Below are 56605 nucleotides of genomic sequence, written 5' to 3' on the forward strand. Positions count from 1 at the left end.
TTTGTGGCAAATGGATCGCGCTCGAATTTACTGAGGCCAAACGATCGTCCCGGGTCCGATCGTCAACCTGACTGGCAAATGCCACGCTCCTGACAGGCGCGCGCGACATGTATCTGCTCGCGGCAGACGTCCAGAATCTCGTCCGCCAGCGGCGATCCGTCGGGGCAGGCGCGTGACAGCACAACCGCACCTAGCAAATGCGCGAACAGATCAATCGCTTGCGCGCGGACCTTGTGCCGATCCCCGTCGCCCGGCGATCTTCCACGTTCGACCGCGTCCAGCATGTTTTCGATTCCTGCGGCGAACGTCTCCTTGATGTCCGTTGATTGACGCGCCGCGTCACCGGACAGCGCCGCCATCGTGCAGCCGTCGCCTCGCCCGTCCCGATGTGCCCGCGACAGATAGAAATCGATGAATGCGTGGACATCAACCTGCTCGGCCTCGCCAAGGAACTGGGCGATCCCGCGCTCGGCCGTCTCGGCCATCAGATCCGCTTTGGATTCGAAGTGCTTGTAGAACCCGCCATGGGTCAGCCCGGCAGCGGCCATCAGGTCCGCCACGCTGAGGCCGTCATAGCCACGTTCGCGAAACAGCGCCGAGGCTGTCTCGACGATGCGCGCCCGATTTTCCTGCGATTGCGCCTTGGTGATCTTCATCCCGCACCTCTTTATCCGATCGCCTCCATACATTGATGCCATTCATAATCAAAGCACTTGACGTTATTGATTATGAATGACATCAATGTGCCTCGTTGGTCGGGATGGCAGGGCGGTCATTCCCCACAACTTTCGGTACCGGCGCCCTGATGGACAATGACATGACGACAGAAAAACCCGTGGCGCTCGTAACCGGCGCATCTTCAGGAATAGGCGAAGCGGCCGCCAACAACCTCCTGGCGGCAGGCTATACGGTCTACGGCACGAGCAGGCGCAGCGCGGCGGCGGGTGAGCGGCCGTTCCCGCTGCTGGCGCTCGACGTGACGCAGGATGCGTCCGTGACGGCCGCGATCGCCGACGTGCAGCGCCGCGAAGGGCGCATCGACCTGCTGGTAAACAACGCAGGCATCAGCATCATGGGCGCGGCCGAGGAGAGTTCCATCGAGCAGGTCCGCACGGTGTTCGAGACCAACTTCCACGGCGTCGTCCGCGTGACCAATGCGGTCCTGCCGATCATGCGACGGCAGGGTCGCGGGCGCATCCTCAATATCGGCTCCGGCCTGGGCCTCATTCCCGCGCCGTTCAACGCCTATTACGCGGCGACCAAACACGCGCTGGAGGGATATTCGGAATCCCTCGACCATGAAGTTCGCGGGTTCGGCGTGCGCGTCGTGGTGATCGAACCCGGCACCACGCGGACACCGTTCGAGACGAACACGGCTTCGTCGGACCGGCCGCTTGCCGATTACGATGCGCTGCGTGCGAAATATTTCGCCGCCTATGACGCGGCGTTGGCCGGCGGGGCAACCGCGCAAAGCGTCGCGACGACGATCGTTCTGGCAGCGCGCGCCGCAAAACCCGCACTGCGCTACACGTCCGGCAAGGATGCGAAGCAGGGTGCCTTCGCCCGAAGGTTTCTGCCCCGCGCGATGTTCGACCGGATCCTGCACAAGCAATTCGGGCTTGCGTGAATCCCCCCGTTTTCCAGTTTGTTACAGCAAGGATATGACATGAAAGCCGTTCGGTTCCATGAGACAGGCGACGCAAATGTCCTCACCTGCGAGGACGTTCCCGACCCGGTACCCCAGGATCATGAAGTCCTGATCCGGGTCGAGGCGACGGGCGTAAATTTCGCGGACGTCATGCGTCGGCGAGGAGACGATTATCCCGAGGCGACGCCCCTGCCCTTCACGCTGGGCGCGGAGATTGCCGGAACGATTGTCGCGACAGGCAAGGCGGTGACCTCGCTTCAGGTCGGAATGTCGGTGCTGGCAGTGCCGGGGGCGGGAGGATATGCGCAGTATATCTGCGTGCCCGAGGCGATCGTCGTGCCCTTGCCGGATGGCGTGGCGCCCGTTCATGCCGCCGCCATCGTCGCCAACGGACTGACCGCCGCGCTGGTCCTGCGCAACGCCGCCCGTCTGGTGGCGGGGGAAACCATATTGATCGAAGCCGCCGCCGGGGGCCTTGGCTCGTTCGCGGTCCAGCTGGCCAAACACTACGGTGCCGGAAAGGTCATCGCCGCAGCCAGCACACCGGAAAAACGCGCCCTCGCCGAGCGTCTCGGAGCGGACGCGACCGTCGATTATGCCGCCCCCGACTGGGCCGATCAGGTGCTGGCCCTGACCGATGGAAAAGGCGTCGACATCATCCTGGAAACCGCAGGTGGGGATAATGTTGCCGAGGCATTCAAGGCGCTGGCGACATTCGGCCGCATGATCTTCATCGGCCAGTCCAGCGGCGAGACGAGCCTGATCGACCCGTGGGCGCTGACCGTTTCCAACCACACGCTCACAAGCTTCTATGTGGGAGCCTATCTGGCGTTCCCGGCGCTCATCCAGTCGACCATAGCCGAAATCGTCGGACTGATCGTCTCCGGACATATCGCATTGCAGGTGAATACCGTCCTGCCGCTCGCAAAGGCCGCCGAAGCCCATCGCCTGCTGGAAAGCCGCCGGACTTCAGGAAAAGTCGTATTGCAGCCGTGGGGCGACGCGTAACGAACTGCGTCGGATTTGTCGGGGCCGTGACCTCCTGAAAAAAGAGAACCGTGACGGGCAAGACGACGACCACGTCTGCCCCCTCCGGTCGCGAGCGCGCGGGGGAAGCAACGGGCAAGTTCAAACCCGCCCGTTGCTTTTCATTTCGGCAGCAAAAACTGCCCGCGCGGCGTCGCCGAGCTGCGGGTACGGCCGCTCAGTGCCGTAATCGTCGAGCCGCGGGTTGCGCCTGCGAGCGTTGAAGCTTTGGAACGATCCGTTCGCCGCCAGGCTTCCTTCAGGATGCCGATGATCCGCTCTTGCGAAAACCGCGCTTCATCTGTCCGGTCCTCTGCTTCTCCCGACCAGCGGCGGTAGTTTGCGATAGGTCCGGGCACCGGGTGGTCGTAAGCTGAGGTTCGTGCTCCTGGATCCGGCGGGCAAAACGAGAGGCAGATGATGGACGAACCGCAAGTCAATCGCCGGGACATACTGACCTCCGCGCTTGCCGCGACGGCTGTGACGATGGTGCCGCCGGCGATTGCCGAGGCGCATGCGCCGGGTGCCGGGTTGCTTGCTCCGCGGCCTCCGATGGGCTGGAACAGCTGGAACAGTTTCGCGACCACGATCACCGAGGCGCAGGCGCGTGAGACGGCCGCGATCATGGCAAGCAAGCTGCTGCCGTTCGGCTACGACATCTTTACCGTCGACATCCAGTGGTACGAGCCGGAAGCGTCGAGTTACGCCTATAGCGGTAATCCGGTGCCGGCGATGGACGGGTATGGCCGGCTGGTCCCGGCACCAAACCGCTTCCCGTCGAGCGCCGACGGGTCCGGCTTCACGACGCTGGCCGCCGACGTCCACCGCATGGGCATGAAGTTCGGCATCCACCTGATGCGCGGTATCCCACGGTTGGCGGTGAAGAGGAATCTGCCCGTCCTCGGCACGACGTATCGCGCCGGCGATATCGCCGATACGACCAGCATCTGTTCGTGGAATCCCGACATGTACGGCGTCGACATGACGAAGCCGGGCGCGCAGGCCTATTACGACAGCGTGTTTAGGCTGTATGCCGACTGGGGCGTCGATTTCGTCAAGATGGACGACATGAGCCGCCCCTATGACGCGCACGCGCCCGAGATCGAGGGCGCGCACAGGGCGATCGTCAACACCGGTCGCCCGATGATGCTCAGCCTGTCCCCCGGCGAAACGCCGGTGATCCGTGGCGATCACGTTCGCCGATATGCGCAGATGTGGCGGATCAGCGATGATTTCTGGGACGAATGGGCGATGCTGGAGGCGCAGTTCACCCGGCTGGAGAACTGGAACACCTGGCGTCGCCCCGGCGCATGGCCCGATGCCGATATGCTGCCGCTGGGCCGGCTGGCACTGGGCCAGCGCGATACGAAGTTCACGCCCGACGAACAGCGCACGCTGATGACCCTGTGGTCGATCGCCCGCTCGCCGCTCATTATGGGGGGTGACCTGCGCCATCTCGATGCGCCGACGCTGGCGCTGCTGACCAACCGCGAGGTGCTGGCGGTCAATCAGGCGAGCACCGACAACCGTCCGCATTTCGTGCAGGACGGCACCCGCATCTGGTCCGCCCGGCCGGAGGGGAGCCAGGACCGCTACCTTGCGATGTTCAACACCACCGACAAGCCCATGGACGTGACGATCCCCCTGCGCGATCTCGGCAAGTCCGGATCGGTGGCCGTCCGCGACCTGTGGTCCGGTCGGGCCGTCGGCACCGCCCGCGACCATATCACGCGGATGGTATCGCCGCATGGTGCCGGGCTGTATCGACTGACCTGACGCCTCCATGCGCTGATGATGCGTCGTCAGGGTGAGGGCGTGGCCATCGGCCGCATCGTCATGCTGACCGGGCCGGACGAGCGACGGGCAGCCAGACGACGCCGCCAGTGGAGCAGGCCGGTCACGAACAGCAGCGTCGGCATGATACCGATCAGAACGACAAGGCCGCGAACGGCCATGCCGATGATCAAGCCGCGACCACCACTCGAACCGCCACCAATCGAACCGCCGCCAATCGAACCATCGTGCAGCGGACGGACCCAGGCATTGATTCTGGCACCGATATTTCCCTTGCTGACGTCGTGGATCGCCAGCACCCGGCCGGAATAGCGGTCGACAAACACATAGCTGCCGGGAAAGCGCCGGTGCGGGTCGCCAGCCACCTGCATGCGGATCCGCAGCGGCGCATCGACGGTGCCGGACACATCGACAAAGGCCAGCTGCGTATCCGGCATCACCCGACGTGCCACAGCCAGCGCGCGGGCGATGGATATCGGCTTCCCCGCCCGCGCGGATGCCCAGGCGGATGATCTTGGATCGGGTACCGCATCGGGGGCCAGCAGCGCGGCCTTCACCGTTGGCAGGGCAAGGATGACGCCGGTCGCCACCAGCACGATGAGCAGTCCGGCGCTCCACACACCCGTCAGCTTGTGCAGGTCGCGCAGACGACGCAGCGGCACCGCGTCGCGCTTGAACGCGATCGCCTTGCTCCAGCGCCCGCGCGGCCACCAGGTAACGATCCCCGTCAGCAGCAGCAGCAGCAGGACGACGCCCGACCAGCCGACAACCTGCATGCCGACCGGCCCGGCCAGCAATTCCATATGCAGTTCATACAGCCAGCTCATCAGATAACCGCCCCACGGTGCGACGCGCAGGATCCGGCTGCCGTCGGCGGTAAACCAGACCATCTGCCGGGGCACCGGATGACCGCCGCCGGCGACGGCGGGGTAGTAGCGCGCCGGGATCGCGCCCCCCTCACCCGTCACCTCGAACGACCATTTGCCGGCGGGATCGAATCCGCTTGCCCGCGCGGTCGCCAGCGCGCGGTCCCAGACCGGTGACGTCCAGCCCGGCGCGGGCATCGCCGGCTCGCTCCGCGCGACCGGGTGCAGCGCCTCGTCGATGCCGACATAGAACACCAGCGCCGACCCCGTCAGCCCGATCACGACGAACAGCAGCCCGAGCGACAGCCCGAGCCACAGGTGGATGCGCCGCATGATGACGCGCCATGACGGTCCCCGCGCCGCCATCGTCAGAATCGCGCCCTGATCGCGGCGAAGGCGCTGCGCGGGTCGGCGGGCGCGTGCAGCCGCTGTGTGCCGTCGAACCAGACATATTCGTAGCGATCGTTGGTCAGGTTGCGAACCTGCGCCGACATCTCGATCGCCCGCGTCAGCCGCCAGGCCAGTTCGCCGGTGACCTGGAAATACCCGCCGTACCGCCCCTGATCGTTGGCGGTGTTCAGGTCATAAGCCGACTGGCCGTTGCCCCATAGCGATACCCGCCACGGCAGCGCGGCCGGCGTCCATTCGATCCCGGTGGTGTAGACGTTGCGGGGAACGTGGTCGATCGCATTCCCCGCGGTCAGCGGGGCGGCGGGATCGGCGACGCGGATCACCGCTTTCTGGCGCGACCAGCTTGCCCAGGCCGACAGTCCGACGACCGGCCTTACGCTGGCCTCGACATCGAAGCCGCGACGGCGCGTCTCGCCCAGATTGTCGAACTCACCCGACGGATCGTTGAGGCGACGGCGCAACTCGCCACTGGCGGTCTGCTGCCACGCCGCCGCGCGGGCGGTCAGCCAGCGCCCCTGCGACAGCTTGATCCCCGCCTCATACCCCTCGTTGATCGACGGCTCGACATCGCGCACGCGCGGCGGAACGACGAACGCGCCCGACCCGGCCCCGATCTGGAACGTGCGACCGAAATTGCCGTAGGCGGTGACACCCGCAACCGGAGTCAGCGCGACCGACAGTTTCGGCTGGCTGATCGTACCATAGTCGTTGAGCGGATAGCGGATGCCGTTCAACCGGTTGGTATAGCGGCCACCGACCCGGTCGATCCGCCACGCCGGGGTCACCGTCAGCCAGCGCACCGGCGTCACGATCGCCTGCACATAGCCGCCGCCCACGGTCAGGTCGAAATCCTGATCGCGCGTCGCCGCGACGATCGTGCGACGGTTGGTCGTCCAGCGCAGGCTGCGGTTGTGCTGCCACTGCACGTCGCCGCCGACCTCCGCCATCAGCCAGTCCGCCGCGTGCCAGTGCAGTCCGGTCACGACGCCGTATTGCCGTTCGTCGGTCAGCCGCTGCTGCTGCGCGACCCCTGCCGAAAAGCGGACGTAGCGATTGTCGTCGATGCTGTTGGCGTAGCCGACAGCGGTCAGCGACAGGCGGGACGCAAGATCGGCATCCAGATGCAGGCTGTACTGTGACAACCGCCGGGTGCCGCCGTCGGTTTCCGACACCGCATAGGACCGCCGCCGGTCGGTGTAGGCGTCGGCATCGGTCAGATACCCCGGCTCCGCCGCTGTCGCCCGGCCATGGCGGACGATCAGCCCGAGCTTTGCAGCCCCGAAATCGTAGAACCACTTGCCCGCAAGGTTCAGCCGGTCGAGATCGGCATGGTCGCGATATCCGTCGCTGCGACGATACCCGATCAGGTAATTCTGGCTGAGCCGACCCGTTTCCACGCCCGCCGACAGCTGCGCGTCCTGGGTGCCGAACGCACCCGCGATGGCGCGCGTGTCGAGATAGGTGCCGCCGGTGCGCGTCTGGATATTGGCACTGCCGGCGATGGCGTGCAGCCCCCAGCGCGGGTCCGACGTGCCCCGCACCAGTTCGACCGACGCGATATCCAGCGGCGATATCAGGTCGATGAAGTCCATCCGCCCGGCATTGTCGTTGGACGGCACCCCGTCGATCGTCAGCTTGACCGCATTGATCTCGCCCTCGCCGTTGAACCCGCGGATCGAGAAGCGGCCCGACGTCGTGCCCTGATTGAAATCGGTCAGGACGACACCGGGCAGGCGCGCGAACAGTTCCCATGCATTGTCGACATTCTGGCGCTGTGCCACGTCGCCACCCAGCACATCGACCGAGGTCAGGACGTTGGCGGCGGATCGCGCCATCGCGCCTGCGGTGACGACGATATCCGCGCCGCCGATCGCGACCTGCGTGTCGGGCTGTCGGCGTTGCGTTGCGGTTTCGTCCGCATCCTGCGCCAGGGCAGGTGTCGACAGCAGCAGGCACGATACCGTGCCCGCCAGACAATATTTCCGAATCATGATGAAATCCTTCCGGCTGAAGGCACCACCGGACCACCTATCCGCACCAGGGTGACCGCGCCGTCGCGGACATCCGGGCGCAGTCGATGGATCCGACAGCCCCTGTGGCGCATCCGATCGACGGATCGGCGCGCAGGACGACAGGATCGGCGGGCCGGCGGCCCGGCTCCGTCCGATCAGGTCAGCGGGACAGGTGGACCGCGCAGCGGCGGACGCAGATGGGGTGCCGGCTTCGGTGCGGACAACGGCACGGCAGTCCGTGCAAGCGCGGCCACGATCGCCAGCGCGATCGCGAGCATCACCGGATCGACCGCACCCAGAAGCTGCGCCGACAACCCGGCATAGGCGCACGGCATTTCGGTCTTGCCGTGATCGCGCGGCTGGCCGTGATCGGGCATCGCCTCGTGCAGTTGGCCGGACACGCCGTGCATCGACATTCCACCGGCCATGCCGGACATCGGCGCAGCGGCGGCCGTGGGGCCGGTGCCGGGGCAGATCACGATGGCGGGCACGCCATGATCGTTGCCGATCATATACCCCGTCGGCACCAGCAGCTTGAGCATCAGCGCCGCCGCGCAGATCAGCACGGCAAGATGACGTTGCGCGAGAAGATGCCGGAAGGTCTGCACCGGCCGGGCGTATCGACCGCGGGACGGGGTGTCACCCGGTCATTTTGCCATAGCCCGCAGCGATGGCGTCCAGGTCATGCCGTTGTGCCCCTTGCGGATGTTTCGCCATGCGCGGAGATTTTTCGTGGCCGGATCGTTCAGACGTCTCCCCGCCGACAGGAGCATTTGCATGAGCAACGACACCGACATTTCCGTACTGAACGGTCTCATCAAGACGACGCTCGACAGCATGAAGGGCTATGAAGACGCCGCCAAGGACGCCGAGAGCACGCAATATGCCACGATGTTCGCCGACTTCGCCCGCGACCGGGCGCAGGTCGCGACGGACCTGCAGGACCAGGTTCGCGCACTGGGCGGCGAGCCGGAAATGGATTCGAGCATGCTGGCCGCCGCGCACCGCCTGTTCTCCGACCTGAAGCAGGCGATCACCGGCAAGGACGACAAGGCGATCATCGTCGAGGTCGAGCGTGGCGAAGATCACATCAAGGCCAAGTATGACGAGGCTATGAAAAACAGCGACCTGTCGTCCGCGACCCAGGCCGCGATCACCAAGGGCTATGCCTCGGTTCGGGAAGGTCACGACCGGATGAGCGCCCTGAAGCACAGCATGGCCTGAGACGGCCAAGGGGCGGCGGAACCGGATTCCGCCGCCCCGATCTGTGTCATTTACGCTAACCGGCGACCTTGCGCAGGATGCGCGACAGCTGCTCCACCGAATAGGGTTTGTGCAGCAGCTCGAACCCATGGGTTCCATCCTGCGCCAACACATTGCTGTACCCCGACGTCAGCACGACGGGCAGATCGGGATATGTTTCCCTGACGACTTTGCCCAGATCGATGCCGTTCATGCCCGGCATCACGACATCCGAGAACACGATGTCGAACCGCGACGCATCGCGCTCCAGTTCGGCAAGCGCCTCCTGCGCGTTGGATGCCCATACCGTTACATAGCCAAGCTCCGCCAGCGACTGGGTGGTGAAGGTGCCGACGTCCTTGTTGTCCTCGACCACCAGCACGCAGGTGCCATGGCCGTCGGCGAGCGTTTCGACGATATCACCGGCGACGGGGACGTCGCGCTGCTCGACCTCGGGCAGGTACAATGTGAAGGTCGTGCCACGGCCGACCTCGCTCGTGACGGTGATGTCACCGTCGGATTGCTTGGCGAACCCGAATACCTGGCTCAGCCCCAGTCCGGTTCCCTGCCCGACACCCTTGGTCGTGAAGAACGGTTCGAAGATCCGCTCCAGCTTGTCTGCGGCGATGCCGGATCCGGTGTCCGTCATCGAAATGGCGACATAGCGCCCCGGCATCGCCGGGTGCCCGCGGACCGCCGGAATCTGCGACACCGCGCGCACGGCGACGTCGATCCGCCCGGCCCCGTCCATGGCATCCCGCGCGTTCACCGCCATGTTGACGAGCGCGGTATCGAGCTGGCTGGGATCGACATGGATGAAACACGGCGTTTCCGGCAGGTCGATGCCGATGACGATCCGCGACCCGGTCAGCGTTGCCAGCATGTCCGAAATCACGCGCAGGCCCTGCCCGACGTCGATGACTTCCGGCTTCAGCGCCTGTCGCCGCGCGAAGGCGAGCAACTGCCCGGTCAGCTTGGCCGCGCGATCGGCGGTATCGGAGATCGCGTCGATATAGCGGTGGCGACGCTCGGCGCTCAGGTCCGGGCGCTTCAAAAGGTCGGTCGCCGACCGGATGACGGTCAGCAGATTGTTGAAGTCGTGCGCGACGCCGCCGGTAAGCTGGCCCACCGCCTCCATCTTCTGCGACTGGCGCAGCGCATCCTCGGCCTGCTGAAGCTCACCCGTCCGCGCGACAACCTGTTGTTCCAGCGAGGCCGCCAGCGCCGCCAGAGCCTGTTCGCTGCGCCGCCGTTCGGTCGCGATCCGTGTCCGGTCGGCCACTTCGCGCAGGAACATCACTTCGTCCGGACGCCATTTCCGTGTCGAGACGCTGGTCGAATAGAACATCGCGACCAGCCGGCCATTTTCCATGATCGGGATGTTGATGATCGCCCGGGCATCGACCGCCTCCAGGGCGTCGGCCTTCGCCCGCGTCCGCTCGTCGTCGCGGACATCGGCGATGCACACCTCTTCGCCGCGCTTCATGTCCTCGACATAGGATCCGAACTTGTGCAGCGCGAACGTCCCCGATAGCGGCGTGATGCCGGCCGCGGTCCAGTCGCGCACGATCGTGATGGTTTCGGCGTCGGGGTCGATTTCGCCATAGCCGACGCGGCTGGTCTCGATCGAACGCCCGATGATCTGCGCCGCCGAAAAGGCGATGTCGTCGGGGTTTTCCGTGTCGCGGAACATGTCGCCCAGCTCGACCAGGGCGGCCCGCGTGATTTCGCTGCGCCGCTGGTCGGTGATGTCGGTGGACACGCCGGCGATCCGCAACGCCCGCCCGCTGGCGTTGAAGAAGGGCTGCCCGCGCGAGCCGATCCATCGCAGTTCGCCATCGAGGCGATAGACCCGGTAGACGACATGATAGTCGGTCCCGTCCGCGACGCAGCGCGCCATCTCAGCCTCGCTGCGCTCGCGGTCGTCGGGGTGGATCGCTGCCTGCCGGTCCTCATAGGTGAAGGGCTGATCGGCGGGCCGGCCGAAGATTTCCTTGCAGGTTTCGGACGCGGTCAACTGCCGGGTGTCGACCTCCAGGCTCCAGGTGCCGAACCGCGCGGCCTTCAGCGTGAAGGCCAATTCCTGCTCCTGCTCCTGCTGCGCGCGGAGACGGTCGGTCAGCTCGGCCATCAACGACGCGTTGCTGGACTCCAGCCCCTTCAACCGCTCCCGCTCCAGCGTCACGTCGACCTGACTGGCGAAAAAATAGGCCAGCACGCCCTCGGTATCGAAGACCGGGGCCATCAGCAGGCGGTTCCAGAACGTCTCCCCGTCCTTGCGATGGTTCTGGACGTCGATCTCCAGCGATTCGACCCGGCGCACGGCGGCGCGGATCGTGTCGACGGTGGCCCTGTCGGTCTTCGGTCCTTGCAGGAAACGACAGTTCCGCCCGAGGATCTCCTCGCGCGAATAACCAGTCAGGCGACAAAACGCATTGTTCGTGAAGACGACGGGATTATCGGGCAGTCGCGGATTGGTGATGATCATCGGCATGCGCGTCGCGCGAACGGCCGCGACGAACGGATCGGTGCCGAGATCCTGCCCGATCAGTTCGGCGGCAATCCGTTCCGCATCCGCCGTATTCTTCGGCGTGCGGTCGGTCATCTGACCGGTCGCGTCTTTCAAATCCGTGATCCTACCATCTCACAAGCCGCAACATTTAGGATACGGAACGACTTATCGCAATGACAACACGGGATGACCGGGATTAGCCTTGACCGCGCCGCACCGGGCCGATCGACCTGATTCGACACAGATTCCGGCGGCGCGTGGCAACCCCCGACCGCGACCGGCGTTGGAACGCTGAAGGTCTGACGACATGGTTCGTGCCTAGCCGGACTATCGAATCGGGCAAGCAGACGACGGCGACGGTGGGCCAGCGGTAACCGGCGTGCAACAGTAGCGGATCACGCCGGGGAGGGATAAGACCGCTCCCCCGACAAAAGGCATGACGACATTCAGGGTGAAGGCAATGCCGGCATTTTTCGGCTCTAATGGCGCGCTTGGGGCCATGATCGCGGCAAAGGACTGGTCGGCGACGCCGATCGGCGCGATGGATGGCTGGCCGCTTCCGCTCCGGACGGCGACGGCGGTGATCCTTCAGTCGCCCTTGCCGATGGCCCTGCTCTGGGGGCCGGAGGGAATCCTGATCTACAACGACAGCTATGCGACGATCGCCGGCCCCCTGCATCCCACCATTTTGGGGATGCCGGTGCGGGAGGCCTGGCCGGAAGCGGCGGCGTTCAACGACGGCGTCCTGCGCGCCGGATTGTCGGGCCGGTCGCTGACCTTTTCGCGTCAGGACATCACGCTGTACCGTGGCGGCGCGCCCGAGCGTGTGTTTCTCGACCTGAACTACTCGCCGGTCCCGGGCGCGGACGGTCAGCCCGCCGGCGTCATGGCCGTCGTCATCGACGTGACGGCGACGGTCCGCATGGAGGAGGATCTGCGCGCGGAAACGCTGACGCTGGAAACGTTGAACCGTACCGGCGCGGCGCTCACCTCGATCCTCGACCTCGAACCGCTGGTGCAGATGGTGACGGATGCCGGCGTCGCCCTGACCGGCGCGGAGTTCGGCGCCTATTTCCACAATCTGATGGACGAGACGGGCGAGCGGCTGCACCTGTTCACCCTGTCCGGTGCGAGGCGGTCGGACTTCGAATCGCTGGGCCGGCCGCGCGCCACCGCGGTCTTTGCCCCCACCTTCCGCAACGAGGGCGTCATCCGCTCCGACGACATTCTCGCCGACGTGCGGTACGGTCGCAACGCGCCGCATGCGGGTATGCCGACCGGTCATCTGCCGGTTCGCAGCTATCTGGCGGTGTCGGTGGTTTCGCGATCGGGCGAGGTGCTCGGCGGGCTGCTGTTCGGTCATTCCGCGACGCACCAGTTCAGCGAGCGCCACGAACGGCTGATCGTCGGCATCGCCGCGCAGGCCGCGATCGGCATCGACAACGCCCGGCTGTTCGCCGCCGCGCAGGACGCGAACGCCACGCTGGAGCGTCGCGTCGAGGAACGGACCGAGGAACTGACCCGCGTGCACGACGCGCTGCGGCAGGCGCAGAAGATGGAGACGCTGGGTCAGCTGACCGGCGGGATCGCCCATGATTTCAACAATCTGCTGACCGTCATCCGTGGGTCGACCGACCTGTTGCGCCGCCCCGGCCTGAACGACGCACGACGCGAACGCTATGTCGATGCGATCGCCCAGACGGCCGACCGCGCCGCCACGCTGACCAGCCAGTTGCTGGCCTTTGCCCGCCGGTCGTCGCTGACGCCGCGCGTGTTCGATGTCGGCGATACCATCCGCGGCCTGAACGAGATGATGGCGATGCTGTCGGGCGCGGTGATCGACGTCGACCTGTGCCTGTCGGATACGGTCTGCCTCGCCAACACCGATGTCAGCCAGTTCGAGACGGCGGTGGTGAACCTGGCGGTGAATGCGCGTGACGCCATCGTGCAGCAGAACACCCATCAGGCGAACGGACAGGAAGGGCGGATCACGATCACCGTCGAACCGCGCGATCACATCCCGCCCGTTCGCGGCCATGGCGCACGTCGGGGCGACTTCGTGGCGATCGCGATCGCGGATACGGGGTCCGGCATCGCGCCCGAGCATATGGAGCATATCTTCGAACCCTTCTTCACGTCGAAGGGTGTCGGCCACGGAACGGGCCTTGGCCTGTCGCAGGTGTTCGGCTTCGTCAAACAGGCCGGCGGCGACGTCACGGTGACCAGCGAGGTCGGTCGCGGATCGACCTTCACGCTGTTCCTGCCGCGCGAACCGGATGCGCATCCACTGGCCGCGTCGCCTGCCGCCGCGGTGCCCGCATCGGCGGCCGGCAAGGCGCTGCGCGTGCTGGTGGTCGAGGACAATCCCGAGGTCGGCGCGTTCGCCGTTTCCGCGCTGGCCGATCTGGGCCATGATCCCGTGCTGGCCCGCCACGCGCAGGAGGCGCTGGTCGCGCTGGGGGACAAAAGCCATGGTTTCGACGTGGTGTTTTCGGACGTGATGATGCCCGGCATGAACGGGATCGACCTGGCCCACGCGATCCGGCGTCGCTTTCCGACCCTCAGGATCCTGCTCACCAGCGGCTACAGCGAGGTTCTGTCGCGGGAGGGGGCGGGCGATTTCGCGCTGCTGCAGAAACCCTATTCGATCGACGGCCTCGCCGATGTCTTCGCCGGTCCGGAACCAGCCGGGGTCTGATGCAATAGCGGCCACCGCGCCGCCGACCGTCCTGCCTTATATACCCATCGGACTGGTATTTTTCGATCACGCACGCCTTCGGCGGCTGGTCTATGCCTCCGGCGTAAACCAGCACGGGACCGACAATGGCGGATGCAAAGGATTTCGGTGGTCATGGCGACGACGCCGGACTGATCGAGGATAACAGGCAGTATTTTCAGGAACGGGCAGACTGGCACCGGGAACGGGCGCGGGTCGCACCGGATTCGAGCACGCGCCTGCTGCACGAACGATTTGCCACGATTTACGACGCCCGCTCGGTCGGCGATATCGTTGAATAACAACCGATTGCCGCTCTTTTAGTATATGTGACATAGTATTTAATAGCAGAAATACCAGGAACCTTCGGTTGGTCGCACGGTTGATGCGTCCTGTCCGAACCGCATGATGCGGTCGGCCCGTCCGGAGTGTCCCGATGAACCGTGCCGTCATAGCCCTGATGCCGCTGACCCTGATCGCGGGACTGTCGGCCTGCGCCGCGCCGGCCACCCGGATCTCGACCGGACTGCAACGCTACGGCCTTGATGCCCAGCGCGCCGACTGTGTCGGCCAGCGCCTGCAGTCGAATCTCTCGCTCGGACAATTGCAGCGACTGGGCAAGGCGGCCGCCGCCTATCGGCAGGGCGATACGACGCCGGGCGTGTTGACCCCGTCGGATCTGGTGCGCGTCGCCGGCGAACTGCGCGATCCCAAGATCGTGCTTGAGGTCGGCAAGGCCGCCGCCGGTTGCGGCGTGACCCCCTGACCTCCCCATCACGACACCGAAGGATACCGATATGAACAAGGACGAGCTTCAGGGCGGCCTGCGCTATGTTGGCGGCAAGGTCGAAAAGGCGATTGGCGACACGGTGAAAAGCCGTGACTGGCAGGTCGACGGCGTCGTCGATCAGGTTGCGGGCGCGGCGCAGAATCTGTACGGCCGCGCCAGGTCGGCGATCGAGGACGCGGTCGATGGCGCGCCCGAACTGGGCGAGAAGATCGCGCGCGAAGCCCGGCATGCGGGTGAGCAGGCGACAGACGCCGCGCGTCGCGCATCGACCGCCGCAAAGGACTCCGCGACCAACGCCCCCGAATTATGGGCGCTTGGCGCGATTGCGCTTGGCTATGGCGTGGCCTGGCTGATCCACGCACGGCGCGGCTGAAGGACCAACGATGTCCCCGCCCCTGGATTCCGAATCGGTCCCGGCCCTGAAGTCGCTGCGCGACTCGGCGGATCTGCGCCACCTGCGCCAGATCATCGCCGGGCTGGACGAAGGCGTGATCCTGATCGACCCCGACCAGTCCATCCTGTGGGCCAACGACGCGGCACTGGGCATGCACGGCGTCACGTCGGTCGACGATCTGGGCACCACGGTCGATGACTATCGCGCGCGCTTCCGGCTGACCTACCGCAACAATCATCAGGTGTCGGGCGACGACTATCCGATCGAACGGGTCGTCTCCGGCGAGGCCTTTTCGCAGGTCGTGGTCGAGGTCGCGGTCGCCGACGAGGACAAGCCCCGCTGGGTTCATCAGGTCCGCAGCCTGGTGCTGACCGACGATGCGGACGAGCCGGAATGTCTGGTGATGATTATCCAGGACGTGTCGGCGCGGTTCGAGGCGGAGGATCGTTTTGAACAGTCGTTCAACGCCAATCCCGCGCCGGCCGTCATCTGCCGACTGTGCGACCTGCGATTCGTGAAGGTCAATCAGGGTTTTGTCGACATGACCGGGCACGATCGCGCGCGCGTGTTGTCGTCCACCGTCTACGACATCGACGTGCTCGAACGCGGTGACAAGCGCGACCTGGCCAAGGCGCGGCTGGCCGAGGGCCGGACCATTCCGCAGATGGAGGCCGAGCTGAGCCTGCCCGACGGCACGACCCGGCTGGTGATCGTCGCTGGCCAGCCGATCGACATGGGTGACCAGCCCTGCATGCTGTTCACCTTCGCCGATCTGGAGCCGCGCCGGGTTGCCGAAACCGCGTTGCGCCAGAGCGAGGACCGGTTCATGCGGACCTTCTCGCTGGCACCTGTCGCGCTGGCGATCGGCGCGCTGGACGGGCATCGGCTGTGCGACGTCAACGAGGCGTTCGCCGCGATGACCGGCTATGCGGAATCTGAACTTGTCGGACGCCCGCTGGACGAAATCGGCCTGTGGGAAACCCCGGCGCTGCGCGATGCGATCGAGGCCGATGTCTGCGCGGGACAGCCGATCCGCGACCATGAAGTCCGCATCCGCCTGAAAAATGGCGACGTCATCGACGCGATCGTATCGACCGAGCCGATCCGGCTTGGCGACGACGATTGCGTCCTGTGGGCGATGCGCGACATCTCCACGCGAAAGGCGTCCGAACGCGAGCTGGTTCACGCCATCGAGGCGGTGATGAAGGATACCAGCTGGCTCAGCCGGTCGATCATGGAAAAGCTGGCGCGCATCCGCACGCCACAGGTCGAACCGGCAGGGGTCGGGCTGGACGAACTCACCCACCGCGAGCGCGAGGTGCTGTCGCTCATCTGCCGCGGGCTGGACGACAAGTCCATCGCCCGGACACTGGGTGTGTCGGGCAACACCGTGCGCAACCACGTCGCCCGGATCTATTCCAAGATCGGCGTCAATCGCCGCAACGCCGCCGCCGCCTGGGCGCGGGCGCGTGGCTTCGATGGCGATTCGATGGTCCCCTCTCCCGCCACCGGCGGCGCAGCGACGACGGACGTGACCGCATGACCCGCAGCAAGAACGATTCATCGGTCGACCCGTTGGTCGAGCGCGCACGCCGGGCCAAGGGTTCGGTCGAAAACGCGATCGGCAAGATCACCGGTGATATTTCGGTCGGACACAGCGGAGCGGCTGGGTCAGCCGACCGCTCGTCCCACGCTCGCCCGGCTCCCGCTCGCCCGACGCCCGACGGCGCGGGCGATGCCGACACCCCATCCGACGCGGGCGACAAAAACTAGGTCGCCGCGCTTCGTCGATACCATCATCCAACAGGAGTTATCATGGCTGTTCATTCGACCCCCGGCGTTTCGCCGGCCCACGACACGTCCCTGCTTCGCCCGGCGAAGCGCATTTCCTGGGGTGCGATTTTCGCCGGCGTCGTGCTGGCGATCGCGGTCCAGCTCGTGCTGGGCATCCTTGGCACCGGCATCGGCCTGACCCTGGTCGATCCGGTCGAGGGCACGACGCCGGGCGCCGCCGGGTTCGGCATCGGCGCCGGCATCTACTGGCTGGTGACGACGGTCGTCGCGCTGGGCGCGGGCGGCTATGTCGCGGCGCGTGGGGCCGGCGTTCATGACCGGTTCGACGGCCTGCTGCACGGCTTGGTCGTGTGGGGCGTCACGCTGATCCTGACGCTGTACCTGCTGACCTCGGCGGTCGGTGGCATCATCGGCGGCGCATTCCGCACCGTCGGTTCGGTCGCCAGCGCAGCCGGCACCGGCATCAGCGCCGCGGCCCCGAAGGTGGCGGATGCCGCCAATCTGGACGTCGGCGACGTGCGCGAGGAGGCATCGGCCTATCTGTCGACCGCCCCGTCCGACCCCGCGCAGATGACGCCGGAGCAGGCGCAGAAGGAAATCGCCGAGGAACTGCCGGCGCTCGCACGCGGCGGTCAGGATGGCGCGCAGGCTGAAAACCGCATCGTCGACATCGTCGCCGCCCAGCGCAAGATCAGCCGTCCCGAAGCCCAGGCCCAGGTAAACCGCGCCAAGGCGCAGTTCGAGCAGACCAAGAACAAGGCCGTTGCAACCGCCAAGTCGGCAACCGACGCCGCCGCCGGTGCGGCTGCGGGCACGTCGTTCATCGTCGTCGTCGCGCTGCTGATCGGTGCCGCCGCCGCTGGCTTCGGGGCCATCACGGCCACCCGCCGCCGCGTCTGAACCGACAGAAGGGGAGTGTGACCCGCACTCCCCTTCACCACGCGTCACGGCACAGGATGGCAAAGGTCGTTGATGCTGCCGGACTATCCGGCACCTTGCCGACACCCCTCTCTTCATCTGGTACTTTTGTCGCATTTTTTAGCGCAACGATACCAGGAACACGCAGTCCTTGCGTCCGTTGAGGGGTTCGATCGTGTCTGGTCGCGATCGCGACAACGAAGGATCACCATCATGAAGACCATGCTGACGCTGGCCATTCTCGGCTCCAGTCTGGCACTTGCCGGATGCAACACCGTCAATGGCGCGGGCAAGGACGTGAAGTCCGCCGGATCCACGCTGGAAAAGGTTTCCGGTCAGGGCGACACGTCCAAGTGACCTGCTCCTGATCCGGCCCGTAGCCGGATCTTGCGACCCTGAAACATGGTCGCACGCCATCTTCAACCCATTTTCAAACCACAGGAGATTCATCATGAACACCGACACCCTGAGCGGCACGGCCACCAACATCGGCGGCAAGATCAAGGAAACCCTGGGCGCGGCAACCGGCGACCAGTCGCTGCGCAGCGAGGGTGCCGCCGATCAGCTGGGCGGCACCGTCCAGAAGACCGTCGGCCAGGCCAAGGACGCGGTCGAGGAGGGCATCCGCCCGGTCATCGACTATGTCCGTCAGTTCTCGCGCGAGCGGCCGTTCACGGCCGCGGCCGTTGCCGGCGTGCTGGGCATTGCCGTCATCAACACGCTGCGCGGCAAATAATTCCGTAATGGATACCGTCACGGACCGGGCCGGTTCGTTGCCCCCGTCCGTGACGGGCCTTGTTATCACTGCTGTATCGAGGTCCCCGCCCATGCCCACGCTGTCCACGCCCAACGTCACGGATGGAACCGCCGGTCGCGTCATGCCCCGGCCCCGTCCGATCGCCACCGCCCGCCGCCTGGCCGCAGAGGCGATCGGCACGTTCTGGCTCGTACTGGGCGGCTGCGGCGCGGCCGTGCTGGCCGCCGGCGCGGGTGTGCCGGGATCAATCGGCATGGCCGGCGTCGCGCTGGCCTTTGGCCTTACCGTTTTCACCATGGCGTTTGCCGTGGGTTTCATTTCCGGCGGGCATTTCAACCCGGCCGTCAGCGTCGGCCTTGCCGTCGCCGGCCGTTTTCCCGTGCGTGACCTGCCCGGCTACATCGTCGCGCAGCTGGTCGGCGGCATCGTCGCCAGCGCCGCGCTGGCGGCCCTCGCCTCCGGCATGCCGGGGTTCGATCTGGTCGCAAGCGGGTTCGCCGCCAACGGCTATGGCGCGCATTCGCCGGGCGGCTACGGCATGGTCACCGCGTTTCTCGCCGAGGCGCTCCTGACCGCCGGATTCCTGACCGTCATTCTGGGCGCGACCGATGAGCGGTCCCCGGCCGCCTTCGCGCCACTGGCGATCGGCCTTGCGCTGACGCTGATCCACCTCATCTCGATCCCGATTGACAACACCTCGGTCAACCCGGCACGCAGCACCGGCCCGGCACTGTTCGTCGGCGGCTGGGCGCTGTCGCAGCTGTGGCTGTTCTGGCTTGCCCCGTTGAGCGGCGCGGCCGTGGCCGGCCTTGTCGGACGCTGGCTGTTCGCCCACCGCGATGAGGATCAGTCGCCCGGTCCGATCGGCGATACCCCGGTCGAACTGATGATCGACCCCGATCGGGGAACCGACGTCACACGCCCCTGAACGTCTGTCGCCTGCCACCCCGCCCCGCCGGCGCGTCTTCCAGCAGACGCGCCGGTTCTTGTATGACGGGCGGCGATACCGACCGGTTACGTCCCCGGACGCGCCGATCCTGCGCCGGTTTGGCCGCGTTCAGGAAATCGGTCAGGGCCTGAAACCACATGACAGCGACAAAATCGCCGGAGATGACCAGTTCCTTGCCGGGTAGCGCCTGAAGAAACGCGCTTTTTCCGTCCCTGGCGGACAGGATACGGAAGCCCGTCGATGCATCGGCAAAGGTCAGCGTGAACGCCGGGCCGGGGTGGATGCCGGCCGTCGACGCGACCCTGCCATTGGCGACGTGATAGAAACGGCCGGTCCCGTCGACCGTCCTGATCTGGAAAACCAGATCCTTGCCGGCAACATGGGCCGCCGCATCCGGATTCCGGCGGATCGCGCGGTTGAGCAGCTTTTGCAGCATCCACAACAGCAGCTTGAACTTCAGCATGGGGTCGGACCTTTTCGTATCGGGCGGACGTCGCGGCTGCCGGCGATCATTCGTCGAGGAACTGCACCGCGTGGCGCAGGAACCGTTCGGGATACTGGAACTGGGCACCGTGGCCTGCATCCGGGTAGACGACCAGCTGCGCGCCGGGAATGTTGCGGACCATTTCCCACGAATTGATCGTCGGGATCATCACGTCGTCGACGCCGTTCAGGATGAAGGTCGGTTGCGTGATCGTGCGGAGATGCGCGAACGGATCGTTCACATCCAGCTTGGGCAGGAAATACAGGTTCGCCTCGATCTGCGCCTGCGTCACCGCGGGCGAGCTGGGCGGATCCTGATCGACGCGCTGGTGACGGCGTTCCCAGAAGGCGCGACCGGCCTGTCGTGCCGCGTCCGATCGGCCGAAGAACAGAAACAGGAAATCGTCCAGCGTCGGCACCGGGCGTGGTGCCGCCTCCGCAACGCCGCGCGCCATGTCGGGATTGCCACCGCGCGGCCCGGTCCCGAGCAGCATCAGCTTGCGGACCAGATCGGGATGACGGCGGGTAAGATCCTGCGCCTGATAGCCGCCGAGGGAGAACCCCAGCACGTCCACCTTCGCCAGACCGAGCGCCCGGATCACCGCAGCGGCATCGTCGGCCATGTCCTCGATCCGGGTGCGCGGCGCGCCGGTCGACGACGCCACGCCGCGGCCGTTGTACAGGATGACCTCCCGTCCCGCGGCAAGGCCATCGGTCATCAGCGGATCCCAATGATCCATGCCACCGCGAAAATGCTGGAGCAGGAACACGGGTGGCTGGCCGCTGGCCGCGTTTCCCCACCGGCGATAGGCGAAACGATCGCCATCGACCGTGACGAACCGGGTCGGTGCAGTGAGATGCGAGACGGTCATGTCCTGTCCTTCGATCTGTTCGACGTCGCGCTCACGATCGCGCCCGACGGGTTCGGAACGCGCCCCAGCCGCTGTGCAGGACGGCGCGAAGGAACGCGCGCAGCCCGCTCTCGGCAGGCCGTGGCGCGCGCCCGCGCGCGATCCGCTTCAGCTGTGCGGCGTACCAGAATATCTCCATCACCCCCATCCGGTCGATCTTGGCGATACCGGTCCTGATCGGTCGCACCTGCTGGGCGCTGTCGCGTCCCTCCAGCAGGGCCCTGGGGGCGTCGGGGTCGATCGCAAGCAGACGGGCCAGCCCGACGATATCCAGCGCGCCCGAGCGCAGGGCGGCCGTCATGCCGGCCACGGTGCGAAAGCCGCCGGTCACCATCAGCGGCACCGAAACGGCCGCGCGCACCGTCTCTGCGAACTCGATGAAATAGGCTTCGCGGGCCACGGTCGAGGCTTTCCGCCCATCGTCCAGACCACCGCTCATCGCCGGCGCTTCATAGGTGCCGCCGGAAATCTCGATCATGTCGATCCCCGCTTCAGCCAGCGCCTGGATCGTCGCGAGCGACTCCTCGGCCGTGAAGCCGCCTCGCTGGAAGTCGGCCGAATTCAGCTTGATGCCGACGGGAAAGTCGGGACCGACCTGACGGCGGACTTCGGCCTGGACCGCCAGTACGAACCGTCGGCGTTTCTCCGCCGTCCCGCCCCAGTCATCGGTGCGTCGATTGTGATGGGGGGAGAGGAACTGGTTGATGAGATAGCCATGCGCGCCGTGGATTTGCACGCCGCTGAAACCGGCGGCCTTGCAGATCGCCGCGCTGCGCCCGAACCGGACGATCGCGTCCTGGATTTCGTCCACCGTCATGGCGCGCGGCGTCGCGAACAGCCCCGCCATGTCGTCGCGGAATGGCACGGCCGATGGCGCGATCGTCTCCGCATTCAGGCCCTTGGTCGCCTGCTTGCCGGGATGGTTGAGCTGCACCCAGATCGCCGCCCCCTGCGACGTCGCAGCCTGTGCCCAGCGACGCAGGATCGGCAGATCGGTCTCGTCCTCGATCACGACGTTGCCCGGCTCGCCGAGCGCGCGGCGATCAATCATCACGTTGCCGGTGACGATCAGGCCCAGTCCGGATGCGGCCCAACGACGATAAAGCGCGACCAGCGCCGGTGTCGGGCGATTGGCGTAGGTGCCCAGCGCCTCGCTCATCGCCGCCTTGGCAAGCCGGTTGCGCAGGACGACTCCATTGGCGAGTGTCAGCGGCTGCGCCAGCGGATTGCCCGGCATCGTGGCGGTATCAGCCATCGTTCAGGCCGATGCGCTGATGTGGGAGCGACGCGTGATCGCATCGAACAAACGCGGGCGGGTGTTGCGTTGAAATAGGGCGGGCATCGCGACGGTCTTTCGGAACGGAGGCGGACGAAGGGTTCAGGCGTCGAGGAACGCGATCGCCCGGTCGGCGAAAAGGTCGTGGTACTGGAAGATGCCGCCATGCCCCGCATCGGGATACAGGACGAGGTCGGCCCCCGGGATGCGGCGCGCGAGATCCCGCGAGTTTTCGCTGGGAACCATGATGTCGTGGTCTCCATTGGCGACGAGCACCGGCTGGCGGATGACGCCCAGATCCTGCGGCGGCTGAGTCCCCCAGGACCTGATCGCCTTGAGCTGGCGCAGGAAGACCGTGGGCGTGACGGTGGCGTCGCGGTCGACCTTGCGGATCTTCAGGCGCGCGAGGAACGCTTTGGCCGCGTCACGGCCGGTCTTGCTGCCCGTGAAGAACAGGAACGTCTTCGGGTCGCGGAACGTCAGCATGCCCTTGACGATCAGCGGCCAGGATACCGAACCGACGTTCGCGATGCCGTCGCCGCCCGCCGGCCCGGTACCGGCCAGGATCAGCCGGCGGATCAGGTCGGGTGCCTTCAACGTCATGTCCTGCGCGACGAAACCCCCGAGCGAAAATCCGATCAGGTCGATCCTGTCCAGCCCGAGCGCCCGGATCGCCGCGAGCATGTCGTCCGCCATGTCCGGGACCGTGACCGGCGCATCGCCGGCCGAGGCACCGACCCCGCGATAGTTGAACGCAAACACCGGCCGCCCGGCGGCCAGCGCCTCGACAATCGACGGATCGAAATTGTCGAGGTTCGCCCCCCAGTGGTTGAGCAGCACGACGGGAACGCCGCGCCCCGCACCAAGCTGTCGATAGGCAAGGCGGGTTCCCGCTGCCGCCACCGTGCGGGTGGCGACGGTGGACCAGCCACCACGGGCCGATTGCGTCTCAGTCATCGCGGGATCCTTGGATTAACGGGCGGACGCGGATTGGCGTAGTGTCACGACGACCTTGCCCTTGGCGCGGCCGGAATCGACATGGTCCACCGCGTCGTTCAGGTTTTCGAACGGAAAGATGCGATCGACGACAGGCTTGATCGTACCCTGGTCGATCAGTGCGCCGAGCTGGCCCAGCTGTCCGCCATCCGCCTGCATGAACAGGAACGAATAGTCGACGCCGTGACGCTTCGCCTTGCGCCGGATTCCGGCGCTCATCAGGCGCAGGACCAGCCGTATCACCGGGTTCAGCCCCTGCGCCGTGGCAAAGGCCGGGTCGGGCGGTCCCGATATCGAGATCAGCTTGCCACCCGGCTTCAAGACCTTGAGCGACTTCTCCAGCGTCTTGCCATCCAGGCTGTTGAGGACGACGTCGTAGCCGGACAGCAGTTCGGAGAAATCCTGCGTCCTGTAATCAATGACGACGTCGGCACCGAGGCGTTTGACCAGGTCGGCGTTGGCCGCGCTCGCCGTGGTCGCGACCGTCGCGCCCAGATGCCTGGCAAGCTGGATCGCGATCGTGCCGACGCCGCCCGTGCCGGCGTGGATCAGGATCTTCTGGCCGCGTTTCAGGCCGGCGCGTTCGACCAGCACCTGCCATGCGGTCAGACCGACGAGCGGGATGGAGGCCGCCTCCGCCATCGACAGGCCGGCGGGCTTGGCGGCCACGTCCGCCTCGTTGACGGCGATGCGTTCGGCGAAGGTGCCGATCCGTCCGTCGCGCGGACGGGCATAGACCGCATCGCCGACCTTGAAGCGGCGTACGTTCGCACCGACGGCCGTCACGATGCCGGCCAGATCATGGCCAAGGATCACGGGCGGTTTGTACGGCAGGATCGGCTTGAACGCGCCGTCGCGGATCTTGCCGTCGAGCTGGTTGATCGCCGTCGCATGGATCTCGACCAGCACCTCGCCGGACGCGGGCACGGGATCGGGCAGTTCGGTCAGGGCCAGCCGCTGCCCCTTGCCGTACCGTTCGAGTTGGTAAGCCTTCATGCTGCGCTCTCCTGCGTGGCCGCCGCGACAGGATAATCGGTATAGCCCCTGGCGCCACCACCATAGAGCGTCTGCGGATCGACCTGCGCCAGTGGCGCGCCCGTCTTCATGCGCTCGACCAGGTCGGGATTGGCGATGAAGGGGCGGCCGAACGCGATCAGGTCGGCCTTGCCGTCCGCCAGATGCGCTTCGGCAAACGTCTGGTCGAACCCGTTATTGGCGATGTAGGCACCACGGAAACGGCTGCGCAGCGCGGCATAGTCGAACGGCGCGGCATCGCGCGGGCCGCCGGTCGCGCCCTCCACGACATGGATATAGGCGATGCCGAGCGCGTCGAGCTGCTCCACGATATGGTCGAACAGCGGTTGCGGATCGCTGGTCGCGATACCGTTGGCGGGCGAAACGGGCGACAGGCGGATGCCGGTGCGCGCCGGCCCGACCGCATCGGCGACCGCCGCGGTCACCGCGATCATCAGGCGGGCGCGGTTCGCGATGCTGCCGCCATAGGCATCGGTGCGATGGTTCGCGCCGTCCTTGGCGAACTGGTCGAGCAGATAGCCGTTCGCGCCGTGCACCTCGACCCCGTCGAAGCCCGCCGCGATCGCGTTGGCCGCGCCCCGGCGGAAATCGTCGACGATGCCCGGTATTTCATCCAGGCCGAGCGCGCGCGGTTCGGAAACATCGACGAAGCCGTTGTTGACCACCGTCTTGGTTTCGGCCCGGATGGCCGAGGGCGCGACGGGAGCCGCACCGTTCTCCTGCAGGTCGACATGGCTGACGCGACCGACATGCCAGAGCTGCAGATAGATCTTCCCGCCCTTCGCATGGACCGCATCGGTCACCGTGCGCCAGCCCGCAACCTGCGCGTCGGTGTAGATGCCCGGCGTATCCTGATACCCCTGTCCCTGTCGCGACACCTGCGATGCCTCGGTGATGATAAGGCCCGCCGAGGCGCGCTGGCCGTAATATTCCGCCATCAGGTCGGTCGGCACCAGGCCGGCACCGGCGCGGTTGCGGGTCAGCGGTGCCATGACCAGGCGGTTGGCAAGCGTGATGGATCCCAGATCATAAGACGAGAAAAGGCTGGATTCGGACATTTTGCGTATTCTTTCGGATGGCGCGTCTGGAGACGATCAGGCGGTGTAGCGCGGTGCGGGGTGGATCTCGCCAAAGCCCGGCAACATCGACCGTCGCGCATCCTGGAATGCATCCCACAGGCCGCCATCGTGCAGCGGCGGGATCGTCACCGGTTCGCGCGCGTCGTAGCCGGCAAGCGCCGCGTCGACCATGTCGCCGACCTCCATCATCGGCGGCAGCGACGCCTCGTCGGCACCGGCGCGGCCCCAAAGCTCGGTGCGGGTCGCGGCTGGCAGGACGGCCTGCACATAGACGCCCTTCGGCCCCAGTTCGATGGCCAGTCCCTGTGACAGGAACAGCACGAACGCCTTGGTCGCACCATAGACGCTCATGCCATATTCCGGCGCCAGCCCCACGACCGAGCCGATATTGATGATGGCACCATCCCCGCGTGCGGCAAGGCGCGGTGCCACCGCGCTCGCAAGCCGTGCGACCGAGGTGGTGTTGAGCGCGATCAGGCGGTCGACGGCCTCGGTCGGCTGGTCGACGAAGCTGCCCCCCAACCCGGCACCCGCGTTGTTGATGAGAATCCCGATGCGATCGTCGTCGCGCAACCGCGCCTCGACGACGGCCATCTGGTCGAGGCGCGTCAGGTCGGCTTGCAGCACATCGACCGCGACCCCCGTCTCCCCGTTCAGCTTCGCCGCCAGCGCCGCGAGACGGTCGGCATCGCGCGCCACCAGAACCAGGTCATGGCCACGGCGGGCGAAGCGATCGGCATAGGTGGCACCGATGCCGGTGGAGGCACCGGTAATGAGAACGGCAGGCTTGGTCATCGGATTGCCCTTTCGAAACGCAGCGTTATATTGATGACAGTCATCATGAATTGCTAAATGTGATAGCCATCATGAAACGTCAACGGTCAGACGGAGATTATTTCGATGAAGGTCAGTCGCGAGCAGATGGTGGAGAACCGTCGCCGCATCCTCCAGGAGGCCAGCCGGCTGTTTCGCGATCGCGGATTCGCCGCGGTGACGGTCGCCGACGTCATGAAGGCGGCCGGGCAGACGCATGGCGGCTTTTACGGCCACTTCGCGTCCAAGGACGCGCTGATCGCCGCGACGATCGCCGATACGCTGGCGGGGGAGAGCGCCGGCATGACCGACATTGATGCATGGACAGACGCCTATCTGTCGCCGCTGCACCGGGAAAATCCGGACCGGGGATGCCCGATGGCCAGCCTTGCCGGATTGATGCGGCACCAGACGCCAGAGGCGCGTACCGCCATGGCGCGCGGGCTGGATGCGCATATCGGCCACCTCGCGCGCGGTCTGCCGGGTGATGACGAAGCCGAACGACGCCAGGCGGCGATCGGCCGGTGGGCGGCGATGGTCGGTGCCGTCGTGCTGTCACGCGCCATCGACGACAGCGCCCTGTCGGACGAGGTGTTGCGGGAAACCCGGGCATGGATCGCGGCGGCGCGACCCGCGGTACAGCCAGATCGGGGTGGGCCGGATCAGGATGGGCCAGATCAGAAAGGAGATGCCCGCGCATGAACATATTGACCGACCATGTGGACCTTGATGGCCACGACCAGCTGGCGGCTCTGATGGCGAGCAACCGCAATCCGCCGATCGGCGATACGCTGGAGTTCGCGCTGGTCGAACTGGAGCGCGGTCGCGTCGTCTTCGAAGGGTCGCCGTCGCGCAGGGTCTTCAATCCCATCGGATCGGTGCATGGCGGCTATGCCGCGACCCTGTTGGACAGCGCCTGCGGATGCGCCGTCCATTCCAGCCTGCCCCCAGGACAGGGCTTTACGACGCTGGAACTCAAGGTATCGTATCACCGGGCGCTGACCGACACGAGCGGTCCCGTCCGGGCCGAAGGCAAGATCATATCCATCGGGCGGCGTGTCGGCTTTTCGGAAGCAAGGCTGATCGATGCGCAAGGCCGGCTATGCGCGTCGGCGACGTCGACCCTGCTGATCTTTCCCCTTCGTGCCGCCGATGGCTGACACGGGCGGACGGCCACGCCGATATGCCCCGCCGCCTCCCGGGTGCCGCGCCTGCCCCGCGATGATCGCGATGGCGCATTGCATTTGCCCGGTGTCTGCGGACGGCCATATACAGGCCCATGAGCGACATCACCCCAGACGGTAACCGGCACGAGTCCACCCGACCGCGCACCATCAGCGACATCGCGCGACTGGCGGGTGTCCACGCGGGAACCGTATCGCGCGCGCTTGCGGACAATCCGCTGGTGAATGCCGAGACGCGCGCGCGGATCCAGGCGCTGGCCGACGAGCATGGATTTCGGCCCAACCAGATGGCCAGCCGCCTTCGCACGCAGAAGACGCATGTCGTCGGGGTCGTCGTTCCACTCGGCCACGAGCGCCGCCAGCATCTGTCCGACCCGTTCTTCATGACTATCCTCGGTCATCTCGCCGATGCCCTGACTGAGGGCGGCTACGACATCATGCTCTCCCGCGTCATTCCCGACGCGCACGACTGGCTGGAGCGCATCGTCGATTCCGGCATGCTCGACGGCGTGCTCCTGATCGGCCAGTCGGACCAGTTCGACGCGATCGAACGGGTTGCGGCGCGCTATCGCCCGCTGGTGGTCTGGGGCGATCATGTCGATGGCCAGCATCACTGCGCGGTCGGTGTCGACAACAGGCTGGGCGGCCTGCTGGCGGGACGACGGCTGATCGAGCGGGGCTGTCGGCAACTGGCGTTCTTCGGCGAAATCCGGACGCTGGAACTGGCTCACCGTTACGATGGGCTGATCCAGGCGGCTCGGGAGGCGGACATCGCCGACCCTGTCCAGTGCGATACCCATCTGGCGTCCGATGTGATGGCAGCGGAGATTTCGGATCACCTTGATCGACTGTCGGGCAGGATAGACGGCATCGCTGCGGCATCGGACGTCATCGCGATGCGCAGCGTGCGGGTGCTGGCCGATCGCGGCATCGCCGTGCCGGGCGATGTTCCCGTGGTCGGGTTCGACGACCTGCCGCTTGCCAGCCAGATCATTCCGCGGCTGACGACGATCCGTCAGGATGTCGAACGTGGTGCCGCCGAAATGATTCGCGCGTTGTTCGCGCGGATGCAGGGGGCGGAGATGCCGGGGGCGGATGCGCCGTCGGTCATCATGACGCCCGAGCTTGTGGTGCGCGATTCAGCCTGAACTCCAGGCATCTGTTTTTGCTAGGTTTTATAACCATCGCGAGACCGTATGAATGCACATTGCGCGGCCTTTGCAATCGTTTGTTGCAATGGCCTGCAATCGTCTGCATAGTGACACGACAAACAGATAAACAGGCTGTCGATCACGGCGGTTGATTCAGGAGGGGTTCCATGAGGAAGGCATCGTTTTGGCTTGCTGGCGTCACGCTGGCGGCATTCCAGCCGTTCGTCGCTTCGGCGCAGACCGCACCGGCGCAGGCCACGCCCCAGGCCGATACGGCACCGGGCGACGCCGCCGCCGATCCGGCGAATGACCCGAACGATCGCGCCAACGACATCGTCGTCACCGGCACTTCCCGCCCCGAACGCCGCCTGACGACCAGCATCTCGGTCAGCGCGCTGGACGCCACCCAGATCGCGCGCGCGGCACCACTGGGCAGCGCCGATCTGATCCGCAACGTGCCCGGCCTCCGGTCGGAGGCCTCGGGTGGCGAAGGCAATGCCAACATCGCCGTGCGCGGCCTGCCCGTTGCCAGCGGCGGCGCCAAGTTCGTCCAGTTCCAGGAGGACGGCCTGCCCGTTCTCAACTTCGGTGACATCGCCTTCGCGACCGCCGACGCCTTTGTCCGGCCCGACAACAACGTGCAGCGCGTCGAAGTCGTGCGCGGCGGTTCGGCATCGACGTTCACGAGCAATGCGCCGGGCGCGATCATCAACTTCATCAGCAAGACCGGCAAGACCGCGGGCGGCAACGTCGCGCTGACCCGGGGCCTCGATTTCGATCGCACGCGCATCGACGCCGATTACGGCGCGCCGATCGGCGACGACTGGAACTTTCATATCGGCGGATTCTACCGGATCGGCGACGGTGTGAAGAAGATCGGCTACAACGCCGAGAAGGGTGGCCAGATCAAGGCCAACATCACGCGCAATTTCGCCAACGGTTTCCTGCGGATCACCGGCAAGTTTCTCGACGACCGCGCGCCGGCCTATATCCCCGTGCCGATCCGCAACACCGGCACCAACAGCGATCCCAAGTTCAGCAACCTGCCCGGCTTCGACGCGAGGAAGGATCCGCTCCAGTCGCCGTATTTCCGTTCCGATCTGGCGATCGGCGCGAACGGCCAGCGCATCCGCACCGACGTGGCCGACGGCTATCGCACCAAGGCCCGCGCGATCGGTGGCGAGGCGTCGTTTGACCTGGGCGGTGGCTGGAACATCGACGACAAGTTCAACTATGCCAAGAACTCCGGTGGCTTCACCACGCCCTACGCGGCCAATGTCCAGACCGCGGCGTCGTTCGCATCCTCGCTGGGCGGTGCCGGTGCGACGCTGCGCTATGCGAACGGCCCCAATGCCGGTCAGACGATCGCCAACCCGGCGACACTCAACGGCAACGGCCTTGCGACCAACGCGCTGCTGTTCAACGTGACGCTCGACGATTTCACCAACATCACCAACGTGCTGACGCTGGCCAAGGAAGTCGATGGCGGGTCGCTCGGGTCGGGTTCGGTAACGCTGGGCTATTTCAAGTCGCGCCAGGCGGTCAAGATGGACTGGCACTGGAACAGCTATCTGCAGGAAGTCAGCGGCAACAGGCCCGCCCTGCTCGACGTCTTCAACGCCGCCGGACAGCCGGTCACCCAGAACGGCCTGATCGCGTATGGCGAACCGGTGTTCGGCAATTGCTGCCAGCGATTCTATGACGTCGACTACACCATCGACGCGCCCTATCTCGCCGCGACGTGGAAGACCGGCCGGCTGAACATCGACGGCAGCGTGCGCTGGAACAGCTCGAAGGCGGATGGTATCTACGCCACCAACACCGGGCTGAGCACGATCGACGTCAATCAGGACGGCGTCATCCAGAACGTCGAGCGTGCGGTGCCGGTGGTCAATCTCGCGGCGGCCCAGTCGGTGAACTACCGCAAGTCCTACTTCACCTGGTCGATCGGTGCCAATTACGAGATCCAGACCGATCTGGCGATGTTTGCCCGCGTCAGCCGCGGCGCGCGCTTCAACGCGGATCGCGTGCTGTTCGGCGGCGGCGTCCGCACCGATGGCAGCATCGCCGACGAGATCGCGGTGAACTTCGTCAACCAGCAGGAAGCCGGCGTGAAGTATCGCGCGGGTCCGTTCTTTGCCAACGTCACCGCATTCCGCGCGACGACGGCCGAGACGAACGAGATCGTCATCCCGCGCCAGATGCTCATCAGCAACAAGTACCGGTCCTACGGACTCGAGCTTGAAGCCGGGCTGGATTACGACGTGTTCCACCTGACCGGCGGCGCGACCTATACGCATGCGCGGATCACCGAAAGCGAAGTGACGCCGGCCTTCAACGGCAACACGCCGTACCGTCAGGCGGCGCTGATCTTCCAGGCATCGCCGTCGATCGAGCTGGATCGTTTCTCGATCGGGGCGAATATCATCGGCACGACCTCGTCCTATGCGTCGGACCTCAACCAGCTGAAGATCCCGGGCTATGTCCTGACCGGCGCGTTCGCGTCGTTCGCGGTCACCCCGGCCCTGCGCCTGTCGGTCAACGCGCAGAACATCTTCAACACGCTGGCGATCACCGAACTCGGCCAGTCGACCGACACGCTGCCGACCAGCGGCATCAACACCGCACGCGCCTTTCCGGGCCGCAACATCAGTGCGACGATCGCCCTTCGGTTCTGACGACGGCGGCAGGTCACGGCGGCGGGTCGCGGCATCCACGAGCGGGTGCTGCGACCGGCCGATCAACAGGGGATGACAGGGATGCGTATGCGTAAGGTGCTTGGCGCGATCGGTATCGCGGCGGTCGGCGGACTGATCGGCGTCACAGCGCCGATGGGCATGTCGCCTGCCGTGGCGCAGGCGGCGGCAACGCCACAGCCGCTGGCAAGCCTCGACGGCAGTTGGCTGGTCGTTCCCCGCCGGACGCCGGGGTCGGTCGCCATCGGCGGCATCCCCCGGTCGTTCGTCCTGTCGAGCGATGGCAGGACGGTGACGGGCGAGTTCCGCTTCAATGGCTGGGTCTATCCGATCGCGAACATGGTCGCGCGGCCCGACGGCTTCGCCTTCGACCTGACCGGCAAGCCGCCCTTCGTGAAGATGCGCGCAAAACTGTCTGCGGGCGGCCGCTTCCTCGATGTCTGGATCGGCGACGAGGTGGTCGGCGTTGCCCCCTTCCTCGCGCGGCGCGTGACGCCCGCCGAACTGGCGACGGTCGAACGCGATGCACCGCGCCCCGACAACATGACCAAGCTCCCCCTGCCCGCGCTGCACGACGTCGGCGTGAAGAACCTGGCACCGACCCCGCCGATGGGCTGGAACAGCTGGAACGTCTTCCGCGAGGCGGTCGACGACGCCGCGGTGCGCGCGATGGCCGACCGGCTCGTTGCCACCGGTCTGCGCGACGCCGGGTATCGCTATGTCACGATCGACGACGGCTGGCAGGGCAAGCGCGATGCGGCGGGCGTGCTGCATCCCAACGCCAAGTTCCCCGACATGAAGGGACTGGTCGACTATATCCATGCACGCGGCCTGAAGGTCGGCATCTACAGTTCGCCGGGACCGGTCACCTGCACCGGGTACATCGGCAGCCACGGCCATGAGAAACAGGATGCGAAGACCTATGCCGCATGGGGCGTCGACCTGCTGAAATACGACTGGTGCAGCGCGTCCAACATCTACGACACCAAGACGGAGATGCAGGCGCAGTACCAGAAGATGGGCGACGCGCTTGCCGAAACCGGTCGGGCGATCGTCTACAGCCTGTGTCAGTACGGCCTGTTCGACGTCGGCAGCTGGGGCAACCGCGTCGGCGGCCATTTGTGGCGGACCGGCGGTGACAGCATCGAAGGCGATCTGTGGCACGCGATCGATTTCCGTTTCGATCATAACGGCAACGCGGCGCATGCTGGGCCGAGCGCCTGGAACGACGCCGACATGATGCTGGTCGGCATCGACGGGCTGACGCCCGAGGAATATCGGACGCACTACACATTGTGGACGATGGCCGCATCGCCGATCATCCTCGGCAACGACCTGCGCACGATGACGCCTGCCACCAAGGCGCTGGTCGCCAATCGCGAGGTCATCGCGATCGACCAGGATCCGCTCGGCATTCAGGGCCGGCGCGTCTCGCAGGACGGCAAGACCGAGATCTGGACCAAGCGTCTCGCCGACGGATCGACCGCGGTCGCCCTGTTCAACCGGGGCGACGCCCCGGCCGCGATGACGGTGCGCTGGGGCGGCGCGGTCGGCGTCGCGCAGCCGAAAATGCTCCGCGACGTATGGCGCGGCGCCGACCTGCCGGTCCGGCCGAGCTACACGACCACCGTCCCGCGTCACGGCGCCATCCTTCTGCGGGCGTTCTGACCGTCATGGCGCACGACCATTCCGCCCACCCGGATTTCGACGATCGCCTGAACCGCCACGGCGCGACGCTGCGCCGGCAGATCGCGCGATTGTACGGCGCGGATCACGATCTCGACGCGCTGTGGTCGCGGATCGAGGCGATGTTGCGCGAGCGGATGGCGACACGGCCGGCGGTGATGCAGGGATTGGACAACGCCCGGATCGCCGACCCGGACTGGTTCGTCGCGCCCGACATGATCGGCTATTCGACCTATGTCGATCGGTTCGCCGATACCGTGACCGGCCTGACCGCGCATGTCGATCATCTCGAAACGCTGGGCGTCCGCTATCTGCATCTGCTCGCGCTGCTCAAGGCCCGCGCCGGCGACAGCGACGGCGGCTTCGCGGTGGCGGACTATCTCAGCGTCGAACCCGCGCTCGGCACGATGGCCGAGGTCGAGGCGCTGTGCGACAGGTTGCGCGCGAGCCGCATCAGCCTGTGTGTCGACCTGGCGCTCAACCATACCGCGGACGATCACGTCTGGGCGCTGGCCGCCAGGGCGGGCGATCCGCACTATCGCGATTTCTACATCGTGGTCGACGAGGCCGAGGCGGCAGCGCGCGAGGCCCTGTTGCCACAGGTGTTCCCGACGACCGCGCCGGGCAACTTCACCGTCGTGCCCGCGATGGGCGGCAGCGTATGGACGACCTTCTACCCGTTCCAGTGGGATCTGAACTGGGCGAATCCAGAGGTCATGTTGGCGATGATCGACACGATGCTGCGGCTCGCCAATCACGGATTCGAGGCGTTCCGCCTCGATTCCACCGCGTTCCTCTGGAAACAGGCGGGGACCGATTGTCGCAACCTGCCTCAGGCGCACCATATCGTGCGGGCGCTCCGGGCCGCGCTCGATATCGTCGCGCCGGCGACGCTGCTGAAGGCGGAGGCGATTGTGCCGACGGCGTTCGTGCCGCCCTATTTCGGGGCGGATGACGGCGACGGGTTCGAACCCGAATGTCATCTGGTCTACAATAATTCGCTGATGGTGGCGGGCTGGGTCGCGCTGGCCGAACAGTCGGCGGCGCTGCCCGCGGCGATCGTCGCTGCCAGCGGCGGTCTGCCGCGCGGTGCCAACTGGCTGACCTATGCACGGTGTCACGACGATATCGGCTGGGGTGCGGTGCTCGGCGATCTGCGCGGAATCGACGCCGCCCCCGAAGACCGGCTGACGGTTGCCGCCCGCTTCCTCGAAGGAGCCGGCGACAGCTGGGCGCGTGGCGAGCCGTTCCAGTCGGATGGGTCGGTGCTTCACGGGACCAACGGCACGTTCGCCTCGCTCGCCGGCCTGGAAATCGCCGGCACCGAGGCCGAGCGTGAGGACGCGCTGCGCCGGATCATGCTGCTGAATGCCCTTGCGATCGCCAGCGGTGGCCTTGCAACGACCTATATGGGCGACGAGGCCGGCATGACGAACGACCAGAGCTACCGCACCGACCCCGACAAGGCGCATGAAGGTCGCTGGGTGCACCGCCCGGCGATGGACTGGTCGTCGCTGGATGGCACCGATGCCGCCCGGATATCCGGCGATCTCGCCCGTTTGCGCGCGGCGAGGATCGCCAGCGGCGGTGCGGGGTCGCCGACATGTCTCGCATCGGACGCGGCCTTTGCGGCACTGCTGGGGATCGGCTGCGGCAAGGACCGCGTGTTCCTCAACTTCTCGGCCCGGCCCGTGCCGGTCGCCGGCGGCGGGGTCGACCGCCTGACCGGGCAGCCTGCCCCCGCAATCCTCGAACCATGGCAGGTCATCTGGTTGTCGGGAGCAGACGCATGAAACCCCGGCTGTCACTGGCGCGCATCATCGAGATGAACCTGGGGTTCCTCGGGTTGCAATTCTCGTTCGGGCTGCAACAGGCGAACATGGCGCCGATCTACGGCTATCTCGGCGCTGACGAGGCATCGCTGCCGCTGCTGTGGCTGGCGGGACCGATGACCGGGCTGCTCGTCCAGCCGCTGATCGGCGCGTTGTCCGACAAGACCACCAGTCGCCTCGGCCGGCGGACGCCGTATTTCCTGGTCGGTGCTGTGCTGTGCAGCCTGTGCCTGCTGGCGATGCCGTACAGCCCGACGCTGTGGGTTGCGGCCAGCCTGTTGTGGATCCTCGACGCCGCCAACAACGTCACCATGGAACCCTATCGCGCCTATGTCGGCGACCGGCTGTCGGAGGATCAGCGACCGACCGGGTTCCTGACGCAGGCCGCCTTTACCGGGCTTGCCCAGACGCTGTCGTACCTGTCACCGTCGCTGCTCGTTTGGTGGGGCATGGACAAGGACGCGGTGGACGCGAACGGCATTCCCGACATCACCCGGATCGCGTTCGTCGTCGGGGCGATCCTGTCGCTGTCGACGATCCTGTGGTCGGTCCTGCGCGTGCCCGAACTGCCGCTGACGCCCGAAGAACGCGCGGCAATGAACGCCGACACGCTGACTCTTGGCGGAGCATTGCGCGACGTCGTCGCGGCGATCCGCGACATGCCCAAGCCGATGCGGCAGCTTGGGGTCGCGATGCTGTGCCAATGGTATGCGATGTTCGCCTATTGGCAGTTCATCGCATTCGCGCTCGCCCGGTCGCTGCACGGCACCGCCGATCCAGCAAGCCAGGGGTTTCGCGACGCCGCACTGACGGTCGGCCAGGTGGGTGCCTTCTACAACGCGGTCGCGTTCGTGGGCGCGCTCGCGATGGTGCCGATCACGCGGCGTTACGGCGCACGCGTCGTCCATGCCGCGTGCCTTGCGGCATCCGGCGCGGCGATGCTGGCGATTCCGAGCATCGCCGTCGAAGGCTGGCTGTACCTGCCGATGATCGGCATCGGCATCGGCTGGGCAAGCATGATGGGCAATCCCTATGTCATGCTCACCGATACCGTGCCGCCGGCGCGGTTCGGCATCTATATGGGCATCTTCAACATGTTCATCGTCGTCCCGATGATGATAGAGAGCCTCACCGTGCCGCTGTTCTACCGTCCGCTGCTGGGCGGCGATGCGCGCGGGATGCTGTACGTCGCGGGGGCGCTGATGCTGGCCGGCACGATCGCGACGTTGCGGGTCGATGCCGGAAACCGCGTCGTTCGGTGATGGGGAGCGGATCCACGCCGACGTGGCCGCATGGTGATACCGCGCAATCGGGGGACGAAGGATGAAACGCATCAGGCCGCTCTGGCTGGCCCTGGCCTTTTTCGGCAGCGCGGCGATGGCCGGCGACGAACGACCCGGCGCGGCGTCACCCGGCCATCCGGTCGCCTTGATCGCCGACCCCTTCCTCGAAACCGAAACCGTCCGCCTGTGGCCCGGCCGTGCCGCCGGCGCGACCGACGACAGCGCGGGTCAGACCCCGACCGTGACCATCGTCCGGCCGCAGCGCGGACAGGCCAACGGCGCGGCGGTCATCGTCGCGCCGGGTGGCGGCTATGTCGAACTGGCGGGCAACATCGAGGGCAGGCAGGTCGCGGACTGGTTCGCCTCGCGCGGGATCACCGCATTCGTCCTGAAATATCGGATCGGACCGACCGCGCGCCTGCCGATCCCGCTGCTCGACGGGGCGCGGGCGATCCGGTTCGCCCGCGCGAACGCCACACGGCTCGGCCTGGATCCGACGCGCATCGGCATGATCGGCTTTTCCGCCGGCGGGCATCTCGCGGCAACGACTGCCGCAACCGCGTCGCCGGGCCAGCCGACGTCGTCCGATCCCGTCGAACGCGCGAGCAGCCGGCCCGACTTCCTCGTGCTCGGCTATCCGTGGCTGGAGGGAACCGCGATCGACGCCAAGGGCCGGTCGCCCTATTGCACCTTCGCCGGCGGCGCGTGCGACCCCAGGGCCTATGAACAGTATAGGCCGACGCGATCGGTGACGGCCGCCATGCCACCCGTCTTCATCTTTCATACCAGCAACGATCCGATCGTCGACGCCCGGGGCATCACGCGATTCTACGACGCCTTGCAGTCGCGGCGCGTACCGGTCGAACTGCACATATTCGCGCTCGGCCGGCACGGCAGCGGGCTTGGCGGCTCAGACCCCGCCCTTGCCCGCTGGCCGGAGCTGATGGAGCCCTGGCTTCGTGCGCTGGGCATGTTCGACCGCACGCCATGACGCCCCGGACCGCCGATGCCGCACGCGGGCCATGCATCGCCTGATCCGGCGCACGGCCTTACGGCGTGGCATATGCCGGGCGTAATCCGCGATGACTAAGGATCCAACCAGCATCGGGTGCAGAACCCTGAAGGCCGGTCCGTCCCGTAAGCGGCCGATCGTGGAGCGGGCGACCCGGCCACGCCAGTCCGGCTCCACCATTCAGCCGAGCATATCGACGATCATGCCCTTGTCGGACAGCGACGCAGGTCGTTCGCGTTGCGGGATCGCCCGCGACAGGTCGTCGGTGTTCTTGATCTCGCGCAGCGTTTCGGAGGAACCGTCGCTATAGGCGACGACCGTGATCCGCATGGATCCTGCGTCGGTCGTACGCTGGTCGACGATCGTCTTGCGCGTGTTCTGGACCGACGCTTCGGGTGATGTACCGCCGTCCGACGTCCCGGCTTTTGCCGGCCCGGCGGCGCCGGTCAGACCCGCGCCCGCCTTTGCGCGCGCGCCGGCACGGTCGGATGCCCCGCTGCCGTCTTGCGGGATCAGACTCGCGACAGGCCGCTCCAGCAGGGTCGGCGTGATCCGCGTGCGCAGATTTGACGGAGGAGGTATAGTCAGCATGTCATGGTAACGACCAAAGCATGGCCCGCTTAACGCCCGATCCGTCCCGTGCCCGACTGTCGTCCGAACAACAGCCGTGTGGATCGTCCGGCCCTGTACCGGAGCTTGGCACGTCATCGGCGCGAGCGGTCGCGCGATCCGGCCCGATCCAGATCATCAGAGACGGCCCCTTCCCGCGCCATGTCCCTGGACCGGCGAGGCTGGACGATGCGCGTCGAGGTATCGCAGCCCGATCGTTATCACGGCCCACTCGTTATCAAGGCAACGACGCGGTGCCGGCTGACGGACTATCGCTTGAAAAGGAAAATGGCGGAGAGGGTGGGATTCGAACCCACGGTACCCGTGAGGGCACGCCGCATTTCGAGTGCGGTACATTCGACCACTCTGCCACCTCTCCGCAGAAGGACGGCCATGCCCGAAAAGGACAGGACCAGTCGGTCGAGGGCGCGCCTCTAACCCAGTCATTCGGGCGGCACAAGTCCCCGTGCTTGTGCGCTGCAAAATAACCACTAGATTGTCGGCATGCCCCGCCATGACCTGCCCGACCTTGCCGCGCGCAACGGTGTCGACGCGCCGCCTGTCCTGCACGCCCGCTTTTCGATCGGCGATGTCGTGCGCCACCGCCTGTTCGACTTTCGCGGGGTGATCTTTGACGTCGACCCCGTCTTTGCCAACAGCGACGAATGGTATGATTCGATTCCCGCTGCGATCCGCCCGGAAAAAGACCAGCCCTTCTACCACCTGCTCGCCGAAAACGCGGAGTCGAGCTATGTCGCCTATGTCAGCCAACAGAACCTGATCGTCGACGACAGCGACGAACCGGTCGATCATCCGGCCATTCCCGGCCTGTTCACCGGCTTTACCGATGGCCGCTACCAGTTGCGGGCGAACCACCGCCACTAAGGCCCTCCCCGCTCATCCCCACGGACAGCGCAAGGGAAAGGGACGACACGTTCGCCACGCGCCGTCCCTTCCGCCACGTCAGAAGCCGACCGAAGCCCGCGCGTACAGGAACCGGCCGTTGAAGCCGAACGGCGACTGGCTGGAATAGGGCAGGAAATACCCGTTGGTGCCGAACGCGCCGCCGATCGGCGTGGTGTCGGGATAGACATCGAACAGATTGTCCGCACCGATCGCCAGTTCTAGCGCCTTCATCGGCTTGATGCGGATCTCGGCATCGGTCACCCATTTCGGCGAGAGGTAGAAATCACCAGCCCCGGCCCCCGGCGCCAGCGCAAGATTGGTCGAACTGCCGGCGATGAACACCTGCCCATAGCGGTTGGTCCGCGCGGTGGCCGACACGATGCCCAGATCCCAGTCGAGCGCCAGATTGATCTTGGTCTTGGGCTGGCCCAGCGTCAGGCGATAGGATTCGGTCCGCCCGAACAGCGTCAGCCCCGACAGCGACGGCAGGACCGCACGGCCGGTGATCGACTGTTCGTTATAGTTGAACCCGGCGGTCAGGCGGAACGTCCCCGCCCCGAACTCCGGCACGCGGTAGGTGCCGATCACGTCCACCCCTTGCGTCTTGGTATCGACGCCGTTGACGAAGAACCGCGCCGAACTCACCCCCGTGATGCCCGACGACGCCAGCAGGGTGGTGACCGCCGCCCCTTGCAGGTTTTCGGTCAGCACCACCCGGTCGCGGATCTTGATGTTGTAGTAATCGGCGGTCACGCTGAACCCGGGGATCGGGTCGACCGTGATGCCGCCGCCGAAGTTGGTCGCCTTTTCAGCGGTCAGCGGCTTGGACCCCAGCGCCACCGCGACCGGGGCCGACACCGGCACCGTCAGGATGTCGATCAGCGTCCCGTTGACGTTGTTGGTCGAGGTCGTCGCGAAATATTGCTGGGCAAGGCTCGGCGCGCGGAAGCCGGTCGAGATCGACCCGCGCAACGCGACGCCCGCGAACAGCTGCAACCGGCCGGCCAGCTTGCCGTTCACCGTGTCGCCGAAATCGCTGTAATGTTCGTACCGTCCCGCCGCCTGCACCGTCAGCGCGTCGGTGATGTCGCTGTCGACCTCCAGATAGGCGGCATAGCTGTTGCGCGACACGTCGACCTGGTTTTCGGGGCGGAAGCCGGGGAACACCTGCGCGCCGCCGGGCGCGCCATTGGCGATGAACGGCCCGTTCTGATAGCTGGGGACGTCGCCGGCGGTGATCTTGAAGTTCTCGTTGCGATATTCGCCACCGAAGGCGAGGCCCAGCGACTTGACGAAACCGACGTCGAACTTGTGGCTGATGTCCAGATTGGCGACGGTCTGCCCGGCTGCCAGCCCACCGGCATCGAACAGGTTCGGGCTGGCCGCGCCCAACGACACGTTCAGGCTGTTGGCGGTCGTATATTGCAGCTGGTTGGAGCCGTAGACGACCGACAGGTCGGCGTTCCAGCCGTCGGCGAACTCGGTCTTGGCCCCGACCGAGCCCGACACGTCCTCGATCTCGCTTTCGATGAACGGCAGGAATCCGTCGGCATAATAGGGCACGAACGTCGTCGTCGAGGCCGAGAAATTACGGTTGCGCGCGTCATTGGACCGGCGGAAGAAGCCCGCGCCGCTGCCGTCGCGGATGCCGTAGCTGCCGAACGCATACAGATCGACCGGCCCCAGCGTGTAGCCGGCGTTCAGGAACAGGTTCAGGTCCTGCGTCTCGCCGTCGCCATAGCGGTGGTTGTAGCGGTTGATCGTCAGTTCGCGCGCGTCGCCGACCGTCGCATATTGCCGGCGCGGATCCGGACCGGAGCGGTTCGTCGCCTGGCGGTCGCGGAACTGGCTGGTGAACACGAAATAGCCGTCCTCGCCTACCGGCAGGCCGATGCTGCTGGCCAGCGTCAGCGTGTCGCCGTCATGCCGGACCCGGTCCTCGCCGGTGCGGTTCAGCTGCAGGATGTTGGCCCCGCTGTTCGCGCCGGGAATGACGACGACCGGCAGGCCGTTCGCGCCCGTGGCGACGCCGGCGATTTCCTCCACCCCGTCCATCTTCGTGCGGTACTGGCCGTATGTCACCGATCCGCGCACGCCGACCTTGCGCGACAGCTGGATGTTGATGACGCCGGCGATCGCGTCGGACCCGTAGATCGACGACGCGCCGTCGCGCAGCACCTCGATCCGGTCGATCGCGATCGGCGGGATCTCGTTCAGGTCGACCGCCGACGATCCGCGCCCGACCGACCCGTTCAGGTTGAGCAGCGCCGACTGGTGCCGCCGCTTGCCGTTGACCAGCACCAGCGTCTGGTCGGGGGCCAGACCGCGCAGCGTCGCCGGGCGCAGCGAATCGGTGCCGTCGGTCAGCGACGGCTGCGGGAAATTGAAGCTGGGGACGAGCTGGTTCAGCAGCTTGGCCGTTTCGGTATAGCCGCCCTGGTTCAGCGTATCGCCGCCGATGACGTCGACCGGCACCGGGCTGTCGGCCAGCGTGCGTCCGCCGATGCGGCTGCCGGTGACGATGATCTCCTGCCCCGGATCGGCCTGTTCCGCCGGCTCGACGGATTCGGGCGCGACCGGCGGCGCGGTCGTCACCTGCGCCTGGGCCGGCAGCGCGAGCGCCAGCGTGGACGCGGTGACCGACAACAGCGCGATAAGCGTAGGTCGCATACGATATTCCCCCATTTGGTAATTCACGGCTACCCTACCGCGGTTTCTCCGACACATTATGACAGATCGGGGACACGACAAGCCTGTGATCGGCCGGCGGCGCGGTATTGCGTTTACGCTGTTGCCGCAGCGCAACAATCACGAAATGTGACATTGCCCACCACGACTCACCGCGTGATCGGTTGACAGGCGCGCCCACCTCGCCTAGCTGGCCCTTCTTTCCGCAGGGCCATCGGTCCGGGCGGGTATTGGTATTTTGAAAGTGATGAGGCCCATGTTCGCTATCGTGCGCACGGGCGGCAAGCAATATCGCGTCGCCGCCGGAGACAGAATCGTTGTCGAGAAGATGGACGGCGAAGCCGGCCAGTCGGTGACCCTCGCCGATGTTCTGCTCGCCGGCACCGGTGGCGAACTGCAGTCGGTCGATGGCCTGACCGTCGCCGCAGAGATCGTCGCTCAGGCGAAGGCCGACAAGGTCATCGTCTTCAAGAAGCGTCGTCGTCATAACTATCGTCGCAAGAACGGCCATCGCCAGCGCCACACGATTCTGAAGATCGTCGCGATCGGTGACCACAAGGCGGACACCGCGGGCGAAGCCCCGGCCGCTCAGGCGTAAGGAGTAGCTTCTCATGGCACATAAGAAAGCAGGCGGTTCTTCGCGCAACGGTCGTGACTCGGCTGGCCGTCGTCTCGGCGTGAAGAAGTTCGGCGGGCAGGAATGCGTCGCCGGCAACATCCTCGTGCGTCAGCGCGGGACGAAATTCTATCCGGGCCGCAATGTCGGCATCGGCACCGACCACACGCTGTTCTCGCTCGTCGATGGCCGTGTCGTGTTCAGCGTCGGCAAACTGGGCCGCAAGTTCTGCTCGGTCGAGATGCCGGCGATCGCCGCCGAATAACAGGGTAACCAGCCGGGTTGCCCACCAGGGTGACCCGGGTCCGCGTAAAGCGGCAACCGAAAAAGGGAGACGGGTCACCCCGGCTCCCTTTTTTTTCGTGCTCCCTCCCCCGCTTGTCGCGAACACGTCATCCCGATGTGTCAGCGGCCGTGCAACGCGACGAGGAGAGACGAAGATGTTCGCGCGGACAAAGAGACTGACCCTGCGGCCGGCATGGCCGGAGGACGCCGACCGGCTCGCCGCCATGATTCAGCATGAGGCGGTGGCGGGCATGCTCGCACGCGCCCCCTTCCCCTGTGACGTCGCGGACGCGCGCGCGTTCATCACCGCCCCGCGGGGGGTACATGACATTGCCTGGCTGGTGTTCACGCATGACGGGGGATATCCGGCAATGATCGGCGGGATCGGCCTGTGGGCCAGCGGCGACGCGCATGAAATCGGCTATTGGATCACGCCCCACGCCTGGGGTCGCGGCTACGCGACCGAGGCCGCGCGCGCGGTGATCGAAACCGCCCGCGACGCCCTGCCCGTCCACCGCATCATCGCCCGTCACCGCGCCGACAACCCGGCCTCCGCCCGCGTCCTGCACAAGCTGGGCTTCCGGGCTACCGGCCGGACTGAGTCGTTCGCGTCGGTCGCCCAACCTGCACCGGTCGACACGGCACTCCTGGAACTGACCTTGCGCGATGAGGACCAGACGCCGTCGATGCCGCTGGCGGCGTGACACGACCTCCGGTTGACGATATCTCAGCCGGCCTCCACGCCCGAGAGATCCCCGTGATGCAGCCTACCGATACGACGACGGCGAGTGCCTGTTTTCGACCAGACACAGACGGGGCGTCGGCAATCGAGTGGGCTGCATTGCCGACCACGTCGGATCAGAATCACGCGGCCTTTCTGCTGCCGCTGTCGAACGGGGATATCCTTTGCGCCTGGTTCGGTGGCAGCAAGGAAGGGCGGCCGGACGTGGCGATCCTGATGTCGCAGCTCGCCGCCGGGACGACATGCTGGACCGCACCCGTCATGGTGTCGGAGGATGCGACGCGTTCCGAACAGAACCCTGTCCTGTTCGAGGCGCCGGACGGTGCCGTGTGGCTGATCCACACCGCGCAGGTCCTGGCCATGCAGGATACGTCGGAAGTGCGCGTCCGCCGATCGCGCGATCACGGGGCTAGCTGGTCGGACACCATGCGGCTGGAATCACCGCCCGGAACCTTCGTGCGGCAGCCGGTCGTCCTACTGGACACGGGTGAATGGCTGCTGCCGACATTTCACTGCGGCCCGATTCCCGGCGAAGCCTTCCGGGGCAACAATGATTCCAGCGCCGTCCGCATCTCTGCCGATCAGGGTGCAAGCTGGCGGGAATATCCCGTTGCCGACAGCCTGGGCGCCGTACACATGGCGGTGGTGGATCAGGGGGGCGGCACGTTGATCGCCTTTTTCCGCAGTCGGTATGCCGATGCCATTCGCCGCAGCGTGTCGCACGACCATGGGCGCACATGGACCGCCCCCGCCACGACGACGCTGCCGAACAACAACGCATCCATTGGCTGCACCGGTCTTGCGGACGGACGGATCGCGATGGTCTTCAACGACGCGCGTTCGGAAACCGGCCCGGTCGATACCGTCACGCTGCCTGACGGCCGGATCGCGCCCCGCGCCGTCTGGGGCGTGAAGCGATCGCCGCTCGTCGTTGCGATCTCCGCCGATGGTGGACGGACATGGCCGGTCCGGCGGACGCTCAGGGCCGATCCGCCCGAACGCACGGAGGGCGAGCCGAAACGCAATCGCGAATTGTCCTATCCATCCATCGTGCAGCAGCGTGACGGCCTGATCGTCGTGGCCTTCACCCGGTTTCGCGCGGCGATCGACATCGCCCGTTTTCCGGTCAGCTGGGTCGAAGCCGGATAGGGTAACAGCGCCGGCGACAACGCCCCGGTCACGCCCGCCCCCTGATCCCGCCCCCTTCGCGTGCGCACCCCCAAAACAACGCTGGCAATGTTGGAAATCGCGGGCCACACCCGCGCTCACGATGCCAGCCACCCCGACGACGAACATCACCCGAAATGCAGGCGAAGTGGACGAAACGACACCGTCTGTGATGCAGGTCGTCAACTTCGCCCCCCGCAAGCGCCTCACCCCTGAACAATCGCGCGACGCGGCGCTGGCGGCGGCGCAGGCCCTGCTGGTCGAACACGGGCCGCAGGCGGTCACCTTGAAGGCCGTATCCGCGCGGATCGGCCGCACCCATGCCAATCTGCTGCACCATTTCGGATCGGCGGAAGGGTTGCAGACCGCACTGATCGCCCGGCTGGCGAGCGGGATCGTCGGCACGATCGGCGACGCGGTGGTCCGCGCCCGCGCCGGGGACCAGGATCCGCGCGAGGTCGTCGACCTGACCTTCGATGCGTTCGGCAAGGGCGGGGCCGGCGCGCTGGCCAGCTGGATGATCCTGTCGGGCAACGAGGATGCGCTGGACCCGATCCTGACCGCGATCCACGATCTGGTCGACGAGCTGGCGGTCGGTCAGCCCGAGGGGCAGATGCCGATCCACGAACAGACGCTGCAACTGGTCCTGCTGGCGCTGGGCGACGCCCTGCTCGGCGGGCCGATGGCGCGCGCACTGGGCCTGCCGCGTGACAAGGCGCGCGCGCTGGCGCTGGAGGCGTTGCTGGCCGGACGCGCGGCGTGAGGGTACGTCGCCACCACTGGCAAAAATCCGCACTTGGCGCTAAGCGGCGCGGATGCATTTTCTAGACCAGGCCAAGATCTACGCAAGCTCGGGTACCGGCGGCCCCGGTGCCGTCAGTTTCCGGCGCGAGAAGTTCATCGAATATGGCGGCCCCGACGGCGGCAATGGCGGCAAGGGCGGCGACATCGTGTTCGAGGCCGTCGCCGGCCTGAACACCCTCATCGACTTTCGCTATACCCAGCATTTCCGCGCGCCACGTGGCTCGGGCGGGTCGGGGTCGAACCGGACCGGCGCGGGCGGCAAGGATCTGGTCATCCGCGTCCCCGTCGGCACGCAGGTCCTGTCGGAGGACCGCGAGGAGATCCTGCTCGACTTCACCCATGCCGGCCAGCGCGAGGTCTTCCTGAAGGGCGGCGACGGCGGGCGCGGCAACGCCACCTACAAGACGTCGACCAACCGCGCGCCGTACCAGCACGGCACCGGCTGGCCGAATCAGGAGGCGTGGGTCTGGCTGCGACTGAAGCTGCTGGCCGATGCCGGCCTTGTCGGCCTGCCCAATGCCGGCAAGTCGACCTTCATCAACGCGGTGACCAACGCCAAGGCCAAGGTCGGGGCCTATCCCTTCACGACCGTCCGCCCGCAGCTGGGCGTGGTCAGCCACAAGCAGCGCGAATTCGTCATCGCCGACATCCCCGGCCTGATCGAGGGCGCGGCCGACGGTGCCGGCATCGGCGACCGGTTCCTGGGGCATATCGAACGCTGCAAGGTGCTGCTGCATCTGGTCGACGCCAGCGGTGACGATCCGGCCGAGGCGTATCGCACCGTCCGCACCGAGCTGGACGCGTATGGCGAGGGGCTGACCGACAAGACGGAGGTCATCGCGCTGACCAAGACCGACCTGCTGGACGAAGAGCTGGTCGAGATGATCGCCGCGACCCTGCGCGAGGAAAGCGGGGCCGAAGTGATGGCGATGTCGGCCGCGACCCAGAACGGGGTCGAGGCGGTGCTCGACCGGCTGGTCGGCGCCATCGGCCCGGTCGCGACCACCGCCGTCGCCAACGGCCTGACCGAAGCCAACGACGCGGGCGGTGTCCGCGATGGGACCGATGCGGAGCCGAAAGCATGGTCGCCGCTGGATTGATCGCCGCCGCCTTCTCCCCTCCCGCTTGCGGGAGGGGTCGGGGGTGGGCACATATTTCCGCAGGCGACGGTCCGACCGGATCATGCCACCTCCCCACCCCCAACCCCTCCCGCCGGCGGGAGGGGAGATGACCGGCCCGATGATCTTTCCCCCCGCCACCTGCCCCCGCCTGATCGTCAAGGTCGGCTCCGCGTTGCTCGTCGCCCCCGATGGCAGCGTGCGGCGCGACTGGCTGGCCGGGCTTGCCGCCGACATCGCCGCGCGGACCCGCGCGGGGCAGCAGGTCGCGGTCGTCTCGTCGGGCGCGATCGCGCTGGGCGCGCGGCGGCTTGGTTTGCCCAAGGGCGGCCGCGCAAGCCTTGAGGATGCGCAGGCCGCCGCTGCGACCGGGCAGATCGCATTGAGCATGGTCTGGGCCGAGCTGCTCGGCGGTGAGGGGCTGACCGCGGCGCAGATGCTGGTGACGCTCGACGATCTGGAGGACCGGCGGCGCTATCTGAATGCCGCCGCGACGCTGGGCCGGTTGCTGGGGCTTGGCGTGGTGCCGGTCATCAACGAAAATGACAGCGTGGCGACCGCCGAAATCCGCTTCGGCGACAACGACCGGCTGGCGGCGCGCGTCGCACAGGCGGCGGGCGCGCAGGGTGTGCTGCTGCTGTCCGACATCGACGGGCTGTACGACAGCAACCCCACCACCAACCCGGCCGCACGCTTCATCGAACGGGTCGAGCGGATCGACGCGCGCGTCGAGGCGATGGCCGATACCGGGTCCGCATCGGGCATGGGATCGGGCGGCATGGTGTCGAAGATCGCCGCCGCGCGGATCGCCACCGCCGCCGGCGCGCATCTCGCCATCGCCAGCGGTCGTGTCGACCGCCCGCTGTCGTCACCCGGCCGTCACACGCTGTTCGTGGCGGAGAAGGCGGCGTCGGCGCGCAAGGCGTGGCTGGCCGGTGGACTGACCGCGCGCGGGGCGATCCATGTCGATGCCGGCGCGGCGCTTGCGCTGGCCGAGGGATCCAGCCTGCTCGCGGCCGGCGCGATCCGGGTCGAGGGGCAGTTCGCGCGCGGCGATCTGGTGACGATCGACGGTCCCGCCGGCACGCTCGCCCGGGGCCTTGCCGAATATGACGCCGGCGAAGTCGCCCGCCTGCTCGGCCGGCGCAGCGACGATCACGCCGCGATCCTGGGCTATGCGCCGCGCGCCGCGCTGGTTCACCGCAATCATATGGCGCTGCTGTGAGCGGGCGAAACGCCCCCCTGTTCCCCCCGCCGTCGCGCGGAAACGACGATCGGCGCGCCGACACCGTTGGTATGCGCATCCGCGTCTGCCCCACCCGCGTGAGAAACCCGGGAAGCCGCGCATGATTATCGCCATGACCGGCGGCACCGGCTTCGTCGGCGCGCGCGTCATCGCGGCGGCGATCGGCCGAAGCCATCGTATCCGCGCCCTGACCCGCCGGCCGCAGACGGACAGCGACCGGCTGACCTGGGTCGAGGGCGCGCTGGACGATCCGGCGGCCCTGCGCAGACTGATCGGCCCGGCCGACACCGTCCTGCACATCGCCGGCGTCGTGAACGCACCCGATCGCGCCGGCTTCGCGGCCGGCAATATCGATGGCACGCAAGCCATGGTCCATGCCGCGCGCGAGGCGGGGGTGCAGCGGTTCATCCATGTCTCCTCGCTCGCCGCGCGCGAGCCGACCCTGTCCGACTATGGCTGGTCGAAGGCGGAAGCCGAGCATGTCGTCGCCGCTTCCTCGCTCGACTGGACGATGGTCCGGCCGCCCGCGATCTATGGCCCTGGCGACATGGAGATGCGCGACATGTTCCGCATGGCCCGGTTCGGCCTCGCGATGCTGCCGCCACCGGGCCGGTTGTCGGTGATCCATGTCGACGACCTTGCCACGCTGCTGGTCGCGCTGGCCGTGCGCAGGACGCCGCGCGACATCTATGAGGTCGACGACGGCACCGGCGGTTGGTCGCATGCCAATTTCGCACACATGATCGGCAGTGCGGTCGGCCGCAAGGTGATGGCGCTGTCGCTCTCGCCCGCCGTCATGCGGTTCGGCGCGAAGGCCGACCGGCTGCTCCGGCGTGGCAAGGCAAAGCTGACCCCGGACCGGGTCGCCTATTTCTGCCATCCCGACTGGACGATCGACCCAGACAGACGCCCGCCGCGCTATCTGTGGGAACCGGCAATCGCGACGCCGAAGGGACTGGCCGACACCGCGCAGTGGTATCGGGACAACCACCTGTTATAGACGGGCACCCGCTGTAGCTGCCGGCCGAAAAGCCGCCGTATTTTTCTGCGACACCGTCCGCCTGCCATCCGAAGGACCATCATGAGCGACCGCCAAGCCATTTTCGATACCGTCGCCGGCCAGATCGAACCGTTCAACAAGAAGGGCGTGGCCCTGACCGACGCGACGACCTTTCAGGGCGATCTGGAATGGGACAGCCTGACGGTCATGGATTTCGTCGCCGCGATCGAGGACGAATTCGACATCATCATCACGATGAACATGCAGGCGGAGATCGAAACCGTCGGCCAGCTGGTCGATGCCGTCGAAAAGCTGCGTACCAAGGACTGACCCTGCCCGGTCCCGTTTTCGGGACGCGCCCTAGGATTGCCATCATGACCGAAGCCGCCACCACCGCCCACGCCCTGCCGATCGAGCCGGAAACGGTTGCGCCCGAACGCGACCTGTTCAGCAAGTTCGACGGCCTGATCGCCGAACGCCAGGCGCTGATGGATACCGGCGTGCGCGATCCCTTCGCGATCGTGATGGACGAGGTCAAATCGCCGACCCAGGCCGTCATCAAGGGCAAGGACACGATCCTGCTCGGCACCTACAACTACATGGGCATGACCTTCGACCCGGACGTGATCGCGGCGGGTCAGGCGGCGCTGACGCAGTTCGGGTCGGGCACCAACGGCAGCCGGATGCTGAACGGCACCTTCCGCGACCATATCGACGCGGAGGACGCGCTGAAGGCGTTTTACGGCGCGTCGTCGGCCATGGTTTTCTCGACCGGCTATCAGGCCAATCTGGGCATCATCGCGGCGATCGCGGCCAAGGGTGAATACATCATCCTCGACGCCGACAGCCATGCCTCGATCTATGACGGCTGCGCGATGGGCAACGCCGAGGTCGTCCGCTTCCGCCACAATTCGGTCGAGGATCTCGACAAGCGGCTCGGCCGCCTGCCGAAGGAACCGGGCAAGCTGGTGGTGCTGGAGGGCGTCTATTCGATGCTCGGCGACATCGCCCCGCTGAAGGAAATGGTCGCCGTCGCGCGGAAACACGGCGCGATGGTGCTGGTCGACGAGGCCCATTCGATGGGGTTCTTCGGCGACCACGGCCGCGGCGTGTACGAGGATCAGGGCCTCGACCTCGGCCGCGACGTCGACTTCATCATCGGTACCTTTTCCAAATCGGTCGGCACGGTCGGCGGCTTCTGCGTATCGAACCACCCGAAGTTCGAGGTGATGCGGATGGTATGCCGTCCGTATATCTTCACCGCGTCGCTGCCGCCCTCGGTCGTGGCCACCGCCGCGACCTCGATCCGCAAGCTGATGACCGCGCACGACAAGCGCGCGCGGCTGTGGACCAGTGCGAAGCGGCTGCACGGCGGCCTGACCGCGCTCGGGTTCAAGCTGGGCACCGACAGCCCGCAATCGGCGATCATCGCAATCATCCTCACCGATCAGCAACAGGCGGTCGTGATGTGGCAGGCGCTGCTGGAGGCCGGGCTGTACGTCAACATGGCGCGCCCGCCCGCGACTCCGGCCGGTACCTTCCTGCTGCGCTGCTCGATCTGCGCCGAGCACACGCCCGACCAGATCGAGACGATCCTGACGCTGTTCGAGACGGCCGGACGCGCCACCGGGGTCATCGCCTGATCCGGCCTGTACGCCGCCGGGTTTTATCCGGCGGCGCACGCGTGTAAGGCTGTAGATCGTGGACAGGGACCAGAGCGACCTTGCCCCTTCGGAGGGCGGCCATCCCTGGCGCACCATCATGCTGATCGTGATGGCGGTGCTGGGGGCGGCAACGCTTGTCGCCATCGTCGTGACGCTGGGCCATGCCAATCGCGAACGCGACCACGCGTTGCAGCTGCAATCGCACAGCTACGATGTCATGATCCTGGCGCGAACGCTGTCGGGCACGGTCGCCCGGTCCGAAGCGTCGCTTGGCCGCTATGTCATCAGCGGCGACCGGCAGCTGGGCCAGCTCTATTACGACCAGTGGCTGCTGGCCGGAAACCAGATCGCCCGGCTCGACCAGTTGACCTATGACAGTCCGGAACAGCAACGCCGGATCGACCGGCTGCGCGAAGCCTATCGGGCACGCGGCGACGAACTGTCGATGACCGCGCTCAGCACCAGCTACGGCCGCAACAGCCAGGCGCTGGCCCGCTATTACGCCGCCCGCAAGGCACCCACGCTCACGACCTTCGACCGCGAACTCGACCAGCTGATCGCGCGCGAACGCGACCTGCTCGACACGCGGACCGCCGACGCGATGGACTCGATCGCCTTCTCCTCGGCGGCGGCGCGCGGGCTGAGCGTGTTCGGCGGGCTGATCGTGCTGGGCGCGATCGCGCTCGGCTGGATCACGGTGCGGACGCTGGGCGAACGTGCTAGCGCGCGCGCGGAGGCCGTGGCGGCACAGGCGCAGGCGGAGGAATTGACGGCGGCGGTCGCGGCGGCGACCGACGAACTGCGCGTGCAGGAGGCCAAGCTGCGCCAGATCCAGAAGATGGAGGCGGTCGGCCAGCTGACCGGTGGCATCGCGCATGATTTCAACAATATGCTGGCGGTCGTGCTGGGCGGGCTGGAACTGGCGCGGCGCAACATCGCCCACGATCCCGCCGGCAGCCTGCGTCACATCGACAGCGCGACCGAGGGCGCGAACCGTGCCGCCGCGCTGACCCGTCGGCTGCTCGCCTTCTCGCGCGAGGATACGCTGGCACCCGAACAGATCGTGCCGGCCAAGCTGGTATCGGGCATGTCCGACCTGCTCGACCGGACGCTTGGCGATGCGGTGACGCTGGTCGCACAGGACAACGGCCATGGGTGGAAGGTGCGGGCCGATCCGGTCCAGCTGGAAAACGCGGTTCTCAATCTCGCGGTCAACGCGCGCGACGCGATGAACGGGCGCGGGCAACTGACCATCGTCACCGGCACCACGACGCTGCGCGCCGGCGCGATCGGCCAATGCGCGGTCGGCGACTATGTCACCATCGCCGTCGCCGATACCGGATGCGGCATGACGCCCGACATCGCCGAGCGCGTGTTCGAACCCTTCTTCACGACCAAGCCCGCCGGCAAGGGCACCGGCCTTGGCCTCAGCCAGGTGTTCGCGCTCGTTCGCCAGCTGGGCGGCGAGATCGCCATCGCCAGCCAGCCCGGATTCGGTACCACCGTCACCCTGTACCTGCCGCGCGATCAGGCGCGCGCGGTCGCCGCCGCGCCGGCCACGGTCGTGCCGCAGGCCGTGGCCGCCGGTCCGCTGTCGGTGCTGGTGGTCGAGGACGATCCCCGCGTGCTGGCGGCCACCATGGGGGCGCTGGAGGAACTGGGCCATGACGCGGTGGCGTGCGACGACCCGCTCGCCGCGCCCGCGCTGCTGAAGACGCATGACGGCATCGACCTCATCATCAGCGACGTGTTGATGCCGCGTCAGACCGGGCCGGAAATGATCGCCGAACTGGGGCCGCGCTATCCGCATATCGCGGTGCTGTTCGTCACGGGCTATGCCGGCGACGGCGGCGAGGCGGGCGATTTCGGCAATAATGTCGTGCTGCGCAAACCCTTTACCCTGTCGGGTATCGAGGCCGCGATCGCCGCCGCGATGGCGGTCACGCGCCCCGCCGCACCGCACCGCATCGCCGCCGAATGACGCGGGCGCGCGCGCACCGTTTTTCAAGCTGACGCCCTGCCCAACCCGGCCTATAGGTCGGCTTTCCGCGCCTGATCTGAGCCAGCCTTAGCCCCATGAAATCCATCGACCGCTACATGGCCCGGCTCATCGCGGTGCCGCTGTTCACGACGCTGCTGATCTCGGCGATGCTGCTGGTCCTCGACCGGATGCGGCGGCTGTTCGATTTCGTCGCGACCGAGGGCGGGCCGATCAGCGTCGTCTGGCGGATGCTCGCCAACCTGCTGCCCGAATATCTGGGTCTTGGCATCCCCATCGGCCTGATGCTCGGCATCCTGCTCGCCTTTCGCAAGCTGGCCAATTCGTCCGAACTCGACGTGCTGCGCGGGATCGGCATGAGCTATACCCGGTTGCTGCGCGTGCCGTACATGTTCGCGTTCGGACTGGCCGCGATCAACCTGGCGGTGGTCGGCTATGTCCAGCCGATCGCGCGCTATTATTACGAAGGCCTGCGCTTCGAGCTGCGTACCGGCGCGCTGGGTGCCTCGATCAAGGTCGGCGAGTTCACCCATCTGGGCGACAAGATGACGCTCAGGATCGAGGAAAGCCGCGACAAGGGCCGCGAACTGTCGCGCATCTTCGTCAATGCCAGGACGCCCAAGGGCGACTGGATCGGCGTGACGGCCGAGCGCGGGCAATTCATGGCGACCGACGACCCCAACGTCATCATCTTCCGCCTGACCAACGGCACGCTCATCCACAACCGGCCCGACTTCAAGACGCCGCGCGTGCTGACCTTTACCAGCCACGACCTGCCGATCGACCTGCCGAAGTTCGAATCCTTCCGTCAGCGCGGCGGGCGCAACCTGGAATACACGCTGGTCGAGCTGGCGCGGAACGGCCACGACGCGGGCGTGACGGAGAAGCAACGCGACAGCAGCCGGGCCGAGTTCCACTTCCGCGTGGTCGAGGTCGCGACGATGTTCCTGCTGCCGATGCTGGCGCTGGCGCTGGGCGTCCCGCCGAAACGATCCTCGTCCTCGCTTGGCGTGTTCCTGTCGATCGTGATGATCGTGACCTATCACAAAGTGAACGAATATGCGGCGTCGATCGGCGATCTGGGGCGGATCGACCCGCTGATCGCGCTGTGGATACCGTTCCTGATCTTCGCGGGACTGGTCTTCTGGATGTACTACACCATCGCCTATGTTCCCGGCGGACAGCCGATCGCCGCGCTGGAGCGCGTGTTCGCCAAGGCGGGCAAGACGATCGGGCGGATGATGCCGGGTCGCAAGCGGGAGAAGCGGGCATGAAGATCTTCGCCTCGCGCACCGTCGCGCTGTACATGGGCAAGGCGTTTCTGCGGAACACCTTCGCCATCCTGCTCGCGCTGGTGCTGGTGCTGCAGGCGCTCGACCTGCTCAGCGAGACGGGCGACATCCTGGCGTTTCCGGGCAATGGCGATGCGCAGGTCTGGCGCTATGTCTCGCTGCGGGCACCGGAGATCATCGCCTTCTTCCTGCCCTTCTCGGTGCTGCTCGGCACCATCCTGACGCTCATCACGATGAACCAGAACAGCGAGATCGTCGCGCTGAAGGCATCGGGCCTGTCGGCGCATCAGGTACTCGCCCCGCTGCTGATCGCCAGCTTCGGCGTCGCGATCCTGTCCTTCACGTTCAACGAACGCGTCGTCGCGCGCGCCACCGCAACGCTCGCACAGTGGAAGGCGGTCGATTACGGCGTCATGCCGGTCGATCGCGGCGACCGTACGAACGTCTGGGTGCGCGACGGCGACGACCTGATCCAGGTCGCGCAGGTCAAGGGGCGGGGCACGAATACCAAACTGGGCGGCATCACCCTATACGACCGTCAGGGCGGGTCGTTGCGCGCGATCGTCACCGCGCCGAACGGCGTCCGGGTCACCGGCGGCTGGCGCATCTTCCCGGCGCAGCGGTTCGACGTCGCCGCCGGTACGCTGACCAATGCGCCCGAGATGATCGTCGGCCAGGGCGTCCGGCCGGATCAGCTGACACTGGCCAATGTCGATGCGGAGGGGTTGTCCTTCACCGCATTGCAGGCGGCGATCAGCGACCTGTCCGAATCCGGCCGCCCCACGCAGGCGTTGGAGGGGTCGCTTTGGCACAAATTGTCGTCGCCGCTGTCGTCGGTGCTGATGCCGCTGCTGGGCGCGGTGGCGGCGTTCGGCATCGCCCGATCGGGCAAGCTGTTCGTCCGCGCGGTGATCGGCATGGGACTGGGCTTCGCCTATTTCGTCGCCGATAATTTCGCGCTCGCCATGGGCAATCTGGGGGCCTATCCGCCCTTCCTCGCCGCCTGGGCACCCTTCCTGCTGTTCTTCCTGATCGGCGAGGCCGTGCTGATCCGCACCGAAGAGTAAGGCAACGGTCAGCCCGTTTCCGACTTCCGTCGGTGACCTGTGGAGCTTGCCTTACATCCCAGGAATTTCAAGGACGCTGGCCCGATAGCGGGCACATCGCCCGTTATCACGCTCCGACGTGCCTACCGTCGCACGACCATCGTGCTCCGCGTGATCTTCCACACCAGACCCGGCAGACCGGGATAGCTCGCCTTGTGATAGGGCGAATCGACCGCCAGGGCCTTCGACAAACGCCGATGCGCCTCACCCAGCGCGTGATAGGGAACGCCGGGCAACAGATGGTGCAGCGCGTGATAGCGCAGGCCCACGGGCGCCCACAGCACCGGCAGCAGCGCGGGCGGCGGCACGTTGACCGTGTCGAGATACTGCGCGGTCACGCTCATCGCCTCCCCGTCATTCTCCCACAGATGCGCGACCAGCGTGCGGACCTGGTTGATGACCGCAAGGCCCGACACCACGCCAAGGAAGATCAGGAACGCGCGCAGCGGAACAACGCCGGTGGCGACCATTGCGATCAGGGCGATGCCCCAGATGCTGGCGGCGGCCTCGATCCGGTTCCACTGCGTGCGGAACGCGCCCTCCGGCATCCGGCGGCGGAAGGACGGGTTGATCGCCAGCGCCGAAAACCGCTCGACCACGATCTTCCGCAGGCCCGGCACCACCAGCGACAGCGGCGACAGCACCGCATAGCGAAACAGCAGCGCGATCGGGGCCAGCGCCGACACGACGATGAACAGCGGCAGCGTCCACGGCTTCATCAGCGCCAGCGGCAGATATTCGGGATCCTCCGCCGTGCCATACCGGGTCTTGGCATGGTGCAGGTTGTGGACCCCCTCGTACATGAACGACGGCGTCAGCAGCGGCACGCCGACCAGCGCGTTCCAGCCGATGCGGAACCCCGGCAGCGACGCGTGCTTCACATGGGTCAGCTCGTGGATGAAACTCAGCGCCCGGTATAGCGCCAGCATCGACACGATCCCGGCAACAATCGCCAGTGGCGTCGAATCGACCAGGATCGCCGCGGCCAGCGCGCCATAGCCCACCGTGACCGACGCGATCAGGTCGCCCCAGTAGATCGCGGCGCTTGGTTTCCCCAGCGACCGGGTGAGTTCGGCGGCGGTGCGCAACATCGCCTTGTCATCGGCGACGCGCAACGACGGCGCGGCCGTCCGCGCCGAACCTTGGGGACCGCCCGCGACATCGGCGGGATCGAAGGCAAGCGATGGTGTCATGACGCTGTTCATTACTGATAGATAGTGGCGCAACGGTGGCAGTAAAGGCCGCCGCCCGTTCCGCGCCCGCCACCCCGCCCTCATCCGTCTTGACACCGCACGCGTCAGGACGGAGTGCGCGGCACGAAGCCGCAAACGAAGGGCGCACCCGCCATGGCCAGTTCCGTCACCATCCGCCCCGTCCAGTCCAGGGCCGATCGCAAGGCGTTCATCGCCCTGCCCTTCCGGCTGTATGCCGACGATCCCAACTGGGTGCCGCCGCTGAAGTCGGAGGCGCTTGGCCTCATCACGCCCGAAAAGAACGGCTGGTTCAGCCACGCCAAGGCACAACTGTATCTCGCGATGCGCGACGGCCGCGTCGTCGGCCGCATTTCGGCGCATATCGACACGCTGGCGCTGACCATGCCGGCCGACCGGGGATTTGGCCCGGGCGTCGGCCAGTGGGGCCTGTTCGATGCCGAGGACGGCGACATCGCGGCCAAACTGATCGCGACGGCGGAGGACTGGCTGCGCGGTCAGGGCATGACCCGCGCGCTGGGACCGATCAGCATGTCGATCTGGGAGGAGCCGGGCCTGCTGACCGACGGCTACGATCATCCACCGACGATCATGATGGGCCATGCGAAACCGGTCTATCGCGACTGGATCGAGGGTGCCGGCTATGGCGCGGTCAAGGATCTCTACACCTACGAAGTCGATATCACGAAGCAGTTCCCCAAGATCGTCCAGCGGATCATCAAGTCGGGCGACGCGAATCCGCGAATCCGCATCCGTAACGTCGACAAGACGAAGTTCGATCAGGAAGCCGCGATCATCCTGGCGATCCTGAACGACGCGTGGGCCGACAATTGGGGCTTCGTGCCGCTGACCCCGCCGGAGATCGCGGATGTCGGCGTCAAGCTGA

The 56605-nt window shown here is 66.6% G+C and carries 53 protein-coding genes and 1 tRNA gene (1 of these 54 running past the window's edge); 37 read left to right on the forward strand and 17 right to left on the reverse strand.

Annotated features, from left to right (window positions below):
- Window positions 1-62: 62 nt before the first annotated feature.
- Complete coding sequence (locus ASE75_RS01645) at window positions 63-656, reverse strand: TetR/AcrR family transcriptional regulator (RefSeq protein WP_055927842.1); 594 nt, start codon at window positions 654-656, stop codon at window positions 63-65.
- A gap of 161 nt (window positions 657-817) precedes the next feature.
- Here ASE75_RS01645 and ASE75_RS01650 point away from each other — a divergent pair, with 161 nt between their 5' ends.
- Both ASE75_RS01650 and ASE75_RS01655 read left to right on the forward strand, forming a co-directional pair.
- Window positions 818-1627, forward strand: a complete 810-nt coding sequence (locus ASE75_RS01650) for an oxidoreductase (RefSeq protein ID WP_200922289.1) — start codon at window positions 818-820, stop codon at window positions 1625-1627.
- Between the two features lie 39 nt (window positions 1628-1666).
- Window positions 1667-2656, forward strand: coding sequence for a quinone oxidoreductase family protein (locus ASE75_RS01655; protein ID WP_055927850.1), 990 nt, complete (start codon window positions 1667-1669; stop codon window positions 2654-2656).
- 140 nt (window positions 2657-2796) lie between these two features.
- On the opposite strand, the gene ASE75_RS15810 is transcribed toward ASE75_RS01655, so the two are convergent.
- Window positions 2797-3033 carry a hypothetical protein gene (locus ASE75_RS15810; RefSeq protein WP_156340045.1) on the reverse strand — a complete coding sequence of 79 codons (237 nt, stop codon included), beginning with the start codon at window positions 3031-3033 and terminating at the stop codon, window positions 2797-2799.
- 127 nt (window positions 3034-3160) lie between these two features.
- Here ASE75_RS15810 and ASE75_RS01660 point away from each other — a divergent pair, with 127 nt between their 5' ends.
- Window positions 3161-4450, forward strand: coding sequence for a glycoside hydrolase family 27 protein (locus ASE75_RS01660; protein ID WP_156340111.1), 1290 nt, complete (start codon window positions 3161-3163; stop codon window positions 4448-4450).
- 26 nt (window positions 4451-4476) lie between these two features.
- Here ASE75_RS01660 and ASE75_RS01665 read toward each other — a convergent pair whose 3' ends face one another.
- The 3 genes from ASE75_RS01665 to ASE75_RS01675 form a co-directional block, all read right to left on the reverse strand.
- The gene (locus tag ASE75_RS01665) at window positions 4477-5667 is read right to left on the reverse strand and encodes a PepSY-associated TM helix domain-containing protein (protein WP_162233696.1); all 1191 of its coding nucleotides are present in this window, start codon (window positions 5665-5667) and stop codon (window positions 4477-4479) included.
- Window positions 5668-5702: 35 nt separating this feature from the next.
- On the reverse strand, window positions 5703-7736 hold the full coding sequence (locus tag ASE75_RS01670) for a TonB-dependent receptor (RefSeq protein ID WP_055927857.1): 2034 nt from the start codon (window positions 7734-7736) through the stop codon (window positions 5703-5705).
- Window positions 7737-7912: 176 nt separating this feature from the next.
- On the reverse strand, window positions 7913-8365 hold the full coding sequence (locus tag ASE75_RS01675; RefSeq protein WP_055927859.1) for a hypothetical protein: 453 nt from the start codon (window positions 8363-8365) through the stop codon (window positions 7913-7915).
- 169 nt (window positions 8366-8534) lie between these two features.
- Between ASE75_RS01675 and ASE75_RS01680 the strand changes: the two genes are divergently transcribed.
- Window positions 8535-8981, forward strand: a complete 447-nt coding sequence (locus ASE75_RS01680; RefSeq protein WP_055927862.1) for a PA2169 family four-helix-bundle protein — start codon at window positions 8535-8537, stop codon at window positions 8979-8981.
- Window positions 8982-9036: 55 nt separating this feature from the next.
- On the opposite strand, the gene ASE75_RS01685 is transcribed toward ASE75_RS01680, so the two are convergent.
- Window positions 9037-11625 (reverse strand): PAS domain-containing protein, encoded by a 2589-nt coding sequence (locus ASE75_RS01685; protein ID WP_268796009.1) that lies wholly within the window; start codon window positions 11623-11625, stop codon window positions 9037-9039.
- A gap of 322 nt (window positions 11626-11947) precedes the next feature.
- Between ASE75_RS01685 and ASE75_RS01690 the strand changes: the two genes are divergently transcribed.
- The 10 genes from ASE75_RS01690 to aqpZ all read left to right on the forward strand — a co-directional run bounded on the left by ASE75_RS01690 (window position 11948) and on the right by aqpZ (window position 19808).
- Window positions 11948-14209 carry a hybrid sensor histidine kinase/response regulator gene (locus tag ASE75_RS01690; RefSeq protein ID WP_235512469.1) on the forward strand — a complete coding sequence of 754 codons (2262 nt, stop codon included), beginning with the start codon at window positions 11948-11950 and terminating at the stop codon, window positions 14207-14209.
- A 125-nt stretch (window positions 14210-14334) separates the two neighbouring features.
- Window positions 14335-14529: a hypothetical protein gene (locus ASE75_RS01695; protein WP_055927875.1), complete on the forward strand. Its 195-nt coding sequence runs from the start codon at window positions 14335-14337 to the stop codon at window positions 14527-14529.
- Between the two features lie 134 nt (window positions 14530-14663).
- The gene (locus ASE75_RS01700) at window positions 14664-14993 is read left to right on the forward strand and encodes a hypothetical protein (RefSeq protein ID WP_055927878.1); all 330 of its coding nucleotides are present in this window, start codon (window positions 14664-14666) and stop codon (window positions 14991-14993) included.
- Window positions 14994-15024: 31 nt separating this feature from the next.
- Window positions 15025-15390, forward strand: coding sequence for a CsbD family protein (locus ASE75_RS01705; RefSeq protein ID WP_055927880.1), 366 nt, complete (start codon window positions 15025-15027; stop codon window positions 15388-15390).
- A 10-nt stretch (window positions 15391-15400) separates the two neighbouring features.
- Window positions 15401-16954, forward strand: coding sequence for a helix-turn-helix transcriptional regulator (locus ASE75_RS01710; protein WP_055927883.1), 1554 nt, complete (start codon window positions 15401-15403; stop codon window positions 16952-16954).
- A complete protein-coding gene (locus ASE75_RS01715) occupies window positions 16951-17184 on the forward strand; it encodes a hypothetical protein (protein WP_055927886.1) in 234 nt (77 codons plus the stop codon). Before ASE75_RS01710 ends, ASE75_RS01715 begins: the two co-directional genes overlap by 4 nt.
- A gap of 42 nt (window positions 17185-17226) precedes the next feature.
- A complete protein-coding gene (locus tag ASE75_RS01720) occupies window positions 17227-18105 on the forward strand; it encodes a hypothetical protein (RefSeq protein ID WP_055927889.1) in 879 nt (292 codons plus the stop codon).
- 231 nt (window positions 18106-18336) lie between these two features.
- On the forward strand, window positions 18337-18480 hold the full coding sequence (locus ASE75_RS15310; protein WP_156340047.1) for an entericidin A/B family lipoprotein: 144 nt from the start codon (window positions 18337-18339) through the stop codon (window positions 18478-18480).
- A gap of 94 nt (window positions 18481-18574) precedes the next feature.
- The gene (locus ASE75_RS01725; RefSeq protein WP_055927892.1) at window positions 18575-18859 is read left to right on the forward strand and encodes a CsbD family protein; all 285 of its coding nucleotides are present in this window, start codon (window positions 18575-18577) and stop codon (window positions 18857-18859) included.
- A 142-nt stretch (window positions 18860-19001) separates the two neighbouring features.
- Window positions 19002-19808, forward strand: coding sequence for an aquaporin Z (aqpZ, locus tag ASE75_RS01730; RefSeq protein ID WP_055929209.1), 807 nt, complete (start codon window positions 19002-19004; stop codon window positions 19806-19808).
- Here aqpZ and ASE75_RS01735 read toward each other — a convergent pair.
- From ASE75_RS01735 to ASE75_RS01765, 7 genes are all read right to left on the reverse strand, one after another.
- Window positions 19795-20292, reverse strand: coding sequence for a hypothetical protein (locus tag ASE75_RS01735; RefSeq protein WP_200922290.1), 498 nt, complete (start codon window positions 20290-20292; stop codon window positions 19795-19797). The two genes, aqpZ and ASE75_RS01735, sit on opposite strands and share 14 nt — an antisense overlap.
- 46 nt (window positions 20293-20338) lie before the next feature.
- Window positions 20339-21184: an alpha/beta fold hydrolase gene (locus ASE75_RS01740; protein ID WP_055927897.1), complete on the reverse strand. Its 846-nt coding sequence runs from the start codon at window positions 21182-21184 to the stop codon at window positions 20339-20341.
- Between the two features lie 31 nt (window positions 21185-21215).
- The gene (locus tag ASE75_RS01745) at window positions 21216-22478 is read right to left on the reverse strand and encodes an NADH:flavin oxidoreductase/NADH oxidase family protein (protein WP_200922291.1); all 1263 of its coding nucleotides are present in this window, start codon (window positions 22476-22478) and stop codon (window positions 21216-21218) included.
- A 123-nt stretch (window positions 22479-22601) separates the two neighbouring features.
- The gene (locus tag ASE75_RS01750; protein ID WP_055927901.1) at window positions 22602-23456 is read right to left on the reverse strand and encodes an alpha/beta fold hydrolase; all 855 of its coding nucleotides are present in this window, start codon (window positions 23454-23456) and stop codon (window positions 22602-22604) included.
- Between the two features lie 15 nt (window positions 23457-23471).
- Window positions 23472-24491, reverse strand: a complete 1020-nt coding sequence (locus ASE75_RS01755; RefSeq protein ID WP_055927904.1) for an NADP-dependent oxidoreductase — start codon at window positions 24489-24491, stop codon at window positions 23472-23474.
- The gene (locus tag ASE75_RS01760) at window positions 24488-25588 is read right to left on the reverse strand and encodes an alkene reductase (RefSeq protein WP_055927906.1); all 1101 of its coding nucleotides are present in this window, start codon (window positions 25586-25588) and stop codon (window positions 24488-24490) included. Before ASE75_RS01760 ends, ASE75_RS01755 begins: the two co-directional genes overlap by 4 nt.
- 36 nt (window positions 25589-25624) lie before the next feature.
- Window positions 25625-26404: an SDR family NAD(P)-dependent oxidoreductase gene (locus ASE75_RS01765; protein WP_055927909.1), complete on the reverse strand. Its 780-nt coding sequence runs from the start codon at window positions 26402-26404 to the stop codon at window positions 25625-25627.
- A gap of 105 nt (window positions 26405-26509) precedes the next feature.
- Between ASE75_RS01765 and ASE75_RS01770 the strand changes: the two genes are divergently transcribed.
- From ASE75_RS01770 to ASE75_RS01805, 8 genes are all read left to right on the forward strand, one after another.
- Window positions 26510-27124 (forward strand): TetR/AcrR family transcriptional regulator, encoded by a 615-nt coding sequence (locus ASE75_RS01770; RefSeq protein WP_082463729.1) that lies wholly within the window; start codon window positions 26510-26512, stop codon window positions 27122-27124.
- Window positions 27121-27582, forward strand: coding sequence for a PaaI family thioesterase (locus ASE75_RS01775; protein WP_055927911.1), 462 nt, complete (start codon window positions 27121-27123; stop codon window positions 27580-27582). Before ASE75_RS01770 ends, ASE75_RS01775 begins: the two co-directional genes overlap by 4 nt.
- Window positions 27583-27701: 119 nt before the next feature.
- Window positions 27702-28754 carry a LacI family DNA-binding transcriptional regulator gene (locus ASE75_RS01780; RefSeq protein WP_055927914.1) on the forward strand — a complete coding sequence of 351 codons (1053 nt, stop codon included), beginning with the start codon at window positions 27702-27704 and terminating at the stop codon, window positions 28752-28754.
- A gap of 170 nt (window positions 28755-28924) precedes the next feature.
- Window positions 28925-31435, forward strand: coding sequence for a TonB-dependent siderophore receptor (locus ASE75_RS01785; RefSeq protein ID WP_055927917.1), 2511 nt, complete (start codon window positions 28925-28927; stop codon window positions 31433-31435).
- Between the two features lie 81 nt (window positions 31436-31516).
- Window positions 31517-33121 carry a glycoside hydrolase family 27 protein gene (locus ASE75_RS01790; protein ID WP_200922292.1) on the forward strand — a complete coding sequence of 535 codons (1605 nt, stop codon included), beginning with the start codon at window positions 31517-31519 and terminating at the stop codon, window positions 33119-33121.
- Between the two features lie 5 nt (window positions 33122-33126).
- A complete protein-coding gene (locus ASE75_RS01795; RefSeq protein WP_055927924.1) occupies window positions 33127-34932 on the forward strand; it encodes an alpha-amylase family glycosyl hydrolase in 1806 nt (601 codons plus the stop codon).
- Window positions 34929-36233: an MFS transporter gene (locus ASE75_RS01800; RefSeq protein WP_235512470.1), complete on the forward strand. Its 1305-nt coding sequence runs from the start codon at window positions 34929-34931 to the stop codon at window positions 36231-36233. The genes ASE75_RS01795 and ASE75_RS01800 overlap by 4 nt, the downstream gene beginning before the upstream one ends.
- Before the next feature lie 61 nt (window positions 36234-36294).
- On the forward strand, window positions 36295-37245 hold the full coding sequence (locus ASE75_RS01805; protein ID WP_055927931.1) for an alpha/beta hydrolase: 951 nt from the start codon (window positions 36295-36297) through the stop codon (window positions 37243-37245).
- 201 nt (window positions 37246-37446) lie between these two features.
- On the opposite strand, the gene ASE75_RS01810 is transcribed toward ASE75_RS01805, so the two are convergent.
- Window positions 37447-37857: a hypothetical protein gene (locus ASE75_RS01810; protein ID WP_055927933.1), complete on the reverse strand. Its 411-nt coding sequence runs from the start codon at window positions 37855-37857 to the stop codon at window positions 37447-37449.
- A gap of 307 nt (window positions 37858-38164) precedes the next feature.
- Window positions 38165-38254: transfer RNA gene (locus tag ASE75_RS01815), tRNA-Ser, on the reverse strand.
- A gap of 125 nt (window positions 38255-38379) precedes the next feature.
- Here ASE75_RS01815 and hspQ point away from each other — a divergent pair.
- Window positions 38380-38760: a heat shock protein HspQ gene (gene hspQ, locus ASE75_RS01820; protein ID WP_055927935.1), complete on the forward strand. Its 381-nt coding sequence runs from the start codon at window positions 38380-38382 to the stop codon at window positions 38758-38760.
- Window positions 38761-38838: 78 nt separating this feature from the next.
- Here the strand turns inward: hspQ and ASE75_RS01825 are convergent, their stop codons facing one another.
- Window positions 38839-41451 carry a TonB-dependent receptor plug domain-containing protein gene (locus tag ASE75_RS01825; protein ID WP_055927938.1) on the reverse strand — a complete coding sequence of 871 codons (2613 nt, stop codon included), beginning with the start codon at window positions 41449-41451 and terminating at the stop codon, window positions 38839-38841.
- Between the two features lie 274 nt (window positions 41452-41725).
- On the opposite strand from ASE75_RS01825, the gene rplU reads away from it, so the two are divergent.
- From rplU to lptG, 13 genes are all read left to right on the forward strand, one after another.
- Window positions 41726-42067 (forward strand): 50S ribosomal protein L21, encoded by a 342-nt coding sequence (gene rplU, locus ASE75_RS01830; protein WP_055927941.1) that lies wholly within the window; start codon window positions 41726-41728, stop codon window positions 42065-42067.
- A gap of 13 nt (window positions 42068-42080) precedes the next feature.
- Window positions 42081-42350 carry a 50S ribosomal protein L27 gene (gene rpmA / locus ASE75_RS01835; protein ID WP_055927943.1) on the forward strand — a complete coding sequence of 90 codons (270 nt, stop codon included), beginning with the start codon at window positions 42081-42083 and terminating at the stop codon, window positions 42348-42350.
- Window positions 42351-42525: 175 nt separating this feature from the next.
- Window positions 42526-43074, forward strand: a complete 549-nt coding sequence (locus ASE75_RS01840) for a GNAT family N-acetyltransferase (protein WP_235512471.1) — start codon at window positions 42526-42528, stop codon at window positions 43072-43074.
- 137 nt (window positions 43075-43211) lie between these two features.
- A complete protein-coding gene (locus ASE75_RS01845) occupies window positions 43212-44261 on the forward strand; it encodes a sialidase family protein (protein ID WP_055927946.1) in 1050 nt (349 codons plus the stop codon).
- A 190-nt stretch (window positions 44262-44451) separates the two neighbouring features.
- The gene (locus ASE75_RS01850) at window positions 44452-45042 is read left to right on the forward strand and encodes a TetR/AcrR family transcriptional regulator (RefSeq protein ID WP_055929218.1); all 591 of its coding nucleotides are present in this window, start codon (window positions 44452-44454) and stop codon (window positions 45040-45042) included.
- 52 nt (window positions 45043-45094) lie between these two features.
- Complete coding sequence (gene obgE, locus ASE75_RS01855) at window positions 45095-46183, forward strand: GTPase ObgE (protein ID WP_082463732.1); 1089 nt, start codon at window positions 45095-45097, stop codon at window positions 46181-46183.
- Window positions 46184-46310: 127 nt separating this feature from the next.
- Entirely contained in the window at window positions 46311-47426 is a 1116-nt protein-coding gene (proB, locus tag ASE75_RS01860) for a glutamate 5-kinase (protein ID WP_235512472.1), read from the forward strand.
- 121 nt (window positions 47427-47547) lie between these two features.
- On the forward strand, window positions 47548-48447 hold the full coding sequence (locus tag ASE75_RS01865; RefSeq protein ID WP_055927949.1) for an NAD-dependent epimerase/dehydratase family protein: 900 nt from the start codon (window positions 47548-47550) through the stop codon (window positions 48445-48447).
- 81 nt (window positions 48448-48528) lie between these two features.
- Window positions 48529-48777 carry an acyl carrier protein gene (locus tag ASE75_RS01870; RefSeq protein ID WP_055927952.1) on the forward strand — a complete coding sequence of 83 codons (249 nt, stop codon included), beginning with the start codon at window positions 48529-48531 and terminating at the stop codon, window positions 48775-48777.
- 44 nt (window positions 48778-48821) lie between these two features.
- A complete protein-coding gene (gene spt, locus ASE75_RS01875) occupies window positions 48822-50090 on the forward strand; it encodes a serine palmitoyltransferase (protein WP_055927955.1) in 1269 nt (422 codons plus the stop codon).
- Between the two features lie 118 nt (window positions 50091-50208).
- Window positions 50209-52092 carry an ATP-binding protein gene (locus ASE75_RS01880; RefSeq protein ID WP_082463733.1) on the forward strand — a complete coding sequence of 628 codons (1884 nt, stop codon included), beginning with the start codon at window positions 50209-50211 and terminating at the stop codon, window positions 52090-52092.
- A 95-nt stretch (window positions 52093-52187) separates the two neighbouring features.
- The gene (gene lptF, locus ASE75_RS01885; protein ID WP_200922293.1) at window positions 52188-53384 is read left to right on the forward strand and encodes an LPS export ABC transporter permease LptF; all 1197 of its coding nucleotides are present in this window, start codon (window positions 52188-52190) and stop codon (window positions 53382-53384) included.
- Window positions 53381-54469, forward strand: coding sequence for an LPS export ABC transporter permease LptG (gene lptG, locus ASE75_RS01890; protein ID WP_055927961.1), 1089 nt, complete (start codon window positions 53381-53383; stop codon window positions 54467-54469). The genes lptF and lptG overlap by 4 nt, the downstream gene beginning before the upstream one ends.
- A 122-nt stretch (window positions 54470-54591) precedes the next feature.
- Here the strand turns inward: lptG and ASE75_RS01895 are convergent, their stop codons facing one another.
- A complete protein-coding gene (locus tag ASE75_RS01895) occupies window positions 54592-55701 on the reverse strand; it encodes a fatty acid desaturase family protein (RefSeq protein WP_055929227.1) in 1110 nt (369 codons plus the stop codon).
- 153 nt (window positions 55702-55854) lie between these two features.
- Between ASE75_RS01895 and ASE75_RS01900 the strand changes: the two genes are divergently transcribed.
- Window positions 55855-56605 carry the 5' portion of a hypothetical protein gene (locus tag ASE75_RS01900; protein ID WP_055929230.1) on the forward strand. Its footprint extends 404 nt past the window's final position, so only the first 751 of its 1155 coding nucleotides appear in the window; the start codon lies at window positions 55855-55857; its stop codon lies beyond the right edge, outside the window.

The organism is Sphingomonas sp. Leaf17, assembly GCF_001421505.1.
Taxonomy (GTDB): Bacteria; Pseudomonadota; Alphaproteobacteria; order Sphingomonadales; family Sphingomonadaceae; genus Sphingomonas.

Bases quoted from the DNA above. Each gene is read 5' to 3' on its own strand.
- hspQ (WP_055927935.1), top strand. From the start codon at position 38,380: ATGCCCCGCCATGACCTGCCCGACCTTGCCGCGCGCAACGGTGTCGAC.
- ASE75_RS01670 (WP_055927857.1), bottom strand. From the start codon at position 7,736: ATGATTCGGAAATATTGTCTGGCGGGCACGGTATCGTGCCTGCTGCTG.
- ASE75_RS01755 (WP_055927904.1), bottom strand. From the start codon at position 24,491: ATGAAGGCTTACCAACTCGAACGGTACGGCAAGGGGCAGCGGCTGGCC.
- ASE75_RS01810 (WP_055927933.1), bottom strand. From the start codon at position 37,857: ATGCTGACTATACCTCCTCCGTCAAATCTGCGCACGCGGATCACGCCG.
- ASE75_RS01700 (WP_055927878.1), top strand. From the start codon at position 14,664: ATGAACCGTGCCGTCATAGCCCTGATGCCGCTGACCCTGATCGCGGGA.
- ASE75_RS01785 (WP_055927917.1), top strand. From the start codon at position 28,925: ATGAGGAAGGCATCGTTTTGGCTTGCTGGCGTCACGCTGGCGGCATTC.
- ASE75_RS01780 (WP_055927914.1), top strand. From the start codon at position 27,702: ATGAGCGACATCACCCCAGACGGTAACCGGCACGAGTCCACCCGACCG.
- ASE75_RS01865 (WP_055927949.1), top strand. From the start codon at position 47,548: ATGATTATCGCCATGACCGGCGGCACCGGCTTCGTCGGCGCGCGCGTC.
- spt (WP_055927955.1), top strand. From the start codon at position 48,822: ATGACCGAAGCCGCCACCACCGCCCACGCCCTGCCGATCGAGCCGGAA.
- ASE75_RS01660 (WP_156340111.1), top strand. From the start codon at position 3,161: ATGGTGCCGCCGGCGATTGCCGAGGCGCATGCGCCGGGTGCCGGGTTG.
- ASE75_RS01655 (WP_055927850.1), top strand. From the start codon at position 1,667: ATGAAAGCCGTTCGGTTCCATGAGACAGGCGACGCAAATGTCCTCACC.
- ASE75_RS01650 (WP_200922289.1), top strand. From the start codon at position 818: ATGACGACAGAAAAACCCGTGGCGCTCGTAACCGGCGCATCTTCAGGA.
- ASE75_RS01710 (WP_055927883.1), top strand. From the start codon at position 15,401: ATGTCCCCGCCCCTGGATTCCGAATCGGTCCCGGCCCTGAAGTCGCTG.
- ASE75_RS01765 (WP_055927909.1), bottom strand. From the start codon at position 26,404: ATGACCAAGCCTGCCGTTCTCATTACCGGTGCCTCCACCGGCATCGGT.
- ASE75_RS01840 (WP_235512471.1), top strand. From the start codon at position 42,526: ATGTTCGCGCGGACAAAGAGACTGACCCTGCGGCCGGCATGGCCGGAG.
- proB (WP_235512472.1), top strand. From the start codon at position 46,311: ATGACCGGCCCGATGATCTTTCCCCCCGCCACCTGCCCCCGCCTGATC.
- ASE75_RS01825 (WP_055927938.1), bottom strand. From the start codon at position 41,451: ATGCGACCTACGCTTATCGCGCTGTTGTCGGTCACCGCGTCCACGCTG.
- ASE75_RS01695 (WP_055927875.1), top strand. From the start codon at position 14,335: ATGGCGGATGCAAAGGATTTCGGTGGTCATGGCGACGACGCCGGACTG.
- ASE75_RS01645 (WP_055927842.1), bottom strand. From the start codon at position 656: ATGAAGATCACCAAGGCGCAATCGCAGGAAAATCGGGCGCGCATCGTC.
- ASE75_RS01805 (WP_055927931.1), top strand. From the start codon at position 36,295: ATGAAACGCATCAGGCCGCTCTGGCTGGCCCTGGCCTTTTTCGGCAGC.
- ASE75_RS01770 (WP_082463729.1), top strand. From the start codon at position 26,510: ATGAAGGTCAGTCGCGAGCAGATGGTGGAGAACCGTCGCCGCATCCTC.
- ASE75_RS01720 (WP_055927889.1), top strand. From the start codon at position 17,227: ATGGCTGTTCATTCGACCCCCGGCGTTTCGCCGGCCCACGACACGTCC.
- aqpZ (WP_055929209.1), top strand. From the start codon at position 19,002: ATGCCCCGGCCCCGTCCGATCGCCACCGCCCGCCGCCTGGCCGCAGAG.
- ASE75_RS01690 (WP_235512469.1), top strand. From the start codon at position 11,948: ATGACGACATTCAGGGTGAAGGCAATGCCGGCATTTTTCGGCTCTAAT.
- rpmA (WP_055927943.1), top strand. From the start codon at position 42,081: ATGGCACATAAGAAAGCAGGCGGTTCTTCGCGCAACGGTCGTGACTCG.
- ASE75_RS01680 (WP_055927862.1), top strand. From the start codon at position 8,535: ATGAGCAACGACACCGACATTTCCGTACTGAACGGTCTCATCAAGACG.
- ASE75_RS01750 (WP_055927901.1), bottom strand. From the start codon at position 23,456: ATGACTGAGACGCAATCGGCCCGTGGTGGCTGGTCCACCGTCGCCACC.
- ASE75_RS01800 (WP_235512470.1), top strand. From the start codon at position 34,929: ATGAAACCCCGGCTGTCACTGGCGCGCATCATCGAGATGAACCTGGGG.
- ASE75_RS01665 (WP_162233696.1), bottom strand. From the start codon at position 5,667: ATGCGGCGCATCCACCTGTGGCTCGGGCTGTCGCTCGGGCTGCTGTTC.
- ASE75_RS01760 (WP_055927906.1), bottom strand. From the start codon at position 25,588: ATGTCCGAATCCAGCCTTTTCTCGTCTTATGATCTGGGATCCATCACG.
- lptG (WP_055927961.1), top strand. From the start codon at position 53,381: ATGAAGATCTTCGCCTCGCGCACCGTCGCGCTGTACATGGGCAAGGCG.
- ASE75_RS01895 (WP_055929227.1), bottom strand. From the start codon at position 55,701: ATGACACCATCGCTTGCCTTCGATCCCGCCGATGTCGCGGGCGGTCCC.
- obgE (WP_082463732.1), top strand. From the start codon at position 45,095: ATGCATTTTCTAGACCAGGCCAAGATCTACGCAAGCTCGGGTACCGGC.
- ASE75_RS01775 (WP_055927911.1), top strand. From the start codon at position 27,121: ATGAACATATTGACCGACCATGTGGACCTTGATGGCCACGACCAGCTG.
- ASE75_RS15310 (WP_156340047.1), top strand. From the start codon at position 18,337: ATGAAGACCATGCTGACGCTGGCCATTCTCGGCTCCAGTCTGGCACTT.
- rplU (WP_055927941.1), top strand. From the start codon at position 41,726: ATGTTCGCTATCGTGCGCACGGGCGGCAAGCAATATCGCGTCGCCGCC.
- ASE75_RS01870 (WP_055927952.1), top strand. From the start codon at position 48,529: ATGAGCGACCGCCAAGCCATTTTCGATACCGTCGCCGGCCAGATCGAA.
- ASE75_RS01880 (WP_082463733.1), top strand. From the start codon at position 50,209: ATGCTGATCGTGATGGCGGTGCTGGGGGCGGCAACGCTTGTCGCCATC.
- ASE75_RS01715 (WP_055927886.1), top strand. From the start codon at position 16,951: ATGACCCGCAGCAAGAACGATTCATCGGTCGACCCGTTGGTCGAGCGC.
- ASE75_RS01740 (WP_055927897.1), bottom strand. From the start codon at position 21,184: ATGACCGTCTCGCATCTCACTGCACCGACCCGGTTCGTCACGGTCGAT.
- ASE75_RS01725 (WP_055927892.1), top strand. From the start codon at position 18,575: ATGAACACCGACACCCTGAGCGGCACGGCCACCAACATCGGCGGCAAG.
- ASE75_RS01735 (WP_200922290.1), bottom strand. From the start codon at position 20,292: ATGCTGAAGTTCAAGCTGCTGTTGTGGATGCTGCAAAAGCTGCTCAAC.
- ASE75_RS01795 (WP_055927924.1), top strand. From the start codon at position 33,127: ATGGCGCACGACCATTCCGCCCACCCGGATTTCGACGATCGCCTGAAC.
- ASE75_RS01850 (WP_055929218.1), top strand. From the start codon at position 44,452: ATGCAGGTCGTCAACTTCGCCCCCCGCAAGCGCCTCACCCCTGAACAA.
- ASE75_RS01745 (WP_200922291.1), bottom strand. From the start codon at position 22,478: ATGGCTGATACCGCCACGATGCCGGGCAATCCGCTGGCGCAGCCGCTG.
- ASE75_RS01705 (WP_055927880.1), top strand. From the start codon at position 15,025: ATGAACAAGGACGAGCTTCAGGGCGGCCTGCGCTATGTTGGCGGCAAG.
- ASE75_RS01790 (WP_200922292.1), top strand. From the start codon at position 31,517: ATGCGTATGCGTAAGGTGCTTGGCGCGATCGGTATCGCGGCGGTCGGC.
- lptF (WP_200922293.1), top strand. From the start codon at position 52,188: ATGAAATCCATCGACCGCTACATGGCCCGGCTCATCGCGGTGCCGCTG.